This window comes from Saccharopolyspora terrae (genome assembly GCF_004348435.1).
Classification (GTDB): Bacteria; Actinomycetota; Actinomycetes; order Mycobacteriales; family Pseudonocardiaceae; genus Saccharopolyspora; species Saccharopolyspora endophytica.
On the sequence record NZ_SMKS01000028.1, the window covers coordinates 1 to 57,177 of the forward strand.

Consider the following 57,177-nt stretch of genomic DNA (forward strand, 5'->3'; position numbering starts at 1 on the left):
TCTTAGGGTCTCGCGGGCTGGGAGACGTGGGTTGGGAGATGTGTATAGGAGCCAGGTTCGTGTTGCCGTCAGGCGGAGGCGGCACGTTCGTGTTGCCGCCGGGCGGCGTCGGCGACGGGGTGCGCGGGGCGCTGGTCTCTGGCTCGGTGAGCTCCTTGATCGCCGACTGCGCGTACTTCAGCTCCTCCTCGAGGGGCTTGAGCGCCGCGGCCGCCGCGGTGTCGAGCGTCTTGAGCTCGGTGAGCGCGGCGTTGGTGATCTCCGTGTTCATCTTGTCCCACGGACCGGCGGTGACCAGATTGCCTTCCTTGAAGCTGGCCAGCGAGGTGTTGATGTACTCCTGGGCTTCGGAGGTGCTCTTGCCGTCGAGCTGGTAGTTCGGCGCGCCCTTGACCAGGCCGACGCCGTTGGTCAGGAACTCGTAGAGCTGGTTCTCGTAGTCGACCCGCTTGTTGTTGGGCAGGTAGAGCGCCCGGGCGCGGAAGTCGTAGAAGGCTTGGGCGAGTCCGTTGACCGCCGCTTCGATCTTGTCGCCGAGGTTCTTCAGCGCCACCGAGACCGCGACCCCGCGGTCGATGGTGAGCTGTTCGTGCAAGCCCTCCAGCTTGTCGGCGTTCTGGTCCATGCGCCCCTGGATGACCGAGGCGGCCTTGCCGCTGAACCCGGAGTCCTCTGAGTCCAGCGACTTGGCCCAGGTCCGGAAGTCCTTGCCGGTGCTTTCCAGCCACTTCTCGTACTTGCCGACCAGGTCCTGCGCCTGGCGCAGGGTCGGCAGGTCGAGGGTGCCGCTCTTGCCCGAGGACATCTCGGCGACGATGGTCCCGGCGTCGTTGATCGCCTTGGTCCACGCGTCGGCCGCCGCCGTGTTGCGGTTGACCCGGTAGTAGACCCGGTCGAACGCGGTGTAGGTGAGGTCTTCGGTGGGGGCGACCCGGTTGGTCAGGTCTTCCTTGAGCTTGTCCCCGGTGAAGTCGGCGTCCTTGCCGCCGGCACCACCGTCCCCGCCGCCGGCGACCTCGAACCACTTGACGCCTTCGGCCATGGATTTCAGGTCCGGCCCTTTTCCGGTTAACGCGTTGAGGGCCTGGAAGAACGTCCAGTCACTGCTGGGGCCTGACAGGTCCGCGTTCTCGGGCATGGGCTTTCTCCTGCTCCAGGGCTGATGCCGTCAGATGAGGTCGATCAACGGGGGTCGTGGGCTAGCTGCTGGGACCCTGAATCAAGCGGCCGGGGTCTGCGTTCCGGAGATGTCCGGGTAGTCCTGGACGAACTCGGTCGCGGAGTAGCTGGCCAGGTCGTCGGTGTCCTCGAAGACTCGCTTGGCGTCGTTGAGCGCGTCGGTGAACTTGCGCCAGTCCTTGCTGGTCTTCTCGTTCATGGTCTCGGTGGACTTGCCCAGCGCGCCCAGGGATTGGTTGAGCGACGCGATGGCCGGCCACTCCGGGTTGCCCGCGTGGACCCGCTCGCCGAGGTCGGCGGCGAGGCGGATTCCCGAGCTGGCGCCCAGGAACTCCCTGCGCAGCTCGTCCTCGTGGGTGTCGACGTTCTTGATCAGCTTCTCGTACTGACCGCTGTCGAACTTCGTCTTCGTCTCGTCAGCCACGAGACTCTCCTTTTCTCAGGGAGGGACGGGGATTCGGGTGCGGGCCGCTGCGCGTGGCGACCCGCACCCGAAACTTCAACCACCTGAAGAACTTCCGCGGCCGCAGCCGCAGTTTCAGGTGTGGTTCGACCGGAGGAAGAACCTCACGCCATGATCTGGGCGCTGCGGTTGTCACCGTCCTGGAAGGCCTGGGCGGCGTTGTTGGAGGAGGTGTAGCCGCTGCTCAGGCGGGTGTTCATCTCGGTGTAGGCCTGGTTCCACTTCTGCTGCTTCTCGGCCCACAGCGGCGCGGCCTTACCCTGGGTGGCCTCGCCCATGTTCTTCAGGAAGCCGTTGAGCTCGTCGAGGATGGTGCCCATCTGACGAACGGCCTGCTGCAGCCCCATGTTGACCTCTTCGTAGGCCCCGTGCTGCACGCTGAACTGCGTCATCTCAAACTCCGTTCTAGGTAGAAGGTTTGCTCGCCCTGCTTCGGCGCAAGCACCGGAGGTGCTTTCTCTTTGCCCCACCTGAGCAACCGGCACCGCCGCGGGTTCTGAGCGGCGCTGTGGCGAGTACGCCGCGACGCCGTGTATTGGCATACATCAGGAGTGGCGCACGGAGTCCACAGCGCCGCTCAGGTTCCGCTACTAGCACCGCCAAGCAAGGCGAAAGCACCGAAAAAGAGAATCAGAGGCCGGCGCCGGAGGCGCTGTCTGCGGCCTGCTGGGCTGCCTGCAGGGAGGCGTTGCGGACGTCCATCACGCGCTGGTTGAGCTGGTTGAGCTCGTTCTCGATGCGCGAGAAGTCGCCGGCCCACACGCCGAACTTGTCGACCAGCATGCGACCGGAGTCGGACACGTTGGCCTGGCCCAGCGAGGAAGCCTGCGCCTGGACCTGGTTGTTGAGCTGGCGCATCTGCGACAGCGACTGGTTGGTCGCTTCGATGATCTGCTGCAGCTGCGAGTCGTTGAGGCCGTACTGGGCGCCTGGTGCGGTCATCGGGTTCTCCTTGCAAATGTGCGGGATTCGACTTGCTTACTGCGCGCCGCCCACGGGGGACGGCATGTCATGGTGCTGTTTGCACACCACCACCTGCGGCTCGCTCCGGTGCGAGAACCGGTCCGGTCGGCAGCAGCGAGAGCAGGTGTGCTGGAACCGGAACCGCGTCGGACAGCCGATAGCCGAGGGCTTCGGCCGCGCTCTGGCCGGGCACCGGGTACTTGGCGCCCGAGTCGGTGACCAGGTAGAGGCCGGCGCCTGGCACGCCGGGCGCGGGCAGCGTGCGAGCGAGCACTCCCGCGCCTGGTTGGACGTCGATGCGGTCGGCGGTGAACTCGTCGCGCTCGATGCCCGGGCCGTCGACGATCACGCCGGCTTCGGGCCATCCGCTGACCAATGTGGACTTGGCGCCGCGCGGTCCGGGTTCGACCTGGGCGCAGGGCGCTCCGAGGTCGGAGGAGTCGGACGTTCCGGCGGTGGGCAGCAGCGACGGCGGCTTGTCCGGCAGCTGCGACATCAGCGGCGACGAGGGCATCTGCCCGACCGAGGCCATCGCCGCGGGCGAGAGGACGCGCGGGCTCGGCTGCCCGCCACCGGCCGGATCGCCCATCGCCAGCGCGGCGGTGGTGCCGTTGACCGGCATCAGTCCGCCGGTGGTGAGCATGTAGAGCGTCTGCGGGCGGCCGACGACGCTGACGGAGAAGATCTGCCCGATGCGGGTGGGCTGGCCGCCGAGCGACGGGCCGGGCTGTCCCGCTCCGGGGATCCGCAGCGGTCCGAGGTCCGGTCCGGCGGGCATGGCGTTGATGAACGCGTCTCGCACCGGCAGCGCGGTGGAGGCGTCGTAGCCCAGCACCGCGGCCACCCACGGCGCGCTGAGCTTCATCCGCTTGTCCCGCCACACCAGGTACTGGTCGCCGCTGCTGGAGCGCACCAGGACGGCCTCGTCCTGCCGCGCGGGTTCCACATCGGACGTGTCGCCGACGTGCAGGGTGACGGTGGCGTGCGGAGCCCCGGCGGCGTCGCGGGTGGTGGTCGCGCAGACCAGCCACGCCTGGGCCGCGCTGCCCGCGCCGCCTGCCGGGATCCCGTCCGGGGCGCCGATGATGCCGATCGGAGTGCCGCGCGGGACGTCGCTCAACGTCGAGCGGGACACCTCCGCGACCTCCTTCGCCCCGAGCAGCCGCGCCGACGCGTAGTTGAGCACCGGCCGCAGCGTGCCGTCGGAAGCCAGCACGTACTGGCTCCCCGTCTCCTTCTCCACGATGAGCTTGCCGGGCTGGGACCAGTCGGTCGCTCCGCCGAAGCCGAGAACTCCGGCGACGGCGAATCCGGCGACGATGAGCATCGACAGCATCAGGCCGATGACGTATCCCAGCGGGGTCCGCCGCAGCGGCGGGTCGGGCGCGTCGGGTTCGGCCTGCACCAGCGCGGAGACGACCCGCGCCGACATGAAGGAGTGCGCCTGGACCTGATCACTTCGCGAGTGCACGACGACCTCCCCGCACAGCTGCGCAAGTCGGCCGCGGCAGCGCCTCTGCTACGACCATGAGGCCCTCACCAGCGCGTAGAGGTTCAGGGCGGCGAAGGTCATCGGGATGATCGCGATGGCCAGGGTGGTGTGCGCCCAGTCGCCGGCGCGGCCCCAGTGCGGCAGCATCTTCCGGCCGGGCAGGCTGCGGGCACCTGCGAGCAGGAGTCCGGCGAGCAGGACCAGTCCGCCGATGATGAAGATCCGCCAGGTTCCGGGGATCAGCAGGCACATCGCGGAGATCACCGCGGCGAGCCCGAGGAAGCCGGGCACCATGACGGCGACGCGCTGGCGGGAGCTGACGAACTCGCGGGAGTGCAGCAGGAGCAGCAGCGAGGCGATCGCGGCCAGGGTGGGCGACGCCCATCCCGGGGTGAAGGCGAGGATGCCGAGGCAGCCCGCGATGACGACCCCGAGCCCGAAGCACAGGGCGGTGAGGTTGAAATCGGCTGCGGCGGTGCGGTTCATCAGCTCGCGGCCGGGTTCCGGGTCGATGCCTTCCTGGAACTCCTCGGCGGAGGTCGGCAGCGGCGGCACCTTGAGCCCGGCCATCCAGGCGGCGATGCGCGGAACGCGGGTTCCGACCAGCAGCGTCACGGCCAGCACGACGGCGGCGGCACCGCCCGCGGAGAGCATGTCGAAGGTGTTGAGCAGACCGACGAGCGCGGTCAGGCCGGTCGCCAGCATCGCGGCGAGGTACCCGGCGCCGAATCCGCCGCCGACCAGGAATCGGCCGAGCACGATGGCGCTGGTGCACACCGCCGCCGCGGTCAGGCAGGGCGCGACGAGCTGCGGGTTCATCGCGATGACGGGTCGGCCGATCATCGGCAGCGCCCAGCCGGCGGCGGCGCCGAACGCGGCGCTGCCGGTGAACAGCAGTTCCGCGGCGGCCCGGTCGCCGAGCGCCCGCGAGGCCAGGGTGGCCGCGCCGAGCAGCAGCAGCGCGACGCTGCCGGCGGTGATCGCCACCCACTGCCCCGCGCCGACGGTGGGCAGCAGGACGAGCCCGAGCGCCAGCGAGGCGCCGAGCAGCGCGAGGAACGCGCGGCGGGTGATCTCCGGACGCCACAGGTCGCGGCGCTGGTTGCGGATTCCGGTGGCCACGCCGTCGGCGAGGTCGTCGAAGTCGGCCGGCGGCAACTGGTCGTTGCGCGGCCTGAGGTAGAGGATGTCGCCGTCGTAGAGGCCCAAGGCGGCGGTGCCGAGATCCTCCTGCAGGGCGGGCTCACCGAGCCGCTGCAGGACCCAACCGTCGTGTTCCAGACCCGCGTTGCCGAGCCCTCCCCCGAGGTGGTCGAGGAAGGTGGGCAGCAGGTCCGCGAGCGGAATGTGGGCGGGTACCGCGAGCTCGACCCGCGAGCTGGGGCCCTGAATCGTCAGTCGACACACCTCGCCCGCGGCGACCGCGGGCTGAGCCGTCGTTCCCGTCATACCCACCACACGGTCCCCGGTCTAGGAACAGTTCAACCAATTTGACGAACGTCGGTCTCAGGCGGCAGCCCGCCCACCTGCACCGGGCGCGTTGAGCACCGCCGATCGGCCGAACCGGACCCGCTCCGCGCAGTTCCGGACAGCATTTCGGTCGGCCGGTTTCCCGCTGCGGCTTTGACCCGTTTGGAGTCCTGCAGCCGTGTAGGGGATGAGGTGTAGCAGGGAAAGGATCTGATCGCATTGAGTGTGACGCCGTTTCGGCGACCGGCCAGGCAGAAGCCCCCCGCGATGCCCGACGGGGAACTGTCCTTGCAGGAGCCGCCCGTCATACCCGAGCAGGTCAGTGGCGGTTTCGGCGGTCTGCTGATGTACCTGCCGATGGCGCTGGGTTCCGGGGCCATGATGCTGATGTTCATGGGCCGCGGCGGGTCCGGCGGTTTCGGCGGCATCGGGCTGATCGTGGTGGCGCTGATGGCGGTGTCCATGCTGGCCATGGGTTTCGGCCAGATGGGGCGCAACATCGGCGAGCGCAAGCGCCGCCTCAAGGGCGAGCGCCGCGACTACCTGCGCTACCTGGGACAGATGCGCAAGCAGGTCCGCCAGGTCGCGGTGGATCAGCGAAAGGCGTTGTCGTGGCGGCATCCTGCCCCGTCGGGCCTGTGGTCGGTGGCCATGAGCGGACGGCTGTGGGAGCGGCGCCTGTCGCACGCCGACTTCGCCGAGGTCCGCATCGGCCGGTCCGCGCAGCGGCTGGCGATGAAGATGACGCCGGTGCAGTCCAAGCCGGTGGAGGACCTGGAGCCGCTGTCCGCTCGGGCGCTGCGCCGGTTCATCAAGGCCTACACCACTGTGGACGATCTGCCGACAGCCCTGTTCCTGCGCGGTTTCTCGCAGGTGCAGATGCGCGGTGACGCCGCGGCCGCGCGCGGCCTGCTGCGCGCGGTGCTGGCGCAGCTGGTGACCTTCCACTCCCCCGACGACCTCAAGATCGCCGTGTGCGCGAGCCCGGACCGGGCGTCCGAGTGGGACTGGGTGAAGTGGCTGCCGCACGCCCAGCACGCCAGCCAGCAGGACGGCGCCGGTCACGTGCGCATGCTGACCAGCACGCTCGCCGAGCTGGAGGCCGTGGTCGGTCCGGACCTCAACGACCGGGGCCGGTTCGAGGCCGGTGCGAGCCCGACCCGCGACGAGCCGTTCGTGGTGGTCGTCCTCGACGGCATCACCACCCCGGCGGAGTCCCGGCTGGCCGGTGCCGGTTACCGCAACGCCACCGTGCTCAACCTCGACATGGCCGGTTCCGCCCAGCGCACGACGCTGCGCCTGGAGCTGGCGAGCGAGAAGATCGACATGATCCGGCTCAACCGCTCCGGCGCCGAGGTGCGCACCGAGCTGGGCACCCCGGACTCGCTGAGCCTGTCGCAGGTCACCTCGCTGGCGCGCACGCTGGCTCCGTTCCGGCTCAGCGCCACCACCGACATCGTCGAGCCGATGGTCACAGACTTCGACCTCGCCGCGCTGCTGGAGGTCGGCGAGATGGACAAGCTCGACGCCGCCCGCACCTGGGCGCGGACGTCGCCGCAGGACCGGCTGCGGGTGCCGATCGGCATCGCCGAGAACGGCACCAAGATCGAGCTGGACATCAAGGAGTCCGCGCAGGGCGGCATGGGCCCGCACGGCCTGCTGATCGGCGCGACGGGTTCGGGCAAGTCGGAGCTGCTGCGCACGCTGGTGGTCGCGATGGCGATCACGCACTCCTCGGAGTTCCTCAACTTCGTGCTGGTGGACTTCAAGGGCGGCGCGACGTTCCTGGGCCTGGACGAGCTGCCGCACACCTCGGCGGTGATCACCAACCTGGCCGACGAGGCACCGCTGGTCACCCGCATGCAGGACGCGCTGCAGGGCGAGATGGTGCGCCGCCAGGAGCTGCTGCGCTCGGCGGGCAACTACAGCTCGCTGCTGGAGTACGAGAAGGCCCGCGCGGCGGGCGCTCAGCTGGCTCCGATGCCGAGCCTGTTCCTGGTGGTCGACGAGTTCAGCGAGCTGCTGGCCTCGCACCCCGACTTCGCGGAGCTGTTCGTGATGATCGGCCGGCTGGGCCGATCGCTGGGCGTGCACCTGCTGCTGGCCTCGCAGCGCATCGACGACGGCCGGATGCACAAGCTGGAGAGCCACCTGTCCTACCGGATCGGCCTGCGCACCTTCTCGGCGATGGAAAGCCGTTCGGTGATCGGTGTTCCGGACGCCTACCAGCTGCCGAGCGCGCCGGGCAACGGCTACCTGCGCTCGGACGTGGCCACCCTGTCGCGGTTCAAGGCCGCCTACGTCTCGGCGCCGTTCAAGCGGCGCACCGCGGAGCAGCGCAAGGCCGAGATCAGCCGCCAGGTGGTGACCTTCGGCGCCGCCCGGCTGCCCGACGCGCCCACCGCGCACGTCCCGGAGCCGGAACCCGAGACCGAGGAGGAGGAGACGACCGAGACCCTGCTGCAGGTCGCGGTCAGCCGCCTCAAGGGCCAGGGCCCGCCGGCGCACCAGGTGTGGCTGCCGCCGCTGGACGAGCCGCCGACGCTCGACGAGCTGCTGCCGCCGCTGGTCCCGGACGCCGACAACGGCCTGACCCCGATCAGCTGGCCGGGTCGCGGCAAGCTGCAGGTCCCGGTGGGCGTCATCGACAAGCCCTTCGACCAGGCCCGCGAGCTGTACATGGTGGACCTGTCCGGGGTCGGCGGGCACGTCGGCATCGCCGGTGGCCCGCAGGCGGGCAAGTCGACGATGCTGCGCACGCTCATCGCCGGTCTCGCGCTGACCCACACGCCCGCCGAGGTGCAGTTCTACTGCCTGGACTTCGGTGGCGGAACCCTGCAGACCCTCAGCGAGCTGCCGCACATCGGCGGCATCGCCGGGCGCATGGACAAGGAGCGGGTCAGCCGCACCGTGGCCGAGGTGCAGGGCGTGCTGGCCAAGCGCGAGGAGATCTTCGCCGCGCACGGCGTGGAGAACATGGCCGAGTACCGGGAGCTGCGCCGCAAGGGCAAGATCCCGGAGGACTCCTTCGGCGACGTGTTCCTGGTGGTGGACAACTGGGGCACGCTGCGCAGCGACTTCGAGCAGCACGACCAGACGATCCGCTCGCTGGCCTCGCGCGGCCTGACCTACGGCATCCACCTGATGCTGACCACCGGCCGCTGGGCCGACATCCACAGCCAGCTGCGCGACCAGCTGGGAACCCGGCTGGAGCTGCGGCTGGGCGACTCGATCGACTCGGTGATCGACATGCGCGCGGCGGCGGGCGTTCCGCGCCAGCCGGGTCGCGGTCTGACGATGGACAAGCTGCACTTCCTGTCCGCGGTCCCGCGCCTGGACGGCCTGCGCCGGGTCGACGACCTGGCCAAGGGCGCCCGGATGCTGGCCGAGGCCGTTGCCGACAACTGGGACGGCGAGGACGCCGCCGGGGTCCGGATGCTGCCGTCGGTGCTGCCCGCCGAGCAGCTGCCCGAGCCGCAGGGCAAGCTGCGGGTCGCGCTGGGCTGGGGCGAGGCGGACCTGCAACCGGTGTGGCACGACTTCTCCACCCAGCCGCACCTGACGGTCCTCGGCGACACCGGCAGCGGCAAGACCGCGCTGCTGCGGCTGATCGCCGACGCGATCCCGAAGAACTACGCGCCGGGCGAGGCCGAGCTGATCCTGGTCGACTCGCGCCGCGTGCTGCTGGACGCGGTTCCCGACGCCTACCGGCGGGGTTTCGCGTTCTCGGCGACCGCCGCGAAGGACATCGTGGGCACCGCCGCCAACGAGCTGCGCGAGCGGCTGCCCGGCGCGGACGTCACGCCGCAGCAGCTGCAGCGGCGCGACTGGTGGTCGGGTCCGGAGGTGTTCATCCTCGTCGACGACTACGACCTGCTGGCCAGCACCATGGGCGGTCCGCTGGACTCGCTGCTGGACCTGCTGCCGCAGGCCGCCGACATCGGTCTGCACGTGATCCTCACCCGCAGCGCCGCCGGTTCCTCGCGGCTGTCGATGGACTCGGTGGTGCGACGCATGCAGGAGTCCAACACGCCGGACCTGGCGTTCTCCTGCCCGCCCACGGAGATGCCGCTGCTCAACGGCATGCGCGCGCAGGTGCTGCCCGCGGGCCGGGCGCACCTGGTGACCCGCCGCAGCGCGACGCTGATGCAGGCGGGCTGGCTGGAGCCGCGTTCGGCGGGAGACCGGGCGTGAGGGCGGCGCTCGCGGTCGTGGCCGGGGTGGTGCTCGCGATGGCACCGGTCCCGGCCGCAGCCCAGCAGCAGCAGTGCGCGCAACCGGCGAATCACGTGGTGCCGCAGGAGGGTTGGGCCCTGCAGCGCCTGGACCCGAGCCGCGTGTGGGGCCTGACCACCGGCGAGTCGGTGACCGTCGCGGTCATCGGCACCGGTGTCAGCGCCGCGGCGCCGGCGCTGTCCGGTGCGGTGCTGTCCGGGCAGAGCCTCAGCGGCGGCGCGGGCGACGACGACTGCGCGGGCCGCGACACCTTCATGGCCGGGGTGATCGCGGCGCGTCCGGCGGCGGGCACCGGTTTCACCGGCATCGCGCCGGGCGCGCGGATCCTGCCGATCCGCATCACCAACGACCCGAAGGAGGTCGAGGCGGGTAAGCTGGCCTCGGCGATCCGCTCGGCCGCCGACGGCGGCGCGAAGGTGATCGCCGTGTCGGTCGGCACGGCCGCCGCCGACGGCGGGCTGCGCGCGGCGGTGTCCTACGCGCTGAGCAAGGACGCCCTCGTCATCGCACCGTCCGATGTGGACGTGGGCGAGGACGCGATCCCCTACCCCGCCGCGTTCCCGGAGGCGCTGGCGGTCACCGGCATCACCGGCGAGGGCGAGCCGATCCAGCACGCGGCGGGCCCGCCCGCGCTGGTCGCACCGGGCAACGAGGTGGTCGGCATCGCCCCGCGCGGCAGCGGTCAGCTGGTGGCCTCCGGCGGCGGCATCGGGGTCGCGTTCGTCGCGGGCACGGCCGCGCTGGTGCGGGCCTACCACCCGCAGCTGTCCGCGGCCCAGGTGCGAGAGCGCCTGCAGGACACCGCCGATCACCCGCCCGCCGAGCTGCCGGACCCGCAGCGCGGCTACGGCGTGGTCAACCCGGCGTCCGCGGTCACCTCGGTGCTTCCCGCCGAGTCCGGCGAGAAGCCCATGGCCGCCGCCGCTTCACCGGTTCACCTGCCGCCGACGCCGTTCGTCGATCCGCTGCCGCGACTGGTGACGCTGATGGTCACCGGCTCGGTCGGGCTGCTGGCGGTGCTCGGTGCGATCGGCGCGGTGCTGCTGCCGCGAGCCCGCGAGCGGGGCTGGCGGTCGGCGTGGCACGGCGCCCCGAAGAACGGGGGCTAGGCTACGTGCGCGAGCAGAACTCGATCAAGCCCGCTGCGGCGGTGCACATCGGTCGCGAACCGCGAATGGCCCAACCGAAAAGTTCGGACGCGCGCGACTCCGGTGACCGGTCGGCACCGGTCCGGGATCAGGCAGGGGCGCGTTGATGACGTCGGGTGGAGCAGCGGAGGTCTTCGGGCGGGACTCGGAGCTGGCGCAGCTGCGCGGACTCGCCGGTGAGGTGGTGGCCGGGCGCGGCAACGTGCTCTGGCTCGAAGGTGAACCGGGCATCGGCAAGACGGCGCTGCTGCGCGCCCTGCTCGCCGAGGCCGAGCGCCTGGGCTGCGCGGTGCACCACGCCGCGGCCGACCAGCTCTCCCAGCGCTTCCCGCTGCGCGTGCTGCTGGACTGCCTCGCGGTGCACCCGAAGTCCGACGACCCCGAGATCCTCGGGATCCACGAGCGCCTGCGCCTGGCCAGCGACGACCCGGTCCCGGCGATCGCCGAGCAGCTCATCTCCTTGGTCGAGAAGCTGTGCGCGGCGGGCTCCCTGGTGCTGGCCGTGGACGACGTGCAGTGGGCCGACGAGTCCAGCCTGCTGGTGTGGCACCGGCTGAGCCGACTCGCCGAGCACCTGCCGCTGCTGCTGGTGGCGGCGATCCGCCCGTCTGGCAGCCGCACCGAGCTCGGTGTGGTGCGCGGCGAGGACCGCGCTGCGGTGCGGATCTCGGTCCCGCCGCTGGACGAGGCGGCCACGGCGGACCTGGCCGCGCACCTCACCGGCGCCGCCGAGGTCGGGCCCGCGCTGCTGGAGACGCTGGGCCGCGCGGCCGGAAACCCGCGCTACGTGCGGGAGATGGTGCTGGCGCTCGCCCGCGAGAACCACCTCGACGCCGACGGGGCGCGCGCGGAGCTCACCCCGGACATGACCGACGGCGCGCTGCCGCGCTCGCTGGCCGAGGCCATCGCCGCCCGGCTGGGCTTCGTCGGCAGCGACACCATCGGGCTGCTGCGGATGGCGGCGTTGCTGGGCCCCACGTTCTCGGTGACCGATCTGCGCACCGTCTCCGAGCGCCCGGTGGTGGCCTTGGTGGGCTGCGTGGAGGAGGCCCTGACCGCCGGTCTGCTGGTGGAGTCGGGGGCGCGGTTGACCTTCCAGCACGGGCTGATCCGCCAAGCCCTGCACGAGACCACGCCGACCGCGCTGCGGCTGGCGCTGCACCACCAGGCCGCCCGCGCGCTGGCGTCCTCCGGCGCTCCCGTGGAGCGCACCGGTGAGCAGCTGCTGGCATCGATCTCCGTCGACGACGCCGAGATCGACGACTGGGGCCTGGACTGGTTGGTCGACAACAGCCGGATGCTGGCCCACCGCGCGCCGGACTGCGCCGAAGCGCTGCTCGGCAGCGCGATCCCGCTGCTGTCCACGCACGACCCGCGCAGCGAATCACTGCGCACCGCAAGGGTTTTGGCGATGGTGCAGCTGGGACACCCCGAGCAGGCGCGCGAGCTCAGCGAACGCGCGCTCGCCGACACCCACGACCCGTCGTGCGCGGCGGAGCTCAGCTGGTACCTGGCGTGGTCGCTGGCCGTGCTCGGGCTCGACGATCTGGCCACCGAGGTAATCGAGAAGGCGTTGCAGACACCGGGTTTCGACCGACCGTGGCTGGCGCGGATGCACGCGGTGCTCGGGCAGGTCATGCTCTCGCGCGGGCACTTCGAGGCCGCCGACGCGGCGGTGGAGCGCGCGCTGGCCGAAGCCCGCCCCGCTCGCGACGGTTTCGCTCTCGGCCTCGCCCTGCACATCCGCGGAGCCGCGATGGCGCGCCGGTGCGACCTGGCCGAGGCGGTGATCTGCTACGAGCAGGCGGGAGCCGCCCTGGGCGACGCACCGGAGAACACCGATCTGCGGCTGACGGTGCTCGGCAACCGGATGATGCTGCTGTTCGGGCTGGGCCAGGCGGCGGAGGCCGAGGGCGCCTTGCACGAGATGCTGGCCATCGCCGAGCGTTCCGCGACCCCGGCGCGGCTGGCCGCGGTGCGCCTGTCGGCGGCCAACCACTACTACACGATCGGCCGGTGGGAGGACGCGACCGCCGAGCTGGACGCGGCCACCCAGCTCGCCGACCGGCTCGACGAGGCGGGACGCCGCTGGCTGCACGGCCTTTCGGCGCTGCTGGCGGGTCACCGCGACGACAGGTCGACGCTGCTGCGCAGCCTGCAGGCCGCCGGCTGCGAGGAGAACCCGGCCACCCGCTCGGCCGCGGAGTTCCTGCTGCTGGCGGGTGCGATGCGCGCGGAGGCCGAGTCGGATCCGCGGCGCGCCGTGCGGTTGCTGGCGGAGGCGCTGACCGAGGGCAAGCGGTTCGGCACCCGCTACCTGTGGCTGCCGAGCCTGGTGCGGCTGGCGATCGAGACCGGGGAGAACGAGATCGCGGGCCGCGCCACGGATGCGTGCGCCGAGGACGCCGCGGTCGGCGCGGTGCCCAACATCGTCGCCGCCTCGCAGCACTGCCGCGGCCTGCTGGAGCGGGATCCCACGGCGCTGCGGGCCGCGATCGAGCTCTACAGCAAGACCAGCCAGCCGCCCAGGTACGCGCGGGCGCTGGAGGACATGGCGGTGGTGCTGGCCGAGCGCGGCGAGTCCGCGCAGGCGCGCACCGCCTACGGGCGGGCCGTGAAGATCTACCAGAAGCTCGGCGCGACCTGGGACCTGCGGCGCGCGGACGCGCGGATGCGCCCGCACGGCGTGCGGCACGCGCGGGGTCGGCGGCACCGCGCCACCAACGGGTGGGAATCGTTGACGCCGACGGAGCGACAGATCGCCCACCTGGTGGCCGACGGGCTGCCGAACCCGGACATCGCGGCGGCGCTGTTCTCCTCCCGGCGCACGGTGGAGGTCCACGTCTCGCACATCCTGGCCAAGCTCGGGGTGCGCTCGCGCGTGGAGATCGCGGTGGAGGCGACGCGGCACGGCGGCGAGGAGATGCGCAGCGGCTCCAGGTCCGCGTGAGGACTGAATCGGTGCCGCAGCGTCACGATTTCGGCGCGATGATCACGCGTTAGGCCGATCGCGCACGGCACTCAACGCGACCCCGCGCCCCGAGAAGATCACGCCGTGTCACCGATCACAGCGCCGTCATCTTTCGTTCATAGGAGCTTTATTTTTCCGACCGACTGGTTGGTTCGGCACATGGGGACGGAACACGGCAAATCGACCACCGAGGTGCTCATCTGAGCACCGCGCGGGCACCACGTAGAAAAACTACGTGAGCTCCCGGATTTCCCCCGTTCGAGCTAACGGGCAAGCTCATCGCTGCCATCCGGAGATCCCGTTTCCGGTCGTTCTTCTCCCGACTTTTCCGGGGTTTTGTGAACGATTCACCGACGGGGCAGACAACCGAATGAAGAAGCCACATGACGCTAGTCGGAGATCCGCGATCCGCGATCGCATTCGAACGGGCCCACGCCTCCTCCACGAACAGAGGTGGTGAGCACACGATTCGGAACACTGATACGACGTTGAAGTCGCTCTACGACGACTACTACGTGAGATTGCTGTCGTACGTGAACAGAATCCTCTCCGACCCGCACCACGCCGAGGACGTCGTACAGGAGACGATGCTCCGAGCCTGGCAGCACGCGGACACCCTGACACCGGAGCGCGGCTCGGTCTGGGGCTGGCTGACCAGGGTGGCGCACAACATCGCCATCGACCGCATCCGCGCCCGCCGCGCGCGCCCCACCGAGGTCGACGAATCCGCAGGCAGCAGCTCCGCCGACTACGACGCCGACCACGCCGACGCCGTGGTCAACCGGGTCGTGGTGGCCACCATGGTCAACAAGCTGGTGCCCGCGCACCGCTCGGTGCTCTACGAGGTCTACTTCGCCGACCACACCGCGACCAGGGCCGCGAGCTCGCTGGGCATTCCGCCGGGAACGGTGAAATCCCGGCTGCACCACGCGCTGCGGAACCTCAAAACCACCATGGAACCCCGTTCCCGGGATCCTTTTCGCGCCAAATCCTGAGAGCGCTCCCACCGCGGGCGGAAACGTCCCCACGTCCCATTGCGATGCGACAATGCGACGGCGAACGTCCCACCGAGTTCGATTTCGCGGTTTCCTAAACGATTCAAGGGCAGCCGCACGAATTCCTGTGGATGAGACTCGACTCCAATCTATGTGTTTGCGGCGAGGAATCGGGATCGGCTATTCGGCGCAACAACAGGCGGGCGGCAGTGGTGCCGATCTCCGCACTCGGTTGAGCGATCACGGTCAACCGGGGCGAGAACCAATCCGCCCACGGGAAATCGTCGAATCCCACCAGGGCCACATCTTCGGGCACGCGAAGACCGGCCTCGCTGATCGCCCGCATGGCACCGATGGTCATGCTGTTGTTGGCCGCGATAACCGCCGTCGGCGCGTCCGGCCGCGCCAGCAGCCCGGCGGTGACCCGCGTCGCGCGCTCGCTCTCCGAGGCGCCCTCCACCAGCAGCTGCTCGTCGAAGCCGATCCCGTTGCGCGCCAAGCCGTCCCGGTACCCGCGCAGCCGCTCCTCGGTCGTGGTCAGCCCGCCCAGCCCGGAGACCATCGCGATCCGGGTGTGCCCCAGCTCGGCGAGGTGGTCGACCAGCATCGCGGTGGGCTCGGCGTTGTCCGGCCCGACCTGGTCGTAGCGGTCGTCGCTGAGCCGGTCGGTGAGCACGACCGGAACCCGTTGCGCGTCCAGGTATTCCAGCGCGCGCCCCGGTTCGGCCGAGGGCGCCAGGATCACCCCGTCCACCCGGCGCTCGTGCATGCTGCGCGCCACGGTGAGCTCGTGGTCGGGGTCGTCGCGCGGGTCGGCGAGCAGCAGCGTGTAGCCCTGCCGCACCGCCTCTGACTCGATGCCCTGCAGCACCTGGCCGAAGTAGGGGTTGGAGATCGCCGACATCACCACGGCGATGGACCGCGACCCGCCGGTGGCCAGCGAGCGCGCGAGGGTGTTCGGGCTGTACCCGGTCTCGGCTATCGCGGCCTGCACGACCTGCCGGGTCTCCTCGCGCACCGTGCGGGTGCCGTTGATGACGTGCGAGACCGTCGCGGTGGACACTCCCGCGACGCGCGCTACGTCGGCCATGGTCGCCATCGACAAGCACTCCTTCGGGCTCGATCGGGTGATGCGAAGCATACCCGGCAAACGCTTGCGCAAGCGCTTAACTTGGACCTACAGTGCCGATCACTCAAAGCGGAGGCCGCGCCGAGGCGCGCACATCGACCCGCACCGCTGCGGGTCCGGGGAGGACGAGAGCACCCATGACCACATCCAGGGCCCCGGAGACGTCCGCGCCCCCTCGCGCCCGGCGCGGGGCCGTGCTCGGCGCCTCGACCATCGCCGCGCTCGGCGGTCTGCTCTTCGGCTACGACACCGGCGTGATCTCGGCGGCGCTGCTCTACATCGCCCCGGAGTTCTCGCTGTCCGACGGCATGCAGCAGTTCGTGGTCGCGTCCCTGCTGCTCGGCGCGATCGTCGGCTCGATCGGTGCGGGACCCGTGGTCGACCGCATCGGCCGCAAGGTCACCCTGATCGTCCTGTCCGCCGTGTTCTCCGCGGGCGCGCTGCTGTCGGCGCTGGCACCGGACACCACGATCCTGGTCGTGGCGCGGGTCCTGCTGGGCCTGGCCATCGGCGGTTCGTCGCTGGTGGTGCCGACCTACATCGCCGAGATCGCCCCGCCGACGCTGCGCGGCCGGCTGGTGTCGATGAACCAGCTGATGATCACCATCGGCATCTTCGCGTCCTACCTCGTCGGCTACGCCTTCGCCGAGAGCGGCGGCTGGCGCTGGATGGTCGGGCTGGCCGTCGTGCCGTCGCTGGTCATGCTGGCCGGCCTGTTCACGCTGGCCGAGAGTCCGCGCTGGCTGCTCTCGCGCGGCCAGACCGAGGACGCCCGCAAGGCGCTGCTGCGCACCCACTCCGCGGCCGACGCCGACGCCTCGCTGGCGGAGATGTCCGAGGCGATGCGCGAGGAGAGCAAGTTCAGCTACCGGGACCTGCTGAGCCCGAAGCTGCGTCCCGCCGTGCTGCTCGGCTTCGCGGTCGCCGCCACCAACCAGCTGGTCGGCGTCAACGCGGTCATCTACTACGCGCCCACGATCCTCAAGCAGGCCGGGCTCGGCGACTCCGCCGCGATCCTGTCCTCGGTCGGCATCGGCGCCGCCAACATGATCTTCACGATGATCGCGCTGCTGTTCATCGACAAGGTGGGCCGCCGTCCGCTGCTGCTGGGCGGCACGAGCGTGGTCATCCTGGTGCTGTTCGGGCTGGGCGCGCTGTACCTGCTGCCCAGCGTGCACGGGCTGGGACTGCTGCTCACCGGCGGGTTGATGCTCTACGAGGCGGCGTTCGCGGCGAGCCTGGGCCTGGCGATCTGGCTGATCAACAGCGAGGTGTTCCCGACCGCGGTGCGCGGCAAGGCCGCCGGTGTCGGTACGGTGACGCACTGGGGCCTGGACTTCCTGATCTCCATCTCGGTGCTGACGCTGATCAACGCGCTGACCCCGACCGGCCTGTTCTGGATCTACGGCCTGCTGGGCATCCTCGGCCTGGTCTACCTGTGGCGGAACCTGCCGGAGACCAAGAACCGCACGCTGGAGGACATCGAGAGCTCGCTGCGCAAGGGGAAGCAGGCGTGATCCCCCGGCACCGCGACGGCCTGCCCGGCCTGCTCGACCGCGCCCGGGCGCTGGCCTCGACCGGCTCGCGCCGCGTCCTGGGCATCGCTGGCGGGCCCGGTTCCGGGAAGGGGACGTTGGCCGAGAAGCTGGTCGGCGAACTGGGTTCCGCGGCCGTGGTGGTGCCGATGGACGGTTTCCACCTGGCCGAGGCGGAGTTGCGCCGCCTCGGCCGGCGGGACCGCAAGGGCGCCCCGGACACCTTCGACGCGGCCGGCTACGTCGCGCTGCTGCGCCGGATCCGCGAGGGCACCGAGACGGTGTACGCGCCGCGGTTCCACCGCGAGGTCGAGGAGTCCTACGCGGGCGCCATCGCGGTCGACCCCGACGTCCCGCTGGTCATCACCGAGGGCAACTACCTGCTGCTCGACCAGGCTCCCTGGTCCGGGGTCCGGCCCCTGCTCGACGAGTCCTGGTTCCTGCACCAGTCCGACGACGAGCTCGTCTCCCGCCTGGTCGAACGGCACGTCCACCACGGCAAGACCCGCGCCGAGGCCGAGGGCTGGGTCCACCGCAGCGACATGCGCAACGCCCGGCTCATCACCCCCACCAGCACCCGAGCGAACCTCCTGGTCACCGACTTCTAAGGGGCTGTTGCGGAATTACGTTGCTTGGCGGTGCGGGTGGCAGAACCTCAGCGGCCCTCTGGCTCCGGGATCCGAGACTGATGTATGCCAATACACGGCGTGTCGGCTGTCCTCCCCAGAGAACCGCTGAGGACCCGCAGCGGTGCGAGCTGAGTCCCACACCTGGAACAGCGGCTACCGCCGCCCTCTCAAACCGCCCTTGGTGCTGGGCTGAGGGCGGTTGTGATCGAGGGCATCGCTTCGTCGATTGGCACGGGTGGCGAACCCGCGCATACGGTCGGAGGCGGAACCGCACACCTCTAGTTTGAGAGCGAAACCCCATGGCGAAGATCCTGTTCGTGCTCACCGGCGCGGACCACTGGACGCTCAACGACGGCACGAAGCACCCCACGGGGTTCTGGGCCGAGGAGTTCGCGGCACCGTACGAGGCCTTCACCGACGCGGGCCACGAGGTCGTGATCGCCTCCCCGGGCGCGGTGGTACCCCCGGTCGACCGAGGCAGCCTGAGCGCCGACGCCAACGGCGGGCAGGAAGCCGCCGACCGCGTCGCCGCGATCCTGGAGGACGCCACCGAGCTGAAGAACCCGATCGACCTGGCGAAGGTGAACCCGGCCGACTACGACGCGGTGTTCTACCCGGGCGGGCACGGCCCGATGGAGGACCTCGCGGTCAACGCCGACTCCGCTCGCGTCCTCACCGAGACCCTCGACTCAGGCAAGCCCCTGGCGATCGTCTGCCACGCCCCGGCCGCGCTGCTGGCCACCGCCCAGGGCGGCGAGTCGCCGTTCCGGGGTTACTCGGTCACGGCCTTCACCAACTCCGAGGAGATCCAGGCCGGGCTGGCGGACAAGGCCCCATGGCTGCTGCAGGACCGCCTCGGCGAGCTCGGGGTTTCCTTCGACGAGGGCACGCCCTGGTCCCCCAACGTCGTGGTCGACCGCAACCTCTACACGGGCCAGAACCCGGCGTCCTCCGCCCCGCTCGCCCAGCGGGTCCTCAAAGCGCTCTGACCCCAGCAGCTTTCACCTGCCCCGAACGAGACCGGTCCCGACACGACGCGCGTGCCGGGACCGGTCTCGTTCGGGGGTGATCGGGCCGAGGAGGGAAGCGCGGTTGCGCCGGTTGCTCACCCGCTTCGCCGACGAGGTCGACGGATCCGCGGCGCTGTTCGACGCGGCGGGCAAGCCCATCGCGAGCGCACCCGACCGCGCTCTGCCCGAGGCGGTCGTCGACACCGCGCGCCGCGTGCGGCTGGGCTCGTACCGGTCCGTCGTCGAGCGCGACGGTCACGATCAGCTCGCGGCGTTCGCCATCAGCGGCGAACCCGAGGCGCCGACGCTGGCGCTGGCCGGATCGGCGCTCGACCGCTTCACCTCCGAACCGAGGCGCACCGACCCCCTCCGCGTGCTGGCGCTGACCTGGCAGGCCCAGCACGCGCACGAGCGGTCCAGGCGCGTCGAGGCCGCCAACGACCAGGTCGGCGAGGCCGTGTCGCACCTGCTAATGGACGGTGGGCTGGCCACCGCGCACCGCACGGCCGAGGCGCTGCGGGAGCTGGTGGCGAAGGCCAACGCCGACATCGGCCGGATCAGCGCGGGCATCAGCACCGTCCTCCCGCTGCGGGACTGAGGACTGGGCGCGGCGGGCGCTGGCACCGCTGGAGGAGTTCGAACCCGCGCCCCCAGGACCCGTCGCGCGACGACCTGCGCGGCAGCCTCATGTCGTGGCTGACGTTCCACCAGCAGGCCACCCGACACCTCAAGATCCACCGCAACACCCTCAGCGGCCGGGTGCACAAGATCGGTTCGCTGCTGGGCCGCGACCTGCACCGGCTCCCCGACCGGGCGGAGCTGGACCTCGCGCTGCGGCTGCACGCTTCACCGGCGGCGCCCGCCCCTCGGGTGATCTCGACGAGCTGCTGCACCGCGAGGAGGTTCGCCGCTGGGCCGATCGGCTGCTGGCGCCGTTGCGGGATTCGCCGCAACTTCTGGAGACCGTTTGGTCGTGGCTGCTCGCCGATGCCCGGTCGGCCCGTGCGGCCGAGGCCCTCGGCATCTCCAGCCCCGCTCTCCGCAAACGGCTCATCCGCGCCGAGCAACTGCTGGAACGCTCCCTGCTGCACTCGCCGTCGCTGAGCTACGACCTGCACCTCGCCTTCCGCGCGCTCGACGAGATCGGTTGAACCCGAGACGAACCTTGCGCTTCTGAAAGCCCTTTCCTATGCTTCCGAACATTTGGGAAAGCGTTTACCGCAACTCCTCCCGACAGGTCTCCCGAGGGACGAGAAGCGCGACTTTCCCCGATGCGCAGGACGGCTCCATCCAACCGGGGTGTGATGCGACACCCCCGAGAAGATCGGCAGGTCCTCAATGGATTCCAGTCACCGGAGGCACTTCGGTCGGCAGGCACTTCCCGTTCTCGCGATCGCACTGCTGCCGTTGGCGTGGCCGGGGCCGGTATCGGCAGCGGAACCGGTTCCCGACCGGGCAGCAGTCGGCATCCGCCAGGACGGCGGAAACTTCGTGTCCTGGCGCCGGTTCGGCTCCGACCCCGCAACCCTGAGCTTCGACGTCTACCGCGACGACACCAAGGTGACCACGTCGCGCGAAACGAACTTCTTCGACGCTGGGGCCCCACCGCACGCCCGGTACTCGGTGGTCCCGGCCGGGGCCCCAGCGCAGGGCGCGGTACAGGCGCGCACGTCCGCAGACCACCTCGACATCCCACTGCAGATCCCGGAAGGCGGCACCACGCCCACCGGGGAGGGCTACACCTACAGCGCGAACGACGTCAGCGTCGGCGATCTGGACGGCAACGGCCAGTACGAGTACGTGGTGAAGTGGGATCCCTCCAACTCCAAGGACAACTCGCAGGCCGGCTACACCGGCAACACGATCGTCGATGCCTACGAGCTCGACGGGACCCGGTTGTGGCGCATCGATCTCGGCCGCAACATCCGCTCCGGTGCGCACTACACGCAGTTCCAGGTCTACGACTACAACAGCGACGGCAAGGCCGAGGTGGCGATGAAGACCGCCGACGGCACCGTCGACGGTGCCGGAACCGCGATCGGCGACGCCAAGGCCGACTACCGCGACCAGGACGGCTACGTGCTCGGAGGACCGGAGTTCCTGACGGTCTTCGACGGCGCGACCGGCGCTGCCCTGCACACCACCGATTACATCCCGCAGCGCGGCGACCCGAACTCCTGGGGTGACGGCTACGGCAACCGATCCGACCGGTTCCTGGCCGCCACCGCCCAGATCGGAGGCAAGCCCGCGCTGATCCAGGCGCGCGGCTACTACACCCGCACGGTGATCACCGCCTGGGACTTCAGCAGCGGGCAGCTCGCACCGCTGTGGACCTTCGACAGCGACACCGCGGGCGAGCAGTACGCGGGGCAGGGCAACCACAACCTGTCGGTGGCCGATGTGGACGGTGACGGCAACGACGAGATCGTGTACGGCGCGATGGCCCTCGATGATTCCGGGAAACCGTTGTGGAACACCGGTTTCGGCCACGGAGACGCGCTGCACGTCAGCGACTTCGATCCCGGCAGGCCCGGCCAGGAGGTCTTCAAGGTCGACGAGGACGAGACGCAGCCGGGTTCGTGGCTGGCCGATGCCGCGACCGGCGAGATCCTCTGGCAGACGGCTCCCGCCGGCGACAACGGACGCGGCGTGGCGGGCGACATCTGGCCGGACAACCCGGGCGCGGAGTACTGGTCGTCCGCCGAACCGCAGCTGCGCGACAGCGCGGGCAACGAGATCGGAGCGCGGCCGGATTCGATCAACTTCCTGGTGTGGTGGGACGGCGACACCACCCGAGAGCTGCTCGACGACACCCACGTCGACAAGTACTCCCCCGATGGACAGCAGCGGATCCAGGACTTCGAGGGCGTGGCGTCCAACAACGGCACCAAGGCCAACCCCGCGCTGTCGGCGGATCTGATGGGCGACTGACGCGAGGAGGTCGTCTACCGCACCACCGACAGCAGCGCGCTGCGGGTGTTCAGCACGACCGAACCCACGGACGTGTCGCTGCCGTCGCTGATGGAGGACCGCCAGTACAGGCAGGCCGTCGCGTGGCAGAACACCGCCTACAACCAGCCGCCGCACCCGAGCTTCGACCTCAATTCTCAAGCCGGACGCTGACTGGTGCCGGCAAAGAAATTCGTGACCTGATAATTGAACCGGGATAGGCTGGAAAACGTGCACCCCACTCCGGGGCGCGCGTTTTCCGCTACGCGGACGCGGAACGAAAAAGGGGAAAGACAGCCGAATACGTGAAGGCCGCTCGGCGACAGCAGCCTTGTTCACCGAAGATTCCTCAGCTGGGAAAACGGGAATCCACCGGCGCGCTGGCGGTTTCACGACGACCACCTTCCGGAAATGCTCTTGATCGGTCTAGGGTCCCGATCTGAGAGCGCTCTCATGCAGTGCGTTCGTCGCATTGTCCTTTTCCGGAGGTGCTTGAAACATGACTCCCGTCTCACAACGGCGTGGGCGTCGCCGGTTCCCGTTCTTCGCGGGAATGGCCGCTGTCGCCGCCGTCACCGCCGTCGCGCCCAGTGCGGCGGCGATGCCCGGCGCGATCCACGCTCAACCCGCGAAGCCCGCGGCTCCGGCACCCGGACCCCAGGCATGCGCGGGCACCGACACGCCGGACTTCGGTCCGAACGTGCGGATCTTCGACCCGTCGATGTCGCCGGAGAGCATCCAGCAGCAGCTCGACGACGACTTCAACAACCTCAAGGACACGCTGGCAGACCAGATGTCCGAGGACCGGGTCGCGCACCTGTTCAAGCCGGGTGAGTACGCCGTCAACGACAACGTCGGCTACTACACCTCGGTGGCGGGCCTGGGCAAGAACCCGGGCGACGTCACCATCAACGGCAACATCACGGTCGACGCGTTCAACGAGTCCGACGAGGGCAACGCGACCCAGAACTTCTGGCGCTCGGCGGAGAACATGACCGTCAAGCCCAACGGCGCCAACCGCTGGGGCGTGTCGCAGGCCGCGCCGATGCGTCGCATGGACATCCAGGGCGACCTGGACCTGTACCCGGCGAGCTACGGCTGGGCCAGCGGTGGCTACCTCGCCGACACCAAGGTCTCGGGCACCACGGAGTCCTCGTCGCAGCAGCAGTGGTACACCCGCGACTCGCAGCTGGGCGCCTGGGACGGCGGCGTCTGGAACATGACGTTCTCCGGCGTGCAGGGCGCACCGCCCACCGCGTTCCCGACCCCGCCGCACACCACGCTGGAGTCGACCCCGGTGTCGGCCGACGTGCCGTACCTGTACGTCGACGACGCGGGCAAGTTCCAGGTGTTCCGCCCGGACGTGCGCACCAATGCCACCGGTCCGAGCTGGGCCAACGGTGAGACCCCGGGCAAGTCGGTGCCGATGAGCCAGTTCTACGTGGCCAAGCCGACCGACACCGCCGCGGACATCAACGCCGCCGTGGCCTCGGGTTGCAACCTGTTCTTCACCCCGGGTGTGTACCACCTGGACGACACGATCAAGATCACCAACCCGGACACCATCGTGCTGGGCATCGGTTACCCGACGCTCATGCCCGACACCGGCAAGACGGCGATGGAGGTCGCCGACGTCGACGGCGTGCGCATCAAGGGCGTGCTGTTCGACGCGGGCACCCAGAACTCGCCGAGCCTGCTGACCGTCGGCGAGGAGGGCGCTTCGGCGGACCACTCGCAGAACCCGACGATCATGCAGGACGTGTTCTTCCGGCTGGGCGGCACCGTCGCGGGCAAGGCGACCAACAGCCTGATCGTGAACAGCAAGAACGCGGTCATGGACCACATCTGGGCCTGGCGCGCCGACCACGGCAACGAGGGCTCGTTCGGCTGGGACGTCAACCCGGGCGACACGGGCGTGCTGGTCAACGGTGACGACGTGACGGCCACCGGCCTGTTCGTCGAGCACTACAACAAGTACCAGGTCATCTGGAACGGCAACAACGGCAAGACGATCTTCTTCCAGAACGAGATGCCCTACGACGTTCCGGACCAGGCCTCGTACATGAACGACAACGGCCTGGAGGGCTGGGCCGCCTACAAGGTGGGCGACCAGGTCACCAACCACGAGGCCTGGGGCTTGGGGAGCTACTGCTTCTTCAACACCAACCCCGAGGTGAAGAACCACCACGCCTTCGAGGTCCCGGCGGTGCCGGGCGTGAAGTTCCACAGCATGGCGACGGTCTCGCTCAACGAGAAGGGATCGATCACCCACGTCATCAACGACACGGGTGATGTGACCCCGCCGGCGACCACGCCGTCGAACCTGGCGAACTTCCCGTGATCTGATCACCGGCGATCGGATTCCGGGCGGGGCCACCACGGCCTCGCCCGGACTTCTCGCGTCGGGGCCCGGGAACGGGCGATCTTCGTCCCAGCGGACCAGGCGATTCGGGACAGGGACGGTTCGGACCAGAACTGTCCACTGGTGACCCTCAGGTGGACTCGCGGACGACGAGCTCCGCGGTCAGGGTGATCACCGGTTCGACGGGCTCGCCGGCGATCAGGCGCAGCAGCTGGGCCGCGAGGTGGCGGCCGATGCCGTCGATGGGCTGGCTCACGGTGGTCAGCGGCGGCTCGGTGTAGCGAGCCCTGGTGATGTCGTCGAAACCGACCAGCGCCACGTCGTCCGGAACGCGGAAGCCGTTCTGGCGCAGCACGTGCAGCGCCCCCTCGGCCATCAGGTCGGAGGCGGCGAACACGGCGTCGATCCCGGGTTCCTCGTCCAGCAGCCGCTTCATCGCCGCCTCGCCGGAAGCGCGGGTGAAGTCCCCCGCCGCCACGACCGGCTCCTGCGATCCCCCGACGGCGTCCAGGTACCCGTCGAGGCGGTCCATCCCGGCGATCATGTCCTGCGGTCCGGTGATCGTCGCGATGCGCCTGCGCCCGGAGGCGATCAGGTGCTCCACGGCCGCCCTCGCACCACCCCGGTTGTCCACGCCGACGCTGGGCACCTCGACCGGGCCGAGGACGCGTTCGTTGCTGACCACCGGGATTCCCGACTTCGCCAGCGCCGCCGACAGCGGGTCCGTGCCGTGCAGCGAGGCGAGCATGACGCCGTCGACCCGCCCGGCCACCGCCGAGCGCTCGATCCGGTCGCGACTCGCCTCGGACCCGGCCAGCATCAGCACCAGCTGCTCGTCCTCGTCGTCCAGCTCCTGGCTGACGCCCTGGATGAGCCGGGGGAAGAACTGGTCGTCGGAGAACACGCGCGTGGAGGATTCGGGCAGCACCAGCGCGATCAGACCGGTCCGGTGGGTGACGAGGCTGCGCGCGGCCTGGTTGGGCACGTAGCCGACCTCGGCGATCGCGCGTTCCACCGCTCTCCTGCTGGACGGCGCGACGGGCTGGTCGTTGATCACCCGCGACACCGTCGCGCGGGAGACCCCGGCGCGGGCCGCGACGGTCTCCAGGGTCGGGCGACGATCGCCTCTGGCCATGACCCTTCCCCCTCGGTGGAGCGAGCTGATGGTGAACGGTACCCAGATCGGCCGGGGGCGGTCAGCGAAATCCGGCAATCCACCGGACGTGCGCCGAAAAGTCGCAGAACGCCCGAGAAGTGCGAACTCCGGCGTCGTCGCTGGCGAGAAGCGGACAGCCCGGAACCGGAATGTTGACTTCCGTTCGGGATCGAGAAAGTGTGAAACTTGAGAGCGCTCTCAGATCTTCATTCCTCCTAGTTCGGAGAGTGAAAAACATGACCGCATCCGCAACGAAGCGGCGCTGGCGCCGTGGTGCTCTGGGCCTGCTGACCGCGAGCGCGCTGGCCTCGGCCACCGTCGCCGCCTCGCTCCCGGCCCAGGCAGCACAACCCGCCGAGCCGCACACCGCGAACATCGCACCCGCGGGAACCCCGCCACCAGAGGAGTTCTGGGGTGATGTCGCGAGCATTCCCCCGGCGCAGAACGAGCTCATGGTCAAGGTCATCAACCAGACCAACGGCGAGTACCCCGACGACCAGGTGTACTGGACGTTCAACGGCGAGACGCACTCGATCGCCGAGCAGCCCTACCTGGACATGCCGGCCAACAACTCCGGCCGCATGGAGTTCCACCTCGGCGCCCCGGACAGCCCGCTGACGGACTTCATCGAGTTCACCGTCGGCGAGAACGTCTTCAACGGCAACACCACTCGCGTCGACGCGTTCGGCCTGAAGCTGGCGATGCGGCTGCACGCCGACGACGGGTTCGACGCGGCGTTCGGCGAGGACTACGAGACGTTCCAGGAGAGCCGCGAGGCGACCTTCCAGAAGTTCCGCGAGGAGGTCCCGGAGGAGTTCAAGCACCTGGCCGACGACCCGAACCGGATCATCGCGCCCGGCAGCTCACCGGAGTTCCAGGACGGCGGCGCGCAGGCGAACTACTTCACCGACTACGCGAACTCGGTGGGCGTCAACGAGACGACCAAGAACATCTTCGGTTGCGCCGGAACCCTCGGCGGCGACGCCAACAAGTGCGCCGCGCTCAACCGCCACGTCGCCGACCTGCCGGAGGACCAGCAGCACGACCCGTCGAAGTTCTACCCGACAGGACCGGCGAACTACTACGCCAAGTTCTGGCACGACCACAACATCGACGGGAAGTCCTACGGGTTCCCGTACGACGACGTGGCCGAGCAGGCCTCCTACGTCTCCCACGAAGGCCCGCAGTGGCTCGTGGTGGCCGTGGGCTGGTGAGGTTCCAGCCGAAGCCTCACCGGTGAAGCCCGGGGCGCGGCCGCGCCTCCCGCGCGGCCACGCCCCGGCTCTTTTGCTTGTTCGGGGACCTTTTGCTTAGCGGTGCAGGTAGCAGAACCTGAGCGGCGCTGTGGACTCCGTGCGCCACTCCTGATGTATTCCGCTTACCCCAGGGGTGGACATCGGCGTCGCGGCGTACTCGCCACAGCACCGCTCAGAACCTGCGGCGGTGCGAGCTGAGTCCCGCACCTGAAACCGCGACCAAGGCCGCACTCTTGGCCTAGTCGGTCACGCGGGGTCGTAGGAGTGCTGTTGAGAGTTCGGTGCAGAGTTCGGCGAGGGCCTGGGGTGCGCTGCGGCAGATGTTCGGGAAGGACATGTAGCCGTGCGGCATGCGGACGTAGGTGGTGGTGCGGACCGGGACCCCGGCGGCTCGCAGCGCCTCGCCGTAGCGCAGGCCGTCGTCGCGGATCGGGTCGTGCTCGGCGACCTGGATCAGCGCCGGCGGTAGCCCCTCGTGCGTCGCCGCCTTCAGCGGTGAGACCAGCGGGTTCGCCGGGTTCTGCCCGTCGAGGTAGGTGTCGCGCATCTTCCGCGCCTCGCGGGTGGTGATCACCGGCGCCTCGGCGTTGTCCTCCAGGGACTGGCTGCCCAGCGTCATGTCGGTGGCCGGGTAGATCAGGCCCTGGAAGGCGATCTCCGGGCCGGAGCGGTCCCGCGCGAGCAGGCACATCACGGCCGCGAGGTTGCCGCCCGCGCTGTCGCCCATGACCGCGATCCGGTTCGGTTCGGCACCGAGTTCGGCGGCGCGTCCGGCGACGTCGACGAGCGCGGCGTAGCAGTCCTCCACGGCCACCGGGAACCGGTGGGCGGGCGCGAGCCGGTAGTCCACCGACACCACGACCGCCCCGACCTCCTCGGCGACCCGGCCGCACAACCAGTCCCCCATGTCGAGGTTCCCGCTGACCCAGCCGCCGCCGTGGATGTTGACGATCAGCGGCAGCGGCCCGGTCGCCCGCATCGGCCGGTACACCCGGATCCCGATGCGGCCGTCGGCTCCTTCGGCGGTGAGGTCGCTGGTGATGACGCCGGGAGCGCGAGAGCCCAGCAGGAAGTCGATGACCTTGTTGCGCGGCAAGGTCTTCCGCTGCCGCGCGATCAGCTGCTCGTCGGTCATGCCGGTGACGCTGGGGGCCAGGCTCAGCGCCTTGTCCAGCAACCGGACGCGCAGATCCATCTCCGCCATGCGATTCCTCCCGCGATCAGTGGGTCTTGGTGGTGGCGCGCTGCTGCGCTTCGAGCGCTTCGGCTTCCTCGCCGCCGATGGCCTCGCCGCGAGCGACGAGCCCGGCCACCTCCGACAGCGGGATCTGCTTGAGCAGCAGCGAGAGCAGGAACGCGATGGCCATGAACGGCACCAGGTACCAGAACACGGGTGCCAGTGCATCAGCGTAGGCGGCGACGATCGCGTCCCGCACGGGTTCGGGCAGCTGCTGCAGCATGTTCGGCGACAGCGACACCGCGGACTGCTCGGCCTGCTGCGCGGACGCACCGGCACCGGCGAAGATCTCGGTGAGGTTCTCGGCCAGCCTGGTGGAGAAGATCGTGCCGAACACCGCGACGCCCAGCGCGCCGCCGACCTCGCGGAAGTAGTTGTTGGTGCTGGTCGCGGTGCCGAGAAGCGCCGGGTCGACGGAGTTCTGCACCACCAGCACCACGACCTGCATGATCAGGCCGAGGCCGGCGCCGAAGACGAACAGGAACACGCACAGCAGCCACACCGGCGTGTCGGCCGACAGCGTGGTCATGGCGAGCATCCCGCCCGCGGTGATGAGCGTGCCCAGGATCGGGAACACCTTGTAGCGGCCGGTCTTGGTGATCATCGCACCGGAGGTGATGGAGGTCAGCATCAGTCCGGCCATCATCGGCAGCATCGCCATGCCCGACACCGCCGCCGAGGTCCCGGTGGACATCTGCAGGAAGGTGGGCAGGAAGCCCAGCGCGGCGAACATGCCCAGCCCGAGCACCAACCCGATGCTGGTGGCGTTGACGAAGATGGGGTTGCGGAACAGCGACAGCGGGATGACCGGGTCGCTCGCCCGGGACTCGACCAGCACGAACAGCGCCGCAGCGATGACCAGACCCGCTGCCCACAGCCAGGTTTCGGGCGCGCTCCAGCCGTGCGCGGAGTCGCCGCCGAAGTCGGTGAAGAAGATCAGGCTCGTGGTGGCCAGCGCCAGCAGCACCACGCCGGGGATGTCCAGCGGCTTGGTGGCCTTCTTGCTGGGCAGGGTCAGCGCGAAGTAGGTGATGGCGAACGCGGCGATGCCGATCGGGATGTTGATGTAGAACGCCCAGTGCCAGGACAGGTGGTCGACGAAGAACCCGCCGAGCAGCGGGCCGCCGACCGCGGCGAGGCCGAAGATGCCGCCGAGCGGCCCGAGGTACTTGCCGCGCTCGCTGGCGGGCACGATGTCGGCGATGATCGCCTGCGAGAGGATCATCAGGCCACCGCCGCCGAGGCCCTGCGCGGCGCGGAAGATCACGAAGGTCCAGAAGTCACCGGCCACGGCGCACCCGACCGAGGCGAGCGTGAACAGCGCGATCGCGATCAGGAACAGCTTGCGCCTGCCGAGCACGTCGCCGAACTTGCCGTAGATCGGCATGACGATGGTGGTGGCCAGCAGGTAGGCGGTGGTGATCCACGCCTGGTGCGCGACGCCGCCGAGGTCGCCGACGATGGTGGGCATCGCGGTGGACACGATGGTCTGGTCGAGGCTGGCCAGCAGCATGCCCGCGATCAGCGCGCTGAAGATGATCCAGATCCGCCGCTTGGTGAGCAGTAACGTGGGTTCGGTTTCGGTCATCGGGTCCCTCCGGTGAGCGTGGCGGCGAACACCTCGCGAGCGGCCACCAAGCGGCGTTGCATGAGCGTCTTCAGCGGCTCGGAGTTGGCTGGTTCGAGGAACTGCCCCATGCAGGCGCCCGCGAGCGCGCAGACCACCTGGACGGCGACGGAGGCCCGGAGGTCTCCTTCGGGGAGCCCTTCCCTGACTCGCACCAGTTCGACATCGGCGCGTTCGCGCGTCTGGACGTGCTCGATAACCCGCGACAGCAGCCGGGGTTCGCGGTCCATGGCCGCGACCAGGTCCGCGACGTGCTCGGGCGTGAGCCCGACCTCGGTCCAGCGGTCGACCAGGAGCGCGGCGTAGTCGTCGAGCAGGCTCGCCGAGACCCCCGGTTCGTCCGGGTCGCCGCCGGAGGTGAACCGTTCCTCGATCTCGTGCTGGTCCCACAGCGTGGTGAACCCCAGTACCGCGTCCTCCTTGGACGCGAAGTAGTTGAAGAAGGTGCGCCTGGAGATGCCCGCCTCGTCGCAGACCTCGTCCACGGTGAAGCCGGACAGCCCGTCCTCGGCCGTGCGGCGACGCGCTGCGGCGGTCAGCCGGTGAGCCGTGCGGACCCGACGCGTCAGAGCAGGAGTTGCACCATCAACCACGGAGTGCATTATTGCACTCTGCGTTCCATAGTGCAGAAGGGGCGGCCTGGGGTACAACTGGCGCCATGGTGGACGCCATCGGCACCGGTCTGGGCAGCCTCGGATACCGGTTCAACATGATCGCTCGGCAAGCGCGGGCGAACTTCGAGCAACGGCTCGGCGAGGCCGGGGCGAGCTTCGCGACGTGGACGATCCTGGAGGCGCTCACCGTGCACGGGCCGATGATCCAGCGGGACCTGGCCGGATCGCTGCACGTCAGCGGCCAGACGCTGGCCCGCCAGGTGGACCGGCTGGTCGAGACGGGCTGGCTGGAGCGCGGCGAGGCCGAGGGCGACCGCCGCGCGGTGCGCCTGCACCTCACCGACGCCGGTCGCGCCGCCCACCGCCGCCTCCAGCAGGCGTCGCGGAAGGCCAACGAGCAGCTGGTCGCGGGCCTGTCACCCGAGGAGGTCGACGGCCTCAGCGAGCTGCTCACCCGGCTCTCCCGGAACTTCGGGTGACACCGTTGACCTCCACCTCGCTGGAAGTGTGAGGCTGTGACCATGACCGATCCCTGGGACGTCGAGTCGCTCGACCTCGACGCGTACCTGGCCCGCACCGGGCAGCAGGCGGCACCGCCGTCAGCCGAGGCGCTCACCGCGTTGCACGAGGCGCACGTGCGCACGATCCCCTTCGAGAACGTCGATCCGGCGCTCGGGCGCACACCGCGCCTCGACCTGGAATCGATCACGGCGAAGCTGGTGCGCAGGCAGCGCGGCGGGTACTGCTTCGAGCACTCCCTGCTGTTCGCCGCCGTCCTGGAACACCTCGGCTACGAGGTGTCCCGCCGGGCCGCGAGGGTCCAGCCGCACCGCAACGGCCCGCGAACCCACATGAACCTCGTCGTCACCGTCGACGGCGACGAGCTCCTGGCCGACGTCGGCTTCGGCGCGGGAGTGCTGCGCCCGATGAGGCTGGCCGACGGCGCGGTGGTCGACCAGGCCGGCTGGAACCACCGGCTGACCCGCGACGGTCGACTGTGGACGCTGGAGAAGCAGACCGCCGAGGGCTGGGAACCGCTGCACGCCTTCGACGACCAGCCGCAACGGCTCATCGACTACGAGGTCTACAACCACTACACCGCCACGCACCCGGACTCGCCGTTCACCGGCAGGCTCGTCGTGATGCGGCTCGACGAGGGCATCAGCCGCAAGCTCATCGGCGACACCCTCGTCGTCGAACGACCCGACGGCTCGCAGGAGACGACACCGGTCGACGACCGGGCGGAAGCCCTCCGCTCGCTCGACGTCGTGCTCACCGACGACGAACTGACCGGCCTCTAGACCAGCTCCTCCAGGTCGGCGGCGATCTGGGACAGCGGTGGCAGCGCCAGGACTCGGCGCTGCACCCCTCGGGCGGCGCTGCGGAACGACGGCTCCTCCAGGACCCGCGACACCGCCTCGTGCAGCAGCGGGACGGTCACGTCCTCGATGGTGAACGCCAGCCCCGCGCCGATCTCGGTGATGCGGGCGGCGTTGCTGGGCTGCTCGGCGAACATCGGCAGCCCCACCATCGGCACCCCGGCGTAGAGCGATTCGCGGGTGCTGTTGAAACCGCAGTGGGTGATGAACGCGTCGCAGGCGGGCAGCACCGCCTGCTGCTGGACGAACGAGGTCAGGTGCACGTTCTCCGCGCGCACCCCGGTCCACTCCCCCGGGTCGCGGTGAGCGCCGAGCGCGACGACACCCGTGACCGGGAGCTTGCCGAGCGTTTCGATGATCGTGTCGAGCAGCTGGGGACGTTCGCCGAGCATCATCGGCGCGTTGGACCCGAGGCTGGCCAGCACCAGCGGGCGGTCCGGGAGGTCGGCGACGGCCGGGTCGAGCCGCTGCTCGTCACCGGCGGGAACCCGGTAGTGGTGCGCGGATTCCAGGCGCGCGTGCTCGGCGTAGAAGCTCTCCGGAACGACTCCGGCGCGGAAGGTCCGCATCGGCTGCCACGGGTCCTCGATCGGGCCGAGCCCGAAGTGCGCGCGACCGGCGTTGATCTCGGCGGTCACGGCCGGGTCGGAGTACGGGGCGTTCGGGCTGATGTCGAGCACGGCGCTCGGGATGCCCCACTTCTCAGCCGCGTAGTAGCCGCCGAACTCGGTGCCCTCGCGGACGATGAGGTCGGGCACCTCGCCGGTCTCGATCAGCCGCTCGCCGAGGTTGCGCCCGAGCAGGCGGACGAAGCTCTGGCTGAACATCTCCCCGGTGACGCCGATGGTCGCGGTGCCGCGCCGCTTGGCGACCTCGTCGAAGTCGGTGGCCAGGCCGTGCTTCGCCGGGTCGGCCGCGATGTCGCGCATGGTCAGCAGGCCGGGCAGGACGAGGGGGCGCAAGCCCGCTTCCTCCACGGTCGCGGCCATGTCCTCGCTGGTGGCGACGCGGACGTCGTGACCGGCGCCCGCGAGCTGGCGACCGACCGGCAGCAGCAGCGGGACGAGGTGGGAGTAGACGGGCATGGCGGTCAGGACGATGCGCAATTCAATCCCATTCGACGGGGGTGGCGGAAACTAGACAGCATGCTGGCTAGTTGCGACGGTACACCCGGTTCGTCACCGCTCGTGACGGGGAACCACCGCGTACACGGCCAGGTCCTTCGGCGTCCCCTTCGCCCGAAAACGACGGCTGCGCGCCACGTACCGCGCGCGGTCGGCGGCCTCCAGGACCTGCTCGGTGACCAGCACTTCCCCGCCGTTGGCGGCGTCGGCCACGCGCGCGGCGATGTTGACGTCGACCCCGATGTAGTCCTTGCCGACCTTGCGCGGCCAACCGCGGTGCAGGCCCACGCGCAGCGACGGGCGGTAGCCGTCGTGGTTGAGCGCGCTGACCGCCGACCCCAGCGCAGCGGCGGCCTCGATCGCCTTGTCGACGTCGGAGAAGGCCACCATCACGCCGTCGCCGAGCGACTTCACCACCACGCCGCCGCACCCGCCGACGACCTCGCGGCTGACGCCGAAGAACTCCCGCAGCAACCGCAGGACCTGGTCGTCACCGGCGCGCAACGCCCAGGTGGAGAAGCCCACGAGGTCGGTGAACATGATCGTCACGGCACCGTCGGCGGCACCACGGCTGGTCAGCGCCTGCCACGCCTGCACGGTCACCAGGCCGAGCTCGCGCACCGCGCTCGGCTGATCGCCCGCGACCTGCATCATCAGCCGCGCCACGCGGTCGGAGGGCTTGCCCGATTCGGAGAACGCGAGCTCACCGGCCCCGGGCAGCATCCGCCGGACCCCGCGCAGCGTTCCGACCACCCGCCGGCTCTGGTTGATCTGCCGCGCTCGATCCCCGGCACGACCCCAGAACCCCGCGGGCCGCGACTCACCGACCATCACGCACCACCCCTCGCACCGACCCGGACCACCGACAACCTACTCCGAGGTAGGTTTCAGCCGACCCCGAGGTGCAGCGCAGATCACCCGGAATCACCCCCCGAAGATCCTTGCGCTGGCTAGAAAGCCCGGAACCTCCACACAGCCCGTCCCCCGCGCGCGAAGTCCCGGATTTCAGTGGAAGTCCGAACCCCGATTTCAGTGGAAATCCGCGTCCCGAGTTCCACTGAAATCCTGTCCCCCGGGGCGCCTCCCCAGGTCACGGCATCGGGCCGAGTTGACATGCAAGTCGTTGCTTGCCTATCGTCGCGGGTGTGGATGACGCCGTGTTCAAGGCGCTGGCCGATGGCACGCGGCGGGCGATCCTCGACGAGCTGACCGAGCAGAACGGGCAGACACTGTTCGAGATCTGCGCACGACTGGCCACCAAGCACGGGCTCGCCTCGTCACGGCAGGCGATCTCGCAGCACCTCGAAGCCCTGGAGGCAGCGGGGCTGGTCCGGGCGAGCCGTGAAGGCCGGTACAAGTTCCACCACATCGACACCGCGCCGCTCGAACCGATCGTCGAGCGGTGGCTGAGGAAAGGCCGGGAGCATGAGGATCAACCTGCACAGCATGATGGTCGATGACCAGGACAAGGCGCTGCGGTTCTACACCGAGATGCTCGGTTTCGAGGTCAAGCACGACATCCCGATGGGCGAGTTCCGCTGGATCACCCTCGTCTCGCCCGAGGAGCCCCACGGCACCGAACTCGTGCTCGAGCCCGACCAGCACCCGGCGGCCAAGCCCTTCAAGCAGGCGCTGGTGGCCGACGGGATCCCCTTCACCTCGTTCGCGGTCGAGGACGTCCAGGCCGAGTACGAGCGCCTCACGGCCCAGGGCGTGCGCTTCACCCAGCAGCCCACCGACATGGGACCGGTCACCACGGCAGTCCTCGACGACACCTGCGGAAACCTCATCCAGATCGCCCACGAGAAGGCCTGACCAGGGCGCCCGTTCGAATTTCGCGCGAAGTTCGAACGGGCCGGAACGGCTCAGGTCGTTCGGTTGAGGGCTTGGTCGAGGTCTTGCCAGAGGTCTTCCGGGGATTCGAGGCCGACTGACAGGCGGAGCAGGGTGTCCGGGATGCCGCCCGCCGCGCGGTCCTGCGGGGCGACGATGTGGTGCGACAGCGATGCCGGGTGTTGCAGCAGCGTGTCCGTGCTGCCGAGGCTGACCGCCGGGGTGATCAGGCGAACGGCGGAAACCACCTCGTGCGGCGGATTTTCCGCCTCGAACGAGAGCATCGCGCCGCCGGTGGCGAGCTGGCCGAGCTTGCTCGGGTCCGGGTAGTGCACGGCGCTGACCTTCGGGTGCGCGAGCAGCCGCTCCGCGAGAACCGCTGCGGTGGCCGACGAGCGCTCCATGCGGACCGGCAGCGTGGCCAGGCCGCGCTGCAGGAGGTATGCGGCCGAGGGGTGCAGCACTCCGCCCGTGGCGATGCGAACCTGGCGCAGCCGCTGGGCGAAGTCCTCCGCGCAGGTCACCACACCGCCCATGGCGTCCCCGTGCCCGCCGAGGAACTTCGTCGCGCTGTGCAGGACCGCGGCGGCGCCGAAGTCGGTGGGCCGCTGCAGAGCCGGCGTGGCGAAGGTGTTGTCGACGAGCACCGGAACGCCGCCCGCGGCGTCCACGACGGCGCGGATGTCGATCTCCGCGAGCGTCGGGTTGGCCGGGCTCTCGATGATGACGAGCCCGGTCTCCGGCCCGACGGCGGCACCGACATCGGCCGGGTCCGCCCAGGTGAGCTGGTTGCCCAGCAGCCCGGAGGCGATGAGGTGGTCGCTGGTGCCGTAGAGCGGCCTGACCGCCACGACGTGCGGACGGCCTGCGGCGACGGTGGCGAGCAGGCACGCCGACAGCGCCGCCATGCCCGAGCCGAAGGCGACACCGGACTCGCAACCTTCGAGCTCGGCGATCGCTCCTTCGAACCGGGCGACCGTCGGGTTGCCGAGCCGGGCGTAGATCGGCGTGCCCGTCACCTGGGCTCCGGTGGTCATCACGTCGAGGCGCTCGGCCTCGTCCCTGCTGTCCCGGCTGGGATAGGTCGTCGAGAGGTCCAGCGGAACGGCGTGCAAGCCCTGGTCGGTGAGGTCGTCGCGGCCTGCGTGCACGGCACGGGTCCAAAACGTCTGTTCGGTCACCACCCGAGGATCAGCGGTCCTCCGGCGCCGCGGTCGGATCTCCGGACGAACGTCGGCCGATGGTGGTGTTGATCCGCGTTGGTCCGGCCGCACCGGCCTGGGAGCGCGTTCGTCCGGCGATCGTCCGGTCAGCCTTCGGCGCCCGGCGGCATGAGCGGGCCACCGCGCCACTGGTGGAAGATCAAGTGGGTGTGCACCATGACGACCTCGTCGCGCGCGGTGAGCTCGTCCAGCACCAGCCTCTGCAGGTCGCCGGCGTCGACGACGGTCACGTGGATGAGGAAGTCGTCAGGGCCGGTCAGGTGGTAGAGGTGCCGCGTCTCGGGCTGGGCGAGGACGTGCTGCACGAACGGGTCCACGAGCGGACGCCGGTGCGGGTGCACGCGCACCGCCAGCATCGCTTCCAGCGGACGGCCGACCGCGCTCGGTTCGATCCGCACCGCCGATCCGCACATCACGCCCGCGTCCCGGAGGCGCGCCAGCCGGTCCGAGCACGTCGAGGTCGCGATGCCCGCTCTCGCCGCCAGCTCGCGGTTGGTCATCCGGGCGTCCTCCTGCAACGCCCGCAGCAACCGCATGTCCACGACGTCCAGTTCCACCTGTGCAGCCACGGGCCGCAGAGTACGGGGCATGAGGATTTTGACGGTTTCTTGATGGCTGATCGCCGGCCACGGACCTAGCATCTGGGCATCGGCCCTTCGGCCGTGGTGTGCCGGGAAGTCTGGTCGGCGTCGTCATGGTGCACGCCGTTCGGACTGGGGTGATGATGGTGACCGGCAACGACGTTCAGGTGCTCGAACTCGCGCAGGTCGACGCGAGCATGCTCGGACTGGTGGGCGGCAAGGCCGCCGGGCTCGGTGAACTCATCGGAGCCGGGTTCCGGGTCCCCGAGGGTTTCTGCCTGACGACCCGGGCGCACGTGACCGGCGAGATCCCCGAGCAGGAGGTCCTCGACGCCTACCGGCGGCTCGGGGCCGGTCGGGTGGCCGTGCGGTCGAGCGCGACCGCGGAGGACCTGCCAGATGCGAGCTTCGCCGGGCAGCAGGACACGTTCCTCAACGTCAGCGGTGAGCAGGAACTGCTGTCGGCGATCCGCCGCTGCTGGGACTCGCTGCACTCCGACCGGGCCGTCGCCTACCGCGACGCCAACGAGATCGGCACCGACGTGCACATGGCCGTCGTGGTGCAGCGGATGGTCGACGCGAAGGCCGCCGGGGTGCTGTTCACCGCGAACCCGCTGACCGGGACGCGCGCGGAGATGGTCGTCGACGCCGCGCCCGGCCTGGGTGACGTGGTCGTGGACGGTTCGGTCATCGCCGACCACTACGTCCTCGACGGAACCCCGCCGCGCACCGACGGGTGCCTGGACCGCGGCCAGCTCGACGCGCTGCGCGACGCGGGCGCTCGGTGCAGGAGAGCTTCGGCTCGCCCCAGGACATCGAGTGGGCCCTCGACCGGGACGGCGAGCTGTGGCTGTTGCAGTCCCGGGCCATCACGACGCTCTTCCCGCTCCCGCCCCGGACCGACGACCTGCGGGTCTACTTCGAGATGGGGCACATGCAGGGGATGCTGCGTCCCTTCACCCCGGCCGGCATGTCGGCGATGACGCACGGCGCGAAGCTGTGGATGGACTCCGCGGGCCTGTCCGGTGGCGCGTTCGGCGATGCGATGGGCATCGTCCCCGTGGGCGGACGGCTGTTCATGGACTTCTCGGACCTGCTGCGCAACAAGCGGTTCCGCTCCCGGTTGCCGCAGATGATGGAGGTCTACGGCCCGCGCAACGTCGAGATCGTGCAGCGGCTGCTCACCGATCCGCGGTTCGCGCCTACCACCGGCGGGCTGCCCTTCCCGGTCGCGCCGCTGCTGAAGAAGAGCCTCGTGGTCGTGCCGAAGGCGAAGTTCGAGCTCATCCGAACGCTGATCAACCCCGACGCCGCGCGCGAGCGCGCCTTCCGCGCTACCGAGAAGCTCAAGCGCCAGGCGAGGGCTCCGGAGTTCGCCAACTCGCAGCAGCGCCTGCGCTTCGCCGAAGAGGTGCAGCGGGACTTCATGACCGCCTCGGAGGTGATCTGGCCGCTGTTCATCGGCATCCTCCTCGGTCAGCTGCCGAAGTCGCTGCTCAAGGGCGTCGCCACGACGAGCGAGCTGGACACCGTCCTCGGCGGGCTGCCGCACAACGTCACCACCGAGATGGACCTCGCGCTGTGGCGGCTGACCACCGGTCTCGACGACGAGGCGCGGGAACTCCTGCGCAGCACGCCACCGGCCGAGCTCACCGACCGCTACCGGGCCGGCGAGCTGCCCGACATCGGGCTGGACGACTTCCTCGCCCGCTACGGCCACCGCGCACCGGCGGAGGTCGACGTCGGGATGCCGCGCTGGTCGGAGGACCCGGCGCAGATCTTCGCCACCATCGCCGGATACCTGCGGATCACCGATCCCGAGCAGGCACCGGACCGGCGGTTCGAGAAGTCCGCGGCCCGCGCTGAGGCCATGATCGACGAGCTGTTCCAGCGCGCCCGCCGCGAGCGCCCGGTCCGCGCCCACCTCGCCCGCTTCCTCATGCGCCGCGCCCGCAAGCTCACCGGGCTGCGCGAGCTGGGCAAGTTCGCGTGGCTGTACTCGTTGCAGGCGGTGCGCGACCAGCTGCTGCGCATCGGCGACGACCTCAGCCGGCGCGGTCTGCTGGCACGGCCCGGCGACGTGCTGTTCCTGGAGCTCGACGAGATCCGCGCCGCGGTGGGCGGGTCCGATCAGAGCGCCCTCGCCGCGGAGCGGAAAGCCCGCTACGACAGGGAGGTTCGCCGCCGCGCGGTTCCGATCGCGGTGCTCTCCGACGGCACGGACCTGGAGGCCACGGCACCGCCCGCACCGGCCGCCGACGGTGCGCTGGTCGGGCTGGGAGCCTCTCCCGGCAAGGTCACCGGGCCCGCTCGCGTGGTGCACGACCCGGCGACCGCGCGGATCGAGCCCGGCGAGATCCTGGTGGCCACCACCACCGACCCCGGATGGACGCCGTTGTTCATGACGGCGGCCGGCCTGGTCACCGAAACCGGTTCGCCGATGGCGCACGGCCCGACCGTGGCCCGCGAGTACGGCATCCCGGCGGTGATCTGCGTCCGCGATGCCACCACGGAGATCACCACGGGCCAGATCATCACCGTGGACGCGACCTCGGGAACCGTCACACCGGGATGATCCGGTTCGCACGAGCGCGAAAGTCGTTGCCGCACCAGCAGCACTGCTGACGCCGGAGGACTGTGGACGTCGCAGACCTCGATCTTCCCGGAGAACGAGGCCGGCGTCGCCGGTGCACCGCGCCGCCGGGTTCCGCGTGGTCGGAACCCGGGAGCGCATCGCCTTGCACCACGGGGTCTGGCGCGACACCGTCCCGCTGGAACGCCGCCGCGCCGGCTGATCAGGCCGCGCCTTCGGCCTCCAGGGGGAGCTCGACCTCGCTCGGGGTGAGCTGGACGTACACCGTGCCGCCCTCGACGAGGACCTGGTGGGTGCGCAGCGCCCGCTTGGCCGGCGGGCAGGTGGGCGCGCCGCTGCGCAGGTCGAAGAACGCCGCGTGCAGCGGACATTCGACGAAGCAGCCTTCGAGGAAGCCGGCGGACAACGACGCGTCCTGGTGGGTGCAGGTGTCGTCGACCGCGTAGAACACGCCGTCGGCGTTGAACACGGCGATCGGGACGTCGGCGACGAACCGGGTCGACTCGCCCGGGGCGAGCTCGTCGGCGCGGCAGACAGCGAACATCGAACCTCCTGTGTTGCGCATTAGAGAACTTGTTACGCCATGCGCAACAGAGTGAAGGTCGTTTCCGAGGCGCGTCAAGACGTCGAAGGAGTCGATTTCCCGATGGATTTCCCTGTTAACACACGACATCGTCGATTTACCCGACGCGGCGACGACTACCTCGCGGTAACCCGCTCGGACGTCTTGACAGCGCCCGATCCTCGCCCGCATCGTGTTGTCGATCGAGCAACGCAGTGCTCATCGCGCAACAACTTCACACCCTTGCGGAACGAGCCGAAAGGCACCCCGAGATGACCGCTGCGGAGTTGCCGCACAGCCTGCTGGCCACTCTCCCCGGCCACCACTACACCGATCCGTCGATCTTCGCCCTCGAGCAGTCGCGGATCTTCGAAGCCGGTTGGTTCTGCGCGGTGCGCAGCGCCGATCTCGCAGAACCCGGCGCCTTCCAGACCGTGCAGGTCGGGCGGGAGAGCGTGCTCATCGCCCGCGACCGCAGGGGAAACCTCAACGCCTTCCTCAACGTGTGCCGGCACCGGGGCGCCCGGTTGTGCACCGAGGAGACCGGACAGGTGCAGCGGTCGCTGCAATGCCCGTACCACGCCTGGACCTACGGCCTGGACGGCAAGCTGATCGCGGCGCCCAACCTCGGCGGCATGCCCGACATCGACCCCGAGGAGTACGGCCTCAACCGCGTCCACCTGCGCGAATGGCTCGGCTACGCCTGGGTCTGCCTCGCCGAGGAGCCGCCGTCCTTCGACGACACGGTGATCGCCGACGTCGCCCAGCGCCTCGGCGACGCCGGCGAGCTCGACGCCTACGACATCGCCGCGCTCGAACTCGGCGAGCGGATCCGCTACGACGTCAAGGCGAACTGGAAGCAGATCATCGAGAACTTCATGGAGTGCTACCACTGCGCCACGATCCACCCGGAGCTCACCGAGGTGCTCCCGGAGTTCGCCGACGGGTTCGCCGCCCAGTACTACGTCGGGCACGGAGCCGAATTCGGCGATGACGTGCGGGGTTTCACCGTCGACGGCGGTGACGGCGTGCAGCGCTTGCCGGGCGTGGCCGAGCACCAGGACCGGCGCTACTACGCGATCACCGTGCGCCCGCAGGTGTTCATCAACCTGGTCCCCGACCACGTGATCATCCACCGGATGTTCCCGCTCACCGCGGAGCGGACCCTCGTGGACTGCGACTGGCTGTACCTGCCGGACGTCATCGCCTCCGGCCAGGACCTGTCGCGGTCGGTGGAGCTGTTCCACCGGGTCAACCAGCAGGACTTCGACGCCTGCGAGCGCTGCCAGCTGGCCATGGACTCCCGCTCCTACGCCTCCGGCGGCGTGCTGGTGCCCAGCGAGCACCACATCGCCGAGTTCCACGACTGGGTCCGCGAACGGCTCGCCGGGTGACGACCTCCACGCTCAGCGGGCGGGCTCAGGGGTGCGCGTTCAGCAGGAGGTAGCGGACCGCGATGCCGCCGACTCCCAGGCTGATGCCGACGAAGATCAGGCCCGGGCTGGCCGCGAGCAGCCCGGTCAGGAACACCAGCGCACCGAGCACCGCGACCGCGATCGCCGCCCACCGCCGACGACTGGTGGCGCGGTCCGGCGGTGGGTGCTTCACCGACTCCGCGAACCGGGGATCGTTCTCCTCGAACCACCGCTCGATCTCCTGGAGCCTCCGACGCTCGTACCGGCTCAACATCACATCTTCCCGGCTCACGCGCAGGGTGCGATATCCAACAACATAGACCTCCCGCTCACCCTCTGTGAAGGTCGCGAAACGCCTGATCATGCCGATTTCTGGCATATTGAAGACGTGGTCGCGCTATTGTGGCTCATCGCCGGTGTTGTGCTGGTCGCGGCCGAGGTCATCTCGGGTGAACTCGTGCTGCTGATGCTCGGCGTCGCCGCGCTGGGAGCTGCCGGAGCCGCCGCGCTGGGCGCGCCGCTCGCCGTTGACGCCGCGGTGTTCGCCGCGCTGAGCCTGGGCCTGGTCGTCCTCGCGCGTCCGGCGCTGAAGCGGCGGCTGATGCGGGGCATCGAGTTCCGCACCAACACCGAAGCCCTGATCGGCAAGAAGGCGTTCGTCGAGACCACCGTGAACTCCGTCGGTGGCCTGGTGCTGATCGACGGGCAGAGCTGGTCGGCGCGGCCGCTGGACGAGAACGAGGTGCATCGAGCGGGCGAGACGGTGACGGTCATGGACATCTCCGGAGCGACCGCCGTCGTTTCGGGCGAACTGTGAGGAGGACGCCATGGACCCGACCGCACTGATCGTGCTGGCCGTCATCATCCTGCTGGTCGTCGTGCTCGTGGCCAAGACCGTGCTGCTGGTGCCGCAGGCGACCGCATCGGTGATCGAGCGGCTCGGCCGCTACCGGTCCGTCGCGCAGCCGGGGCTCAACCTGCTGGTGCCGTTCTTCGACCGGGTCCGCGCCCGCGTCGACCTGCGCGAGCAGGTCGTCTCCTTTCCCCCGCAGCCGGTCATCACCCAGGACAACCTGACCGTGTCCATCGATACCGTCGTCTACTTCCAGGTCACCGACGCGCGCTCGGCGGTCTACGAGATCTCCAACTACATCACCGGCGTCGAGCAGCTCACCACCACGACGCTGCGCAACGTCGTCGGCGGCATGAGCCTGGAGGAGACGCTGACCTCGCGCGATGCGATCAACACTCAGCTGCGCGGGGTGCTGGACAAGGAGACGGGCCGGTGGGGCATCCGCGTCGCGCGCGTGGAGCTCAAGGCCATCGACCCGCCACCGTCCATCCAGGACTCGATGGAGAAGCAGATGCGCGCCGACCGGGAGAAGCGGGCGATGATCCTCAACGCCGAGGGCACCCGCGAATCGGCCATCAAGACCGCCGAAGGCCAGAAGCAGGCGGCGATCCTGGCCGCGGAAGGCCAGAAGCAGGCCGCCATCCTCACCGCGGAAGCCGACCGGCAGTCCAGCATCCTGCGCGCCCAGGGCGACCGCGCGAGCCAGTACCTCAAGTCGCAGGGGCAGGCCAAGGCCATCGAGAAGGTCTTCGCGGCGGTCAAGCGCGCCAAGCCCACTCCGGAACTGCTCGCGTACCAGTACCTGCAGACGCTGCCGAAGATGGCCGAGGGCGACGCCAACAAGGTGTGGGTCGTGCCCAGCGAGTTCGGCAAGTCGCTGGAGGGCTTCGCCCGGAGCCTGGGCAAGGCCGACGAGGAAGGCGTCTTCCGCTACGAACCGCCGGAGCAGGCCGAGGACGCTCCCCCGGCCGAAACCGTGGAGGACGCGGTGCAGGCGTGGTTCGACACCTCCACCAACCCCGAGGTCGCCGAGGCGGTCCGCGCAGCCGAAGCGGTCGCGCGCAAGGAGGTCCCCGCCCCCGGCGAGTTCGGCACTCAGGTCCCCGCACCCCGACCGGGCATCGCGCAACAACCGTCGTCCACCTCGGACGCCACCGACCAGACCTGACGTCCGCTCCGGAGCGCTGCTTTGCGTACCGTGATGCCATCCGGGCGCGTTCCGGGCGATGTCGATCGAGGAGTGGTTCGGGCGTGGGTGAGCGGATGCAGATCGGCGAGGTCGCCGAGCGCACGGGGCTGTCGCTGCGCACGATCCGCTACTACGAGGAGGTCGGCCTGGTGGTGCCCAGCGCCCGCAGCCAGGGCGGGTTCCGCCTCTACACCGATCCCGACGTCGAGCGGCTGGAGCTGATCAAGGGCATGAAGCCGCTGGGCTTCCAGCTCGACGAGATGCGCGACCTGCTGGCGATCCTCGACCCGGTCCCGGGATCACCGGAGGTCGAGGACCCGCAGCGCCGGCTGGCCGAGTTCAGCGCCACCGCGGAGCAGTCCTGCCAGAAGCTGCGCACGAAGCTCCGGCTCGCCGAGAAGTTCACCGCGATGCTGCGCGAGCGCGTCGACCACGAGTGATCCCGGCCTCATCCGGCCTGCCGGGTGCGGGAGCGACGGCAACCCTCATCTAACGTAAGGGAAGAGTTGTCGGGCAGCGCCGCCCCTCTCCCCCTGTTCTCCTCCCGCCGCGATCGGTGACGATGCGCGGCGGCCGAACCACGTCTGGTTGTCGCGTGCCCGAGCTGTCGCTGTCCCGCCCCGCCTGGCTGTCGCCGAAGGTGGCCCGCACCGAGGTTCTCGGTGGTCTGGTCGTCGCGCTCGCGCTGATCCCCGAGGCGATCTCGTTCTCGATCATCGCCGGTCTCGACCCGAGCGTGGGCCTGTTCGCCTCGTTCACCATGGCGGTGGTCATCTCGATCGTCGGTGGCCGGCCCGCGATGATCTCGGCCGCCACGGGTGCGATCGCGCTGGTCGTGGCCCCGCTGGCGCGCGAGCACGGGATGGGCGTGCTGGTCGCCACCGTGATCCTGGGCGGGCTGTTCCAGGTGGCGCTGGGCGCGCTGGGCGTGGCGAAGCTGATGCGGTTCGTGCCGCGCAGCGTCATGGTCGGGTTCGTCAACGCGCTGGCCATCATGATCTTCATGGCCCAGGTCCCCGAGCTCATCGGCGTGCCGTGGATGGTCTACCCGCTGTTCGCGGCCGGGCTGCTCATCATGGTGCTGTTCCCGAAGCTCACCAAGGTCGTCCCGGCACCGCTGGTGTCGATCGTGGCGCTGACCGCGGTGACGATCGCCGCGGGCATCGCCGTGCCCACCGTCGGCGACAAGGGAGCGCTGCCGTCCTCGCTGCCGATCCCGGGCATCCCGGACGCGCCGCTCACGCTGGACACGCTCGAGCTCATCGCTCCCTACGCCCTGGCGTTCGCGCTGGTCGGGCTGATGGAGTCGCTCATGACGGCGAAGCTCGTCGACGACATCACCGACACGCGATCGAACAAGACCCGCGAGTCCATCGGCCAGGGCATCGCCAACATCGTCACCGGCTTCTTCGGCGGCATGGGCGGCTGCGCGATGATCGGCCAGACCATGATCAACGTGAGGACGGCCGGGTCCCGGACGCGGTTGTCGACGTTCCTGGCGGGCGCGTTCCTGATGGTGCTGTGCATCGCCTTCGGGCCGCTGGTCTCGCAGATCCCGATGGCAGCGCTGGTCGCGGTGATGGTGCTGGTCTCCGTCGGCACCTTCGACTGGCACAGCATCGCGCCGAAGACCCTCAAGCGGATGCCGGCGGGCGAGATCGTCGTGATGCTGGCGACGGTGGCCGTGGTCGTGGCCACCGACAACCTCGCGATCGGCGTGGTCGTCGGATCGATCACCGCGATGGTCATCTTCGCCCGCCGCGTCGCCCACCTCGTCGAGGTCACCGCCGTTTCCGACCCCGACGGCGGCCAGGTCGTCTACCACGTCACCGGTGAGCTGTTCTTCGCCTCCAGCAACGAGCTGGTCCACCGGTTCGACTACGCGAACGACCCCGCCGAGGTCATCATCGACCTCACCGACGCCCACATCTGGGACGCCTCCACCGTCGCCGCCCTCGACGCCATCACCACCAAGTACGAGGCGCGCGGCAAGCGGGTCGACATCATCGGCCTCAACGAGCCCAGCGCCGCCATGCACGACCGCCTCACCGGAGAGCTCACCGGAAGCCACTGAGAGATCCCCCGGTGATCACCGTTCGTCGATGACGGTCTCCCCGTCGCAGCCGCACGAGCTCGACCTCGTCCGGGAAAGCCGGAACCCGCCACGCGTACGCGGGCGAGCCGGGATCCGCGCACGTCCCTTCCGACAGGAGCTTGATCGCGTCCACGCCCTGATCCGCGAGGAGGTGCACCACGTCGCGCATCTGCCGGGCGCTGTCGACCTCGGCCGCGAAACGCGCTCGCGCCCAGGGGTTTCCGCGGAAGACGGTGGCTGCGGGATGCCCGCCGCGTCCGATGATCCCGCACCCGGTCGCCAGCAGCCTCGGACCTCGCAGCGCACCCGAAGCGATCTTCGACCCCGTCTCCAGGACCTGATTTCCGTCGACACCGAGATCACGACGCGCGATCATGGCGGCATGCACGACGAGCGTCCCGTCACCGACATCGACACCTCCTCGCCCAGCGTCGCCCGCGGTTACGACCACTGGCTGGGCGGCAAGGACAACTTCGAGGTCGACCGGACGATCCTCAAGGCCATCGAGGAGATCGTGCCCGCGGCCCGGCCGCTCGCCCAGGAGAACCGGTACTGGCTGATCCGCGCCGCGCGGTTCCTGAGCTCGCCGCTGCACGCCGGCATCGACCAGTTCCTGGACCTGGGCTGCGGGCTTCCGACGATGCAGAACGTGCACCAGGTCGCCCAGGCCAACAACCCCGACGCCGTCGTCGTCTACGTCGACAACGACCCGACCGTCGCCGCCTACGGGCGGGCGATGCTGGCGGAGAACGAGAACACCCACTTCTCCATCAACGACCTGCGCCATCCCGACGAGATCCTCAGCGACCCGGTGATCACCGCGAACCTGGACTTCGAGCGCCCGATCGCGCTGATCCACTCGGGCACCATGCACCACGTCTCCGACGAGCACCGGCCGCGCGAGGTCATGCAGCGCTACGTCGAAGCGCTCGCCCCCGGGTCGTACGTGGCGATGTCGCACTTCAGCTGGCCGCCTGGCTCGGAGAAGCACCGCGAGATGGCCCGCACGATCGAGAGCACGCTGCACGAGATGGTCGCGTCCTGCTGGTGGCGCAGCAACGAGGAGGTTCTGTCCTTCCTCGACGGCCTGGACGTCCTCTCCCCCGGCCTGGTCCGCACGGTCGACTGGTGGCCCGAAGGCCCCTCGCTCACGCCGAGGTCGGAGATCACCAACCTCATCTACGGAGCCGTGGCGACGAAGCCCTGACGTCCACGTCGGGCATTTCTGGTCCGAACAGCCACCTGGTGACTCCGCCGGGCTAGTCCCGCTGGGGGCGGGGGAAGGTGACCGGGCTGCGGTGGCCGTCGGCGTCGATCGCGCGCACGCCGAAGAAGACGTTGTCCTTCGACAGGTCGATCACCGCTGTCGTGACGTCGCCGACGTCGATGCGGTGCGTCCAGTCGGAGTCGGTCGTCTCGCGCCACACGACCTCGTACCCGGCCAGGTCCGGCTCCGGGCCGCGTTCCCAGACCAGTTCGGTGTCGTTGGTCAGGTTCGCGGTGCGCACGACCACGCCGGTGGGCGCGCCCGGCCCCTGCGCCAGCGACCAGATCGCCGCCAGGTTGACCTTGGCGACGCGGGCGATGTAGCCGAAGTCGCAGAACTCCGGCAGGTCCCCGTAGCGGACACCGCCCTCCTCGCGCACGTCCTGGTGCTGGTGCCGGAAGTCCTCGTTCGGCTCGGTGAACCTCGCTGCCGGATAGCCCTTCTCGAGGAACGGGATGTGATCACCGCCGCGCAGGAAGCGGTCTCGTCGGTAGATGACTCGAACATCCATCCCCGTCGCGGAGTTGGCGGCGACGTCGGTGACGAAGCGGGAGAGCTGGCGCGACGGCGAATCGTTCTCGCCCCCACCGAGCGCCGGGTCTCGGCCTCCTCCGGGGTTTCCGAGGTGGGCACGCCTTCGGCGAACAACCGGATGGTGCGCGGATCGGAGGTGCCGTCGTCGGCGCGGCTGGCTCCGACGATGTCGTCGGTGAACATCGCGCGCACGTCCACGCCGTCGGCGGCGAAGAGCTCGGCCATGTGGTTCGCGCCGTAGAGCCCCTGCTCCTCGGCGGCCACGGCCGCCAGGACCACTGTGGACTCGATCGGCTCCTCGGCCAGCAGCCGCGCCAGTTCGAGCACGACCGCCACGCCGGAGGCGTCGTCGTCGGCACCGGGCGCATCGCTGACGGCGTCCATGACGTCGGTGGCGCGGGAGTCGTAGTGCCCGCTGACCACGTGCGCCCGATCCGGGTCGGTGGTGCCGCGGATGGTGGCGACCACGTTGGTGATCCGGGTGGTGACCGGGATGCGGTTGGCGGGCTCCTGGTCGTAGGACTGCAGCTCGACGGTCATCCGCCCGCCGGAACGGGCCGCGCAGGCCTGCATCTCGGCGAACAACCAGTCGCGCGCGGCTCCGATGCCGCGCTGCGGGTCGTCCTGGCTGGACAGGGTGTGCCGCGTTCCGAAGCTCACCAGCTTGCGCACCACGTCCTCGATCCGCCGCTCGTCGACCTGCGCGAGCAGCGCGCGCAGCCGCGCGTCGGGCTCCTGCGGCGAGATCGGATCACCGGGCGGCAGCGCTCCCCCTCCGACCGGCCGCAGGTCAGCGGCCCCGGCGGTGCCGGTGAGCACGACGGCGCCGGTGATGCCGGCGGAGGCGGACAGGAAGGCGCGACGGCTGTGACCAGCACCGGATGTGAGACCCATGCACAGCTTTCTACGTGTCCGCGCGGACCCGAAGAAGCGGCCGAAGAGGTCACCGGATGCCGCCGAACGGAGCACCCGCGCGGAGGTTCAGCTGAAGCCGTCGAGGGCGCGCCGCTGGACGTCCGCGGCGAAGTCGTCGAAAGCGGCTGCCACGCGCTGCTCGTCGCCGGTGGCGAGCAGGTCGACGAACAGACCGCGCAAGGTCGACATCAGCGAGGTCGCCACGGCCTGCGCCCGCGATTCCGCGCAGCCGTAGCGGACCAGCCCGGCGGCGATGAGGTCGTTGCGCTGCCGCATCGAGGTCGCGACGGCCTCGGTCAGCGCGGGGTCGCCGTACATGGTGTGGCCGGTGATCGCCACGAACAGCCGGACGTACCGGCGGCCGCTCTCACTGGTGGCCCGGCGCCAGATGGCGCGCAGCGGATCGGGGTCGTCGCGCGGCATGTCCGGCAGCGACAGCGTTTCGGCCAGCACCCGGTCGACGATCTCGGCGACGAGCCGGTCCTTGGACGCGAAGTGGTGGACCAGCGTCGCGTGGCTGACCCCGACCGACTCGGCGACCTTGCGCAGCGACAGGTCGTCGAGGCCCTTCTCCAGGGCGTGTTCCGTCGCGGCGGCCAGAACCTCGCCGCGACGGTGCTGGAAGCGCAGCTTCCGTCCGTCGACCCGTTCCATGACGCCAGAGTAGCTGGTCCGAGAGATTGATTGACCAATTGGTAGAGCTACTTTAAAGTCGATCGCGTTCCGGAACTCTTGCTCGTGTGCCGAACGCGTTTCGACGGTCGTGCGACCCGAGGAACTTCGCGAGGACCCATCCGGTGCGCCCGATCGAAGGGCGCCTCCCCAAGAGGACGAATACATGGAATTGAAACGTTCCACCAGTCCCCTCGCCCGATTCCGCCGATTACTGGTCGTCTCCACGGCCGTGCTCGGGCTGGTCAGCGGCAGCGTCACGCTGGCCCAGGCGGCCGAACCCGCCGACGTGCACGGTCCCGACCCGACCGAGGAGAGCGTCACCGCCCCGCGCGGACCGTTCGAGGTCGACGAGGAATCCGTGTCGCGCTTGAGCGTCACCGGTTTCGGCGGCGGGACGATCTACTACCCGACCGACACCGCCGACGGGCTGTTCTCCGCGGTGTCGATCTCCCCCGGCTACACCGGGACGCAGGACTCCATCGCGTGGCTCGGCCCGAGGCTCGCCTCGCAGGGCTTCGTGGTGTTCACGATCGACACCAACTCCACCTCCGACCAGCCCGATTCCCGCGCTCAACAGCTGCAGGCGTCCCTGGACTACCTCACCAACGACAGCAGCGTGAAGGACCTCATCGACCCGGCTCGGCTCGGCGTGATGGGCCACTCGATGGGCGGCGGCGGTTCGCTGAAGGCCGCGCTGGACAACCCGGCGCTCAAGGCCGTCGTCCCGCTGACCCCGTGGCACACCACCAAGGACTTCTCCGGGGTGGGCGCGCCGACGCTGGTCATCGGCGCGCAGAACGATACGATCGCGCCGGTTTCCCAGCACTCCAAGCCGTTCTACGAGAGCCTGCCCGACGACCCGGGCAAGGCCTACCTGGAACTGGCCGGCGCCAGCCACTTCGCGCCCAACAGCGACAACACCACGATCGCCAAGTTCGGCATCTCCTGGCTCAAGCGGTTCCTCGACGACGACACCCGCTACGACCAGTTCCTGTGCCCGCCCCCGGAGGGCGACCCGGCGATCTCGGACTACCAGTCGACCTGCCCGTACTGACCCGGGCGGACAGGTGAACATCGCGGCGCCGGAACGGGGGGTCCGGCGCCGCGGTGCTGTTCATCTGGAGAGGACCGAGAGCAGCGCGTCGTAAGTCCGCTCCACGGCCCCTTCTTCGCTGCTCAGGACCGTCACCGCCGGCCGGCTCCGAACGACCTCCGCGAGCTGGTCGTAGGCCTGGCCCAGGAATTCGGCCCCGCCTTCCCGCGCCACGATCTTCTTGACCTGCTCGTGCCAGTCGGGGTCACCGCCACCGCCCCGCCGGGCGAACCGCTCCACGGAGCGCCGCCGCGTGTCGAGCACCATGACCTCGACGAACTCGGCGCCGCTGTCGCGAGCCACGGCCTCGAACCGCTCGATCTCCGCCGTCCGGGCCAGGAATTGCGGGAAGACCACGTCCCGCCCACCGCGCAGGTGCTCGCCGGCAATCCGCAGCGCCAACGGCCGAACGATCTCCCCGACCTCGGCGAAGTGCTCCCGCCAGCCCCCGATCAAACCGCGCAGCACGTCCACGTCGAGGTTGAGCACCCCCGCGTGCTCGTCGACGTACCGCCGGGCCAACGTCGACTTCCCGATCCCCGGAGGCCCGTTCAAGTGCACCATCCGAACCACGTGACCACCCTAGGAGCCCGACCACGCGTTTCCGAGCACCAACGTCACCACAGCCCGAGAAAACCCCCGCCCACACCCGGAGTCCCGGATCACCACCGTAGTCGGGGACCCGAATACGGCCGTTTTCCGGTACCTGATTACGGCGGTATTCAGGGGTCGGATTACGGCCGTATTCGGGGAGCCGGCACCGGACTGGAGCGGGGCGGGAACCGGTGTGCGTGCACCGCGGTTCCCGCCCCGGAAGGCCGGGATCTAGAAGCCGGAGACGTCGAGGAGGGGTTCCTGGGTTCCGTCGGGGTCTTGCGACGGCCAGGTCCAGTCCTTCGTTCCCGCTGCCCGCAAGGCGTTCTTGACCTGCTCCGGGGACGCGGTCGGGTGGGTCGCCTTGTGGAGGGCGGCGCCTCCCGCCACGTGCGGTGTGGCCATGGAGGTCCCGGAGATCGTGTTGTACGTGCCGTTGGGCCAGGTGGAGTTGATGCACACGCCCGGTGCGATCAGGTCGACGTCGGCGCCGAAGTTGGAGAAGTCGGCGAAGGTGTCGTCCTCGTCCTCCCGGCAGGTCGCCGGAGCGCCGCCGCCCGGTCGGCCGTTGAAGTCGGCCAGCGCGCTGACCGTGATGACCTCGTCGTAGGCGGCCGGGACGCTGTCCTTGGCGTCGGCGGCGTCGTTGCCCGCGGCGACCGCGAAGGTGACGCCGGCCGAGACCGCGCGGCAGATGGCCTGGTGCTCGGAATCGCCGCTGCTGCGGCCGCACTGCCCGTCGTCGCTGCCCTCGCCGCCGAGGCTCATGTTGGCCACGTCGATCTGCCCGGCGTTGGCCGCGACGTAGTCGATGCCGCAGACGACGTCGGCTGTGGTGCCGATGCCCGCGTCGTTGAGGACCTTGACCGGCCAGATCCGCGCGCCCGGGGCCACGCCGACGACGCCGTCACCGTTGTCGAGCGCACCGATGGTGCCGGCGACGTGAGTGCCGTGACCGTGACCGTCCTCCGGCGGGAGCACCGGCAGCGTGCAGTTCTTGCCGCCCACCACGTTGAGGTCCGGGTGGTCGCTGTCCACGCCGGTGTCGATGACCGCGACGTCGACGTCGGTGCGCTGGTCGGTGCCGTCGATCCCGGCGGTCGGGCTGGCGTCGGCGTTGGCGCGGTCGACGCCGGTGGGCAGCGACTGAGCGGTGCTGCGCACCTGGCGGACCGGCTCCACCCAGGCCACGTCGGGATCGGCCGCGATGCGGTCGCGCGACTGCTCGCTCATCCGGCCGGAGTAGCCCTTCAGCGCCGACTGGTAGAGGTGCCCGACCTTGGCGCCGTTGTCCTGGGAGTGCTTGTCCGCCTTGGCCTTCGCGTCGGTGCCGTCCTTGAGCACCACGATGTAGTCGCCCTCGGGCGCGGGCGCGGCCTGCGCGGTCAGCCCCGTCGCACCCGCTAACGCGCAGGCCAGCAGGATCGCCGTGGTTCGTCTTCGCATCGAAACCCCTCCGTTGATCCGACCTCTCGCCGACCACGACGACGTGCGACATCAACTCACGACGGCAGACCGCCCAGTCGGTACGAGCATGGCTGAAGACCATGACACGCGAGTGGACGCATGTCCAGATCCCGATCACTCAAAACTGTTGTCGCAGTTGTTATTTCGTCACCCCTCCCTCCGCTTCTTACGATTCGGCAATAATGCTCGCCCGAACGATCGGACGATTTCCTTCCGGTGCGGGGTTTTCGGAGGAAGTCGACTTCGCATCACGCGGGGGAAGATCTCAGGTGAAGGGCCGGAGAACGCGACCCCGCGGGTATTGCGCGCGGCGCAGTGACCTGGCGACGCTCTTCGCGTCCGGAGAATTCCTGCGCGAGGAGAGCGTCGTGGTCACGTTAGGCACGTGGAATCTGGAGAACCTGTTCCGCCCGGGCAGCGACGGCGGACCCGACTCCGCCCAGGAGTACCAGGCCAAGCTGGACTCGCTGGCCACGACCATCACCTCGATGGCACCGGACGTGCTGGCCGTGCAGGAGGTCGGTGACCCCGAGGCGCTCGCGGACCTGGTCGGCAAGCTCGAAGGCCGGTGGCACACCGAGCTCGCCGAGCCCGACGGCCGCGGCATCCGCGTCGGCTTCTGCTCCCGGCACCCGCTGACCGACCTGGCGCAGGTCACCGACTTCCCCGAGCAGCTCCAGCCCGTGCAGACCACTGACGACGGCGAGACCGTCCGGCAGATGAGCCGCCCCGTGCTGCAGGCCGGCGTCGAGGTCGACGGGCAGCACCTCACCCTGCTGACCTGCCACCTCAAGTCGAAGCTGCTGACCTACCCGGGCGGCCGGTTCAACCCGCGCGACGAGGACGAACGCGCCCGCTACGCGGTCTACGCGCTCAACCGGCGAGCCGCCGAGGCCGCCACCGTCCGCGGCCACGCCACCCAGCTGCTCGAAGGCCGCGGCCAGGAGCGGGCCGTGGTGGTCCTGGGCGACCTCAACGACGCCCCCGACGCCGCGACCACGACGCTGCTGCACGGGCCGCCCGGCTCCGAGATCGGCACGCCCGGGTTCGACCGCCCCGACCAGGGCGACGGAGCGCGGCTGTGGAACCTCGCCGCCCTGATCCCCGCCGACAAGCGGCACTCCCGGACCTACAACGGCCGCCCGGAGCTCATCGACCACATCCTGGTCAGCCATCAGCTCGTCGGACGCATCGCCGAGGCCACCACGATCGACACCGCGGCGACGTCGGTCACCGACCAGCCGCGGCAGCGGCGCAACGAACCGGCCTCCGACCACCGCCCGGTGATCACCCGCTTCTGAGCCGCCGACCGGCGGGCCGCGGGGCAGTTCTGGTCCGAACCGCCCGTGATCACTGGTGCTCTTGCCTGATCGGTTCGGACCACAACTGCTCGGAGACGCGATGGAGGCCTCACCGAAACCTCGCGAACGAGCCTCTCGCCCCGACCGACGTGCGGTCATGATCACCGAGGGTTCGCCCCTGACGAACCCGCACGAGGTGGTGCGCGACGTCGGCCGAGGGCGGGCGCGAGAAGATCAGTGGCATGACCACGAACGATCGCCGCGACGCGACCCGAGTCCGCGAGGAGGGCCAACCGTGAGCAGGCCCCTCTACCAGGTCAAGGCGGACTTCTTCAAAACGCTCGGACACCCGGCGCGGATCCGCGTGCTGGAGCTGCTCAGCGAAGGCGAGCGGGCGGTGTCGGAGATGCTGCCCGAAGTGGGCGTCGAGCCCGCGAACCTCTCGCAGCACCTCGCCGTGCTGCGCCGCGCCGGACTCGTGGTCACGCGCAAGGAAGGGGCGACGGTCTTCTACTCGCTCACCAGCCCGCACATCGCCGAGCTGCTGAACGTCGCGCGCCGCATCCTCACCGGGGTGCTGGCGGGGCAGGCCGACCTGCTCGAGGACCTGCGCATCGCGACGTCCGAGGCCGAGTCCCGGACCCGGCGGGGGTCACCCTCCCCGGACTGAAGCCGCGGCCTCTCCACGAAGAAGCAGCCCTGCGATGACGCCGAACTCACGGCGGTCGCGATGGCGCAGCACGAGCAATCCCCATTGACGTGCTAAATTGGACAAACCAATCCACTCGGCGAGCGCATCGGAGGACAGCCGTGGCAAGCAAGGGCCGGGAGTGCTCGATCGCCAACGCGCTGGGCGTGGTCGGCGAGCGGTGGAGCCTGCTCGCGCTGCGGGAGATCTTCTTCGGCAACCGCCGGTTCGACGAGATCGCGCGGAACACCGGAGCCAGCAGGGACATCCTCACCACGCGGCTGAAAACCCTCGTCGCCGCAGGCGTTCTCGCCAAGATCCAGTACGAGCAGCACCCGCCGCGCTACGAGTACGCGCTCACCGAGTCCGGTCGCGCGCTCCAGCCGATCCTGCTCAACCTCATGGAGTGGGGCGACCGCTACGCGACGAGCGAGGAGCCGCCGACCGCGTGGCGGCACACGTGCGGGGCCGAGTTCCACCCGCGCACCACCTGCGACCACTGCGGCGAACCCCTCGGCCCCGACGAGCTCTCGCCCATCCGCGTCGGTCGGGTCCGCTGAATCCGCGAGCTCGGAGCCCGCTTCGCGGCTTGACGAGCCGTTAGCATGGCCGCTCGGTGAACGCTGTCGACGAACGGTGGGCCTGTGACGACATCGAGCTATGCCGAGGCCGCTGCGGCGGGCATCTGGGGATCGGGAGCCGAGCGGGTCGGCTACATCCCGTCGGTGACGGTCGCGCCGGTCATCTCCGCGCTGGTCGAGACCGACGGGGGCGCGGACGGCGTCTCACCGCACGTCACCCCGCTGTCGCGGGAGGAAGAGGCGATCGGGGTCATCGGGGCGCTGCCGCTGGCGGGCCGCTTCGGGGCGGTCGTCATGCAGGACAACGGTTTCGGCAACGCGCTGACCGCGCTGACCACCTTCTCGATCTCCTACCACCTGCCGCTGCTGATCTTCGCCAACACGCGCGGCGGACTCGGCGAGTACAACTCGATGATCCACTCGATCAGCCAGCACGCCCCCGCTCTGCTGCGCACCGTCGGGCTGCCGGTGTTCGAGCTGGACCGCCGCTCGTCCCCGCAGGACTGGCAGGAGACCACCGCCGAGGCCGGCGTGCACGCGCGGATGACCTACCGGCCCGTCGTCGTCCTCGCCTCGTTCTGGAACACCGACGGGAAGGTCGCCTGATGCGCCGGATCGAAGCCCTGCGGCAGCTCGTCGAGCTCACCGAGGACCGCCCGCTGGTGGTGACCTGCGCGGCGACCAGCCGCGAACTCGCCTCGGTCGCCGACCGGGACAACCACCTGTACCTGCTGGACTCGATGGGGCTGGCCGGTTCGGTGGCCACCGGGCTGGCGATGGCCGTCGAGGACTCGCCGGTGGAGAAGGTCATCGGGATCGAGGGCGACGGCTCCCTCCTGATGAACCCGAACGTCCTGCCCACCGGCGGTTTCACCGCGCCTCGAGCGCTGCTGCTGGTGCTGCTGGACAACCGCTCCTACGGCTCCACCGCAGGGCTGCCCACCTACACCGACCGGATCGACCTCGGCGCGATGGCCGAGGCCAGCGGGTGGACCACCGGCCTCGCCACCGATCCCGAGACGCTGCGCACCGAGTTCACCCGCCTGCTCGGCACTCCGGGACCGGCGTTCCTGCACGTGCGCATCGAACCGGGCAACGCCTCCGACATCCCGAAGCTGCTCGCGGACCCGGTCGCGCTCACCCACCGCTTCCAGGCCTGGCTGACCGCGAAGACCAGCTGAACCATCGGCGATCAGCTGGGATTGGCGGCCTGAGCCGCCGCGGCTTCCAACCGGATCTTGCGGGTGGCGGGCCCGAAGACCGCCAGGGCCAGGGCGCCCACGATCCAGGTGCCCGCGATGAAGTAGAAGACGGTCATGTAGCCGTAGCCGCTGTAGAGGGCCGCGATGATCAGCGGACCGACGGCGTTGGACAGCCGGCCCACGCCGTAGGAGATCGAGGTTCCCAGCGAGCGGCCGCGGGTGTCGTAGAGCTCGGGCGAGTACGCGTAGGCCAGGGCCGTGTAGCCGCGCTCGAACAGGTTGACCATGAAGCCGAAGACGACCACCAGCACGGGCAGGAAGGTCAACCCGTACAGCAGCCCGGACCCGGCGATGACCAGGCCGAACACCACCAGGCACCACTTGCGCTCGAAGCGGTCGGTGACCTGCGCGGCCAGGAAGGACCCCAGCGGCGCGCCGACGGTGGTGAGGGCGACGAAGAAGATCGAGTCCTCGACGCTGACGCCCTCGGCGGCCAGCAGCGTCGGGGCCCACGAGGAGAACCCGAAGAAGCCGATGGTCTGGGTGATCCACAGCACCGACAGCAGGATCGTCGGGAACAAGAACTTCTTCTGCTTGAGCATCCCCAGGCCCGGCTTGGCGACGGGCTCGGCCGCCACCGGTTCCTCAGCGGCGGGCAGTTGCCCGTGCTCGGCGGTGGCCTGGGACTCCAGATCCCGCAGGACCGCCTCGGCCTCGTCGTGGCGACCGCGGGATTCCAGCCATTGCGGCGATTCCACGAGCCGGCGCAGGAACAGCAGGAACAGCACGCCCATCGCGCCCCACAGGTAGACCAGGCGCCAGGTCTGCTCCCCCATCGGCACCACGAAGGACGCGATGAGGTTGGTCGCCGGGGTGCCGCAGATGCCGATCATGATCACGTACGCCTGGAACTTGCCGCGCTTGGCGCGCGGGAAGACCTCGTTGAGGTAGACGACGGCGACCACGGTCATCGCGGACAGGCCTGCGCTGGTCAAGACGCGGAACACGCCCATCGACAGCATGTCCCAGGCGAACACGGTGGCCAGCGACCACACCGAGAACCACATCGTGGTCAGCGTCAGGGTCCGCTTGCGGCCGAGCCGGTCGGCCAGTCCGCCCGCCACGACCGAGCCGATGAACATGCCCACGAACGACAGCGACGTCACGTAGGCGATGTGGCTGACGTCCGACCCCCACAGCACGCGCACCTTCGGCGCGGTGATGGCGAAGGTGTTGATGTCGGCGAACTCGAAGAAGTAGGCGAACGCCAGCGCGACGATCGTGGTCTTGTGGAACTTCGAGATCGGCAACCGATCGAGCCGGTTGGCCGAGTTCGTAACGGAGTGCGGCACTGCGGTCTCCTACTGGAAGCACTTGCGGTTGAGCTGCGTGGCGGTGCGGGTAGCGGAACCTGAGACGCCGTCTGGTCTCCGTGCGCCACTCCTGATGTATGCCCAATACACGGCGTCGCGGCGTACTCGCCAGACGACGTCTCAGAACCCGCGGCGGTGCGAGCTGCGAGGGTGGCTCTCACGCCTCGCGGCTACGCCGCTTGCACGCAGGTCCGAGAACGGTCATTCCTCTGGCCAGTA

Annotated in this window: 53 protein-coding genes and 4 pseudogenes (1 of these 57 only partly in view); 32 read left to right on the forward strand and 25 right to left on the reverse strand. The window is 69.8% G+C overall.

What is annotated here, in order from left to right; genetic code table 11:
* The 6 genes from E1181_RS16855 to eccD form a co-directional block, all read right to left on the reverse strand.
* A partial coding sequence (locus E1181_RS16855) for a hypothetical protein (protein WP_207922182.1) occupies positions 1–1,138 on the reverse strand: 1,138 nt, incomplete at its 3' end.
* A gap of 81 nt (positions 1,139–1,219) precedes the next feature.
* Positions 1,220–1,603 carry a hypothetical protein gene (locus E1181_RS16860; RefSeq protein WP_132675858.1) on the reverse strand — a complete coding sequence of 128 codons (384 nt, stop codon included), beginning with the start codon at positions 1,601–1,603 and terminating at the stop codon, positions 1,220–1,222.
* Positions 1,604–1,746: 143 nt separating this feature from the next.
* On the reverse strand, positions 1,747–2,034 hold the full coding sequence (locus E1181_RS16865) for a WXG100 family type VII secretion target (RefSeq protein WP_132622914.1): 288 nt from the start codon (positions 2,032–2,034) through the stop codon (positions 1,747–1,749).
* Between the two features lie 238 nt (positions 2,035–2,272).
* Positions 2,273–2,584: a hypothetical protein gene (locus tag E1181_RS16870; protein WP_132622916.1), complete on the reverse strand. Its 312-nt coding sequence runs from the start codon at positions 2,582–2,584 to the stop codon at positions 2,273–2,275.
* A 67-nt stretch (positions 2,585–2,651) separates the two neighbouring features.
* Complete coding sequence (gene eccB / locus E1181_RS16875) at positions 2,652–4,076, reverse strand: type VII secretion protein EccB (protein WP_132675860.1); 1,425 nt, start codon at positions 4,074–4,076, stop codon at positions 2,652–2,654.
* Between the two features lie 48 nt (positions 4,077–4,124).
* On the reverse strand, positions 4,125–5,546 hold the full coding sequence (eccD, locus tag E1181_RS16880; RefSeq protein WP_132675862.1) for a type VII secretion integral membrane protein EccD: 1,422 nt from the start codon (positions 5,544–5,546) through the stop codon (positions 4,125–4,127).
* 288 nt (positions 5,547–5,834) lie between these two features.
* Here eccD and eccCa point away from each other — a divergent pair, with 288 nt between their 5' ends.
* From eccCa to E1181_RS16900, 4 genes are all read left to right on the forward strand, one after another.
* Positions 5,835–9,761, forward strand: a complete 3,927-nt coding sequence (gene eccCa, locus E1181_RS16885; RefSeq protein WP_132675864.1) for a type VII secretion protein EccCa — start codon at positions 5,835–5,837, stop codon at positions 9,759–9,761.
* Entirely contained in the window at positions 9,758–10,912 is a 1,155-nt protein-coding gene (locus tag E1181_RS16890) for a S8 family serine peptidase (protein WP_132675866.1), read from the forward strand. Before eccCa ends, E1181_RS16890 begins: the two co-directional genes overlap by 4 nt.
* 145 nt (positions 10,913–11,057) lie before the next feature.
* On the forward strand, positions 11,058–13,901 hold the full coding sequence (locus tag E1181_RS16895; RefSeq protein ID WP_132675868.1) for a helix-turn-helix transcriptional regulator: 2,844 nt from the start codon (positions 11,058–11,060) through the stop codon (positions 13,899–13,901).
* Between the two features lie 509 nt (positions 13,902–14,410).
* Positions 14,411–14,917: a sigma-70 family RNA polymerase sigma factor gene (locus E1181_RS16900; protein WP_235876828.1), complete on the forward strand. Its 507-nt coding sequence runs from the start codon at positions 14,411–14,413 to the stop codon at positions 14,915–14,917.
* Positions 14,918–15,020: 103 nt separating this feature from the next.
* Here the strand turns inward: E1181_RS16900 and E1181_RS16905 are convergent, their stop codons facing one another.
* Positions 15,021–16,016 carry a LacI family DNA-binding transcriptional regulator gene (locus tag E1181_RS16905; protein WP_132675872.1) on the reverse strand — a complete coding sequence of 332 codons (996 nt, stop codon included), beginning with the start codon at positions 16,014–16,016 and terminating at the stop codon, positions 15,021–15,023.
* Between the two features lie 167 nt (positions 16,017–16,183).
* On the opposite strand from E1181_RS16905, the gene E1181_RS16910 reads away from it, so the two are divergent.
* The 8 genes and pseudogenes from E1181_RS16910 (at position 16,184) to E1181_RS16940 (ending at position 24,510) form a co-directional block, all read left to right on the forward strand.
* Positions 16,184–17,563 carry a sugar porter family MFS transporter gene (locus tag E1181_RS16910; protein WP_132675874.1) on the forward strand — a complete coding sequence of 460 codons (1,380 nt, stop codon included), beginning with the start codon at positions 16,184–16,186 and terminating at the stop codon, positions 17,561–17,563.
* The gene (locus E1181_RS16915; RefSeq protein ID WP_132675981.1) at positions 17,563–18,189 is read left to right on the forward strand and encodes a nucleoside/nucleotide kinase family protein; all 627 of its coding nucleotides are present in this window, start codon (positions 17,563–17,565) and stop codon (positions 18,187–18,189) included. Before E1181_RS16910 ends, E1181_RS16915 begins: the two co-directional genes overlap by 1 nt.
* Positions 18,190–18,509: 320 nt before the next feature.
* Entirely contained in the window at positions 18,510–19,199 is a 690-nt protein-coding gene (locus E1181_RS16920; protein ID WP_132675876.1) for a type 1 glutamine amidotransferase domain-containing protein, read from the forward strand.
* A gap of 103 nt (positions 19,200–19,302) precedes the next feature.
* Positions 19,303–19,818, forward strand: a complete 516-nt coding sequence (locus tag E1181_RS16925) for a hypothetical protein (protein ID WP_132675878.1) — start codon at positions 19,303–19,305, stop codon at positions 19,816–19,818.
* A gap of 89 nt (positions 19,819–19,907) precedes the next feature.
* Positions 19,908–20,048, forward strand: a pseudogene (locus E1181_RS32925) (helix-turn-helix domain-containing protein); the annotation flags it as partial.
* Positions 20,049–20,155: 107 nt separating this feature from the next.
* A complete protein-coding gene (locus E1181_RS32170) occupies positions 20,156–20,371 on the forward strand; it encodes a helix-turn-helix domain-containing protein (protein ID WP_235876829.1) in 216 nt (71 codons plus the stop codon).
* A gap of 187 nt (positions 20,372–20,558) precedes the next feature.
* Positions 20,559–22,343, forward strand: a pseudogene (locus E1181_RS31480) (rhamnogalacturonan lyase).
* A gap of 325 nt (positions 22,344–22,668) precedes the next feature.
* The gene (locus tag E1181_RS16940; RefSeq protein ID WP_235876832.1) at positions 22,669–24,510 is read left to right on the forward strand and encodes a hypothetical protein; all 1,842 of its coding nucleotides are present in this window, start codon (positions 22,669–22,671) and stop codon (positions 24,508–24,510) included.
* A 151-nt stretch (positions 24,511–24,661) separates the two neighbouring features.
* Here the strand turns inward: E1181_RS16940 and E1181_RS16945 are convergent, their stop codons facing one another.
* The gene (locus E1181_RS16945) at positions 24,662–25,666 is read right to left on the reverse strand and encodes a LacI family DNA-binding transcriptional regulator (protein ID WP_132675882.1); all 1,005 of its coding nucleotides are present in this window, start codon (positions 25,664–25,666) and stop codon (positions 24,662–24,664) included.
* A gap of 257 nt (positions 25,667–25,923) precedes the next feature.
* On the opposite strand from E1181_RS16945, the gene E1181_RS16950 reads away from it, so the two are divergent.
* A complete protein-coding gene (locus E1181_RS16950; protein ID WP_132675884.1) occupies positions 25,924–26,901 on the forward strand; it encodes a glycoside hydrolase family 64 protein in 978 nt (325 codons plus the stop codon).
* A 280-nt stretch (positions 26,902–27,181) separates the two neighbouring features.
* Here E1181_RS16950 and E1181_RS16955 read toward each other — a convergent pair whose 3' ends face one another.
* Genes E1181_RS16955 through E1181_RS16965 form a run of 3 tightly spaced genes read right to left on the reverse strand, consistent with a single transcriptional unit; the run spans position 27,182 to position 30,400 of the window.
* Positions 27,182–28,147 carry an alpha/beta hydrolase gene (locus tag E1181_RS16955; protein ID WP_132675886.1) on the reverse strand — a complete coding sequence of 322 codons (966 nt, stop codon included), beginning with the start codon at positions 28,145–28,147 and terminating at the stop codon, positions 27,182–27,184.
* A 16-nt stretch (positions 28,148–28,163) separates the two neighbouring features.
* Positions 28,164–29,768: an MDR family MFS transporter gene (locus E1181_RS16960; protein WP_132675888.1), complete on the reverse strand. Its 1,605-nt coding sequence runs from the start codon at positions 29,766–29,768 to the stop codon at positions 28,164–28,166.
* A complete protein-coding gene (locus tag E1181_RS16965) occupies positions 29,765–30,400 on the reverse strand; it encodes a TetR/AcrR family transcriptional regulator (RefSeq protein WP_235876833.1) in 636 nt (211 codons plus the stop codon). Before E1181_RS16965 ends, E1181_RS16960 begins: the two co-directional genes overlap by 4 nt.
* 65 nt (positions 30,401–30,465) lie before the next feature.
* Between E1181_RS16965 and E1181_RS16970 the strand changes: the two genes are divergently transcribed.
* Together E1181_RS16970 and E1181_RS16975 are read left to right on the forward strand one after the other, a co-directional pair.
* Positions 30,466–30,900 carry a MarR family winged helix-turn-helix transcriptional regulator gene (locus tag E1181_RS16970; protein ID WP_132675892.1) on the forward strand — a complete coding sequence of 145 codons (435 nt, stop codon included), beginning with the start codon at positions 30,466–30,468 and terminating at the stop codon, positions 30,898–30,900.
* Between the two features lie 42 nt (positions 30,901–30,942).
* Positions 30,943–31,722 (forward strand): arylamine N-acetyltransferase family protein, encoded by a 780-nt coding sequence (locus E1181_RS16975; protein WP_132675894.1) that lies wholly within the window; start codon positions 30,943–30,945, stop codon positions 31,720–31,722.
* Here E1181_RS16975 and E1181_RS16980 read toward each other — a convergent pair.
* Together E1181_RS16980 and E1181_RS16985 are read right to left on the reverse strand one after the other, a co-directional pair.
* Positions 31,719–32,906, reverse strand: coding sequence for a glycosyltransferase (locus E1181_RS16980; protein ID WP_132675896.1), 1,188 nt, complete (start codon positions 32,904–32,906; stop codon positions 31,719–31,721). The two genes, E1181_RS16975 and E1181_RS16980, sit on opposite strands and share 4 nt — an antisense overlap.
* 72 nt (positions 32,907–32,978) lie before the next feature.
* On the reverse strand, positions 32,979–33,755 hold the full coding sequence (locus E1181_RS16985; protein ID WP_207922184.1) for an adenylate/guanylate cyclase domain-containing protein: 777 nt from the start codon (positions 33,753–33,755) through the stop codon (positions 32,979–32,981).
* A 314-nt stretch (positions 33,756–34,069) separates the two neighbouring features.
* Here E1181_RS16985 and E1181_RS16990 point away from each other — a divergent pair, with 314 nt between their 5' ends.
* A complete protein-coding gene (locus E1181_RS16990; protein WP_132675898.1) occupies positions 34,070–34,384 on the forward strand; it encodes an ArsR/SmtB family transcription factor in 315 nt (104 codons plus the stop codon).
* Positions 34,350–34,739, forward strand: coding sequence for a VOC family protein (locus tag E1181_RS16995; RefSeq protein ID WP_132675900.1), 390 nt, complete (start codon positions 34,350–34,352; stop codon positions 34,737–34,739). The genes E1181_RS16990 and E1181_RS16995 overlap by 35 nt, the downstream gene beginning before the upstream one ends.
* A 50-nt stretch (positions 34,740–34,789) precedes the next feature.
* Here E1181_RS16995 and E1181_RS17000 read toward each other — a convergent pair whose 3' ends face one another.
* Both E1181_RS17000 and E1181_RS17005 read right to left on the reverse strand, forming a co-directional pair.
* On the reverse strand, positions 34,790–35,938 hold the full coding sequence (locus tag E1181_RS17000; protein WP_207922185.1) for a trans-sulfuration enzyme family protein: 1,149 nt from the start codon (positions 35,936–35,938) through the stop codon (positions 34,790–34,792).
* 128 nt (positions 35,939–36,066) lie between these two features.
* Positions 36,067–36,549, reverse strand: coding sequence for an Lrp/AsnC family transcriptional regulator (locus E1181_RS17005; protein ID WP_132675902.1), 483 nt, complete (start codon positions 36,547–36,549; stop codon positions 36,067–36,069).
* 209 nt (positions 36,550–36,758) lie between these two features.
* Between E1181_RS17005 and E1181_RS32180 the strand changes: the two are divergent.
* The 3 genes and pseudogenes from E1181_RS32180 to E1181_RS17015 all read left to right on the forward strand — a co-directional run.
* Positions 36,759–37,217: pseudogene (locus E1181_RS32180) on the forward strand (PEP/pyruvate-binding domain-containing protein); the annotation flags it as partial.
* A gap of 128 nt (positions 37,218–37,345) precedes the next feature.
* Entirely contained in the window at positions 37,346–39,136 is a 1,791-nt protein-coding gene (locus E1181_RS17010; RefSeq protein ID WP_235876834.1) for a PEP-utilizing enzyme, read from the forward strand.
* Positions 39,137–39,181: 45 nt separating this feature from the next.
* Positions 39,182–39,356, forward strand: a pseudogene (locus tag E1181_RS17015) (N-acetyltransferase family protein); the annotation flags it as partial.
* Here the strand turns inward: E1181_RS17015 and E1181_RS17020 are convergent.
* Complete coding sequence (locus tag E1181_RS17020) at positions 39,357–39,698, reverse strand: bifunctional 3-phenylpropionate/cinnamic acid dioxygenase ferredoxin subunit (protein ID WP_132675904.1); 342 nt, start codon at positions 39,696–39,698, stop codon at positions 39,357–39,359.
* A 290-nt stretch (positions 39,699–39,988) separates the two neighbouring features.
* On the opposite strand from E1181_RS17020, the gene E1181_RS17025 reads away from it, so the two are divergent.
* Entirely contained in the window at positions 39,989–41,110 is a 1,122-nt protein-coding gene (locus tag E1181_RS17025; protein ID WP_132675906.1) for an aromatic ring-hydroxylating oxygenase subunit alpha, read from the forward strand.
* Positions 41,111–41,135: 25 nt separating this feature from the next.
* Here E1181_RS17025 and E1181_RS17030 read toward each other — a convergent pair whose 3' ends face one another.
* Complete coding sequence (locus tag E1181_RS17030) at positions 41,136–41,423, reverse strand: DUF3040 domain-containing protein (RefSeq protein ID WP_165944648.1); 288 nt, start codon at positions 41,421–41,423, stop codon at positions 41,136–41,138.
* Between the two features lie 96 nt (positions 41,424–41,519).
* On the opposite strand from E1181_RS17030, the gene E1181_RS17035 reads away from it, so the two are divergent.
* The 4 genes from E1181_RS17035 (at position 41,520) to E1181_RS17050 (ending at position 45,247) form a co-directional block, all read left to right on the forward strand.
* Entirely contained in the window at positions 41,520–41,948 is a 429-nt protein-coding gene (locus E1181_RS17035) for an NfeD family protein (RefSeq protein WP_132675910.1), read from the forward strand.
* Positions 41,949–41,958: 10 nt separating this feature from the next.
* A complete protein-coding gene (locus E1181_RS17040; protein ID WP_132675912.1) occupies positions 41,959–43,152 on the forward strand; it encodes an SPFH domain-containing protein in 1,194 nt (397 codons plus the stop codon).
* Positions 43,153–43,235: 83 nt separating this feature from the next.
* Positions 43,236–43,613 carry a MerR family transcriptional regulator gene (locus tag E1181_RS17045; protein ID WP_132675914.1) on the forward strand — a complete coding sequence of 126 codons (378 nt, stop codon included), beginning with the start codon at positions 43,236–43,238 and terminating at the stop codon, positions 43,611–43,613.
* A gap of 155 nt (positions 43,614–43,768) precedes the next feature.
* Complete coding sequence (locus E1181_RS17050) at positions 43,769–45,247, forward strand: SulP family inorganic anion transporter (RefSeq protein ID WP_235876835.1); 1,479 nt, start codon at positions 43,769–43,771, stop codon at positions 45,245–45,247.
* On the opposite strand, the gene E1181_RS17055 is transcribed toward E1181_RS17050, so the two are convergent.
* A complete protein-coding gene (locus E1181_RS17055) occupies positions 45,231–45,644 on the reverse strand; it encodes an amidohydrolase family protein (RefSeq protein ID WP_207922186.1) in 414 nt (137 codons plus the stop codon). The genes E1181_RS17050 and E1181_RS17055 overlap by 17 nt on opposite strands.
* A 6-nt stretch (positions 45,645–45,650) precedes the next feature.
* Between E1181_RS17055 and E1181_RS17060 the strand changes: the two genes are divergently transcribed.
* A complete protein-coding gene (locus E1181_RS17060) occupies positions 45,651–46,475 on the forward strand; it encodes an SAM-dependent methyltransferase (protein WP_132675918.1) in 825 nt (274 codons plus the stop codon).
* 52 nt (positions 46,476–46,527) lie between these two features.
* Here the strand turns inward: E1181_RS17060 and E1181_RS32185 are convergent, their stop codons facing one another.
* The 3 genes from E1181_RS32185 to E1181_RS17070 all read right to left on the reverse strand — a co-directional run bounded on the left by E1181_RS32185 (position 46,528) and on the right by E1181_RS17070 (position 48,638).
* Entirely contained in the window at positions 46,528–46,776 is a 249-nt protein-coding gene (locus E1181_RS32185; protein WP_235876836.1) for a hypothetical protein, read from the reverse strand.
* Positions 46,758–47,963: a M20/M25/M40 family metallo-hydrolase gene (locus E1181_RS17065; protein ID WP_235876837.1), complete on the reverse strand. Its 1,206-nt coding sequence runs from the start codon at positions 47,961–47,963 to the stop codon at positions 46,758–46,760. The genes E1181_RS32185 and E1181_RS17065 overlap by 19 nt, the downstream gene beginning before the upstream one ends.
* Positions 47,964–48,050: 87 nt before the next feature.
* Positions 48,051–48,638: a TetR/AcrR family transcriptional regulator gene (locus E1181_RS17070; protein WP_165944649.1), complete on the reverse strand. Its 588-nt coding sequence runs from the start codon at positions 48,636–48,638 to the stop codon at positions 48,051–48,053.
* A gap of 184 nt (positions 48,639–48,822) precedes the next feature.
* On the opposite strand from E1181_RS17070, the gene E1181_RS17075 reads away from it, so the two are divergent.
* Entirely contained in the window at positions 48,823–49,713 is an 891-nt protein-coding gene (locus E1181_RS17075; protein ID WP_132675922.1) for a poly(ethylene terephthalate) hydrolase family protein, read from the forward strand.
* 60 nt (positions 49,714–49,773) lie between these two features.
* Here E1181_RS17075 and E1181_RS17080 read toward each other — a convergent pair whose 3' ends face one another.
* A complete protein-coding gene (locus E1181_RS17080) occupies positions 49,774–50,316 on the reverse strand; it encodes an AAA family ATPase (RefSeq protein WP_132675924.1) in 543 nt (180 codons plus the stop codon).
* Between the two features lie 261 nt (positions 50,317–50,577).
* Positions 50,578–51,792, reverse strand: coding sequence for a S8 family peptidase (locus tag E1181_RS17085; protein ID WP_132675926.1), 1,215 nt, complete (start codon positions 51,790–51,792; stop codon positions 50,578–50,580).
* A gap of 389 nt (positions 51,793–52,181) precedes the next feature.
* Here E1181_RS17085 and E1181_RS17090 point away from each other — a divergent pair, with 389 nt between their 5' ends.
* The 5 genes from E1181_RS17090 to E1181_RS17110 all read left to right on the forward strand — a co-directional run bounded on the left by E1181_RS17090 (position 52,182) and on the right by E1181_RS17110 (position 55,564).
* Positions 52,182–53,114 (forward strand): endonuclease/exonuclease/phosphatase family protein, encoded by a 933-nt coding sequence (locus tag E1181_RS17090; protein ID WP_132675928.1) that lies wholly within the window; start codon positions 52,182–52,184, stop codon positions 53,112–53,114.
* Between the two features lie 295 nt (positions 53,115–53,409).
* Positions 53,410–53,784 carry an ArsR/SmtB family transcription factor gene (locus E1181_RS17095; protein WP_132675930.1) on the forward strand — a complete coding sequence of 125 codons (375 nt, stop codon included), beginning with the start codon at positions 53,410–53,412 and terminating at the stop codon, positions 53,782–53,784.
* A 140-nt stretch (positions 53,785–53,924) separates the two neighbouring features.
* Complete coding sequence (locus tag E1181_RS17100; RefSeq protein WP_132675932.1) at positions 53,925–54,362, forward strand: winged helix-turn-helix transcriptional regulator; 438 nt, start codon at positions 53,925–53,927, stop codon at positions 54,360–54,362.
* Between the two features lie 84 nt (positions 54,363–54,446).
* Complete coding sequence (locus E1181_RS17105) at positions 54,447–54,989, forward strand: thiamine pyrophosphate-binding protein (protein ID WP_132675934.1); 543 nt, start codon at positions 54,447–54,449, stop codon at positions 54,987–54,989.
* Positions 54,989–55,564, forward strand: a complete 576-nt coding sequence (locus E1181_RS17110) for a thiamine pyrophosphate-dependent enzyme (protein ID WP_132675936.1) — start codon at positions 54,989–54,991, stop codon at positions 55,562–55,564. Before E1181_RS17105 ends, E1181_RS17110 begins: the two co-directional genes overlap by 1 nt.
* Before the next feature lie 11 nt (positions 55,565–55,575).
* Here E1181_RS17110 and E1181_RS17115 read toward each other — a convergent pair whose 3' ends face one another.
* Both E1181_RS17115 and E1181_RS17120 read right to left on the reverse strand, forming a co-directional pair.
* The gene (locus tag E1181_RS17115; RefSeq protein ID WP_132675938.1) at positions 55,576–56,937 is read right to left on the reverse strand and encodes an MFS transporter; all 1,362 of its coding nucleotides are present in this window, start codon (positions 56,935–56,937) and stop codon (positions 55,576–55,578) included.
* Positions 56,938–57,159: 222 nt separating this feature from the next.
* A protein-coding gene (locus E1181_RS17120) for an amidohydrolase family protein (protein ID WP_132675940.1) crosses the window boundary here: on the reverse strand, positions 57,160–57,177 show its end. The gene runs 891 nt beyond the window's last position; 18 of the gene's 909 nt are visible here — the last part of the coding sequence; its start codon lies off the right edge, out of view; it ends in the stop codon at positions 57,160–57,162.

What these genes read in the sequence shown, in the direction of transcription:
- E1181_RS17020 (WP_132675904.1), bottom strand. Translation starts at nt 39,698, where the DNA reads ATGTTCGCTGTCTGCCGCGCCGACGAGCTCGCCCCGGGCGAGTCGACC.
- eccD (WP_132675862.1), bottom strand. Translation starts at nt 5,546, where the DNA reads ATGACGGGAACGACGGCTCAGCCCGCGGTCGCCGCGGGCGAGGTGTGT.
- E1181_RS17110 (WP_132675936.1), top strand. Translation starts at nt 54,989, where the DNA reads ATGCGCCGGATCGAAGCCCTGCGGCAGCTCGTCGAGCTCACCGAGGAC.
- E1181_RS16970 (WP_132675892.1), top strand. Translation starts at nt 30,466, where the DNA reads ATGGTGGACGCCATCGGCACCGGTCTGGGCAGCCTCGGATACCGGTTC.
- E1181_RS17040 (WP_132675912.1), top strand. Translation starts at nt 41,959, where the DNA reads ATGGACCCGACCGCACTGATCGTGCTGGCCGTCATCATCCTGCTGGTC.
- E1181_RS16910 (WP_132675874.1), top strand. Translation starts at nt 16,184, where the DNA reads ATGACCACATCCAGGGCCCCGGAGACGTCCGCGCCCCCTCGCGCCCGG.
- E1181_RS17075 (WP_132675922.1), top strand. Translation starts at nt 48,823, where the DNA reads ATGGAATTGAAACGTTCCACCAGTCCCCTCGCCCGATTCCGCCGATTA.
- E1181_RS16905 (WP_132675872.1), bottom strand. Translation starts at nt 16,016, where the DNA reads ATGGCGACCATGGCCGACGTAGCGCGCGTCGCGGGAGTGTCCACCGCG.
- E1181_RS16960 (WP_132675888.1), bottom strand. Translation starts at nt 29,768, where the DNA reads ATGACCGAAACCGAACCCACGTTACTGCTCACCAAGCGGCGGATCTGG.
- eccCa (WP_132675864.1), top strand. Translation starts at nt 5,835, where the DNA reads ATGCCCGACGGGGAACTGTCCTTGCAGGAGCCGCCCGTCATACCCGAG.
- E1181_RS17070 (WP_165944649.1), bottom strand. Translation starts at nt 48,638, where the DNA reads ATGGAACGGGTCGACGGACGGAAGCTGCGCTTCCAGCACCGTCGCGGC.
- E1181_RS16975 (WP_132675894.1), top strand. Translation starts at nt 30,943, where the DNA reads ATGACCGATCCCTGGGACGTCGAGTCGCTCGACCTCGACGCGTACCTG.
- E1181_RS16940 (WP_235876832.1), top strand. Translation starts at nt 22,669, where the DNA reads ATGACTCCCGTCTCACAACGGCGTGGGCGTCGCCGGTTCCCGTTCTTC.
- E1181_RS16870 (WP_132622916.1), bottom strand. Translation starts at nt 2,584, where the DNA reads ATGACCGCACCAGGCGCCCAGTACGGCCTCAACGACTCGCAGCTGCAG.
- E1181_RS16950 (WP_132675884.1), top strand. Translation starts at nt 25,924, where the DNA reads ATGACCGCATCCGCAACGAAGCGGCGCTGGCGCCGTGGTGCTCTGGGC.
- E1181_RS17080 (WP_132675924.1), bottom strand. Translation starts at nt 50,316, where the DNA reads ATGGTGCACTTGAACGGGCCTCCGGGGATCGGGAAGTCGACGTTGGCC.
- E1181_RS17065 (WP_235876837.1), bottom strand. Translation starts at nt 47,963, where the DNA reads ATGGGTCTCACATCCGGTGCTGGTCACAGCCGTCGCGCCTTCCTGTCC.
- E1181_RS16955 (WP_132675886.1), bottom strand. Translation starts at nt 28,147, where the DNA reads ATGGCGGAGATGGATCTGCGCGTCCGGTTGCTGGACAAGGCGCTGAGC.
- E1181_RS16895 (WP_132675868.1), top strand. Translation starts at nt 11,058, where the DNA reads ATGACGTCGGGTGGAGCAGCGGAGGTCTTCGGGCGGGACTCGGAGCTG.
- E1181_RS16865 (WP_132622914.1), bottom strand. Translation starts at nt 2,034, where the DNA reads ATGACGCAGTTCAGCGTGCAGCACGGGGCCTACGAAGAGGTCAACATG.
- E1181_RS17060 (WP_132675918.1), top strand. Translation starts at nt 45,651, where the DNA reads ATGCACGACGAGCGTCCCGTCACCGACATCGACACCTCCTCGCCCAGC.
- E1181_RS16995 (WP_132675900.1), top strand. Translation starts at nt 34,350, where the DNA reads ATGAGGATCAACCTGCACAGCATGATGGTCGATGACCAGGACAAGGCG.
- E1181_RS17055 (WP_207922186.1), bottom strand. Translation starts at nt 45,644, where the DNA reads ATGATCGCGCGTCGTGATCTCGGTGTCGACGGAAATCAGGTCCTGGAG.
- E1181_RS17025 (WP_132675906.1), top strand. Translation starts at nt 39,989, where the DNA reads ATGACCGCTGCGGAGTTGCCGCACAGCCTGCTGGCCACTCTCCCCGGC.
- E1181_RS17085 (WP_132675926.1), bottom strand. Translation starts at nt 51,792, where the DNA reads ATGCGAAGACGAACCACGGCGATCCTGCTGGCCTGCGCGTTAGCGGGT.
- E1181_RS16985 (WP_207922184.1), bottom strand. Translation starts at nt 33,755, where the DNA reads ATGGTCGGTGAGTCGCGGCCCGCGGGGTTCTGGGGTCGTGCCGGGGAT.
- E1181_RS16945 (WP_132675882.1), bottom strand. Translation starts at nt 25,666, where the DNA reads ATGGCCAGAGGCGATCGTCGCCCGACCCTGGAGACCGTCGCGGCCCGC.
- E1181_RS16920 (WP_132675876.1), top strand. Translation starts at nt 18,510, where the DNA reads ATGGCGAAGATCCTGTTCGTGCTCACCGGCGCGGACCACTGGACGCTC.